At 69.8% G+C, this 56,647-nt stretch carries 49 protein-coding genes (1 of these 49 cut by a window edge); 29 read left to right on the top strand and 20 right to left on the bottom strand.

Features of this window, described 5'->3' with window-relative positions; translation table 11 throughout:
- Positions 1 to 96 carry the final stretch of a methyl-accepting chemotaxis protein gene (locus Ate02nite_RS23055; RefSeq protein ID WP_203808919.1) on the top strand. Its footprint begins 1,575 nt before the window's first position, so 96 of the gene's 1,671 nt are visible here — the last part of the coding sequence; the start codon falls outside the window, past its left edge; the stop codon is at positions 94 to 96.
- 14 nt (positions 97 to 110) lie between these two features.
- Positions 111 to 1,727 carry a methyl-accepting chemotaxis protein gene (locus tag Ate02nite_RS23050; RefSeq protein ID WP_203808917.1) on the top strand — a complete coding sequence of 539 codons (1,617 nt, stop codon included), beginning with the start codon at positions 111 to 113 and terminating at the stop codon, positions 1,725 to 1,727.
- On the opposite strand, the gene Ate02nite_RS23045 is transcribed toward Ate02nite_RS23050, so the two are convergent.
- Positions 1,724 to 2,605 carry a DMT family transporter gene (locus Ate02nite_RS23045; protein WP_203808915.1) on the bottom strand — a complete coding sequence of 294 codons (882 nt, stop codon included), beginning with the start codon at positions 2,603 to 2,605 and terminating at the stop codon, positions 1,724 to 1,726. The genes Ate02nite_RS23050 and Ate02nite_RS23045 overlap by 4 nt on opposite strands.
- Before the next feature lie 183 nt (positions 2,606 to 2,788).
- Between Ate02nite_RS23045 and Ate02nite_RS23040 the strand changes: the two genes are divergently transcribed.
- The 3 genes from Ate02nite_RS23040 to Ate02nite_RS23030 all read left to right on the top strand — a co-directional run bounded on the left by Ate02nite_RS23040 (position 2,789) and on the right by Ate02nite_RS23030 (position 5,082).
- Positions 2,789 to 3,169, top strand: coding sequence for a BlaI/MecI/CopY family transcriptional regulator (locus Ate02nite_RS23040; RefSeq protein WP_203808913.1), 381 nt, complete (start codon positions 2,789 to 2,791; stop codon positions 3,167 to 3,169).
- A complete protein-coding gene (locus Ate02nite_RS23035; RefSeq protein WP_203808911.1) occupies positions 3,166 to 4,056 on the top strand; it encodes a M48 family metalloprotease in 891 nt (296 codons plus the stop codon). The genes Ate02nite_RS23040 and Ate02nite_RS23035 overlap by 4 nt, the downstream gene beginning before the upstream one ends.
- A 114-nt stretch (positions 4,057 to 4,170) precedes the next feature.
- Positions 4,171 to 5,082, top strand: coding sequence for a hypothetical protein (locus tag Ate02nite_RS23030; protein ID WP_203808909.1), 912 nt, complete (start codon positions 4,171 to 4,173; stop codon positions 5,080 to 5,082).
- 81 nt (positions 5,083 to 5,163) lie between these two features.
- On the opposite strand, the gene Ate02nite_RS23025 is transcribed toward Ate02nite_RS23030, so the two are convergent.
- From Ate02nite_RS23025 to Ate02nite_RS23000, 6 genes are all read right to left on the bottom strand, one after another.
- Complete coding sequence (locus tag Ate02nite_RS23025; protein WP_203808907.1) at positions 5,164 to 5,667, bottom strand: GNAT family N-acetyltransferase; 504 nt, start codon at positions 5,665 to 5,667, stop codon at positions 5,164 to 5,166.
- Positions 5,668 to 5,824: 157 nt separating this feature from the next.
- On the bottom strand, positions 5,825 to 6,136 hold the full coding sequence (locus Ate02nite_RS23020) for a hypothetical protein (protein WP_203808905.1): 312 nt from the start codon (positions 6,134 to 6,136) through the stop codon (positions 5,825 to 5,827).
- A 127-nt stretch (positions 6,137 to 6,263) separates the two neighbouring features.
- On the bottom strand, positions 6,264 to 6,671 hold the full coding sequence (locus tag Ate02nite_RS49490; protein ID WP_203808903.1) for a YkvA family protein: 408 nt from the start codon (positions 6,669 to 6,671) through the stop codon (positions 6,264 to 6,266).
- Positions 6,672 to 6,684: 13 nt separating this feature from the next.
- Entirely contained in the window at positions 6,685 to 7,275 is a 591-nt protein-coding gene (locus tag Ate02nite_RS23010) for a redoxin domain-containing protein (protein WP_203808901.1), read from the bottom strand.
- A gap of 216 nt (positions 7,276 to 7,491) precedes the next feature.
- Positions 7,492 to 9,090 carry a methyl-accepting chemotaxis protein gene (locus tag Ate02nite_RS23005; protein ID WP_203808899.1) on the bottom strand — a complete coding sequence of 533 codons (1,599 nt, stop codon included), beginning with the start codon at positions 9,088 to 9,090 and terminating at the stop codon, positions 7,492 to 7,494.
- Between the two features lie 9 nt (positions 9,091 to 9,099).
- A complete protein-coding gene (locus Ate02nite_RS23000; protein ID WP_203808897.1) occupies positions 9,100 to 10,626 on the bottom strand; it encodes an MFS transporter in 1,527 nt (508 codons plus the stop codon).
- Positions 10,627 to 10,731: 105 nt separating this feature from the next.
- Here Ate02nite_RS23000 and Ate02nite_RS22995 point away from each other — a divergent pair, with 105 nt between their 5' ends.
- On the top strand, positions 10,732 to 11,205 hold the full coding sequence (locus Ate02nite_RS22995; protein WP_203808896.1) for a CGNR zinc finger domain-containing protein: 474 nt from the start codon (positions 10,732 to 10,734) through the stop codon (positions 11,203 to 11,205).
- A 1,279-nt stretch (positions 11,206 to 12,484) separates the two neighbouring features.
- Here Ate02nite_RS22995 and Ate02nite_RS22990 read toward each other — a convergent pair.
- Together Ate02nite_RS22990 and Ate02nite_RS22985 are read right to left on the bottom strand one after the other, a co-directional pair.
- Complete coding sequence (locus Ate02nite_RS22990; protein ID WP_203808894.1) at positions 12,485 to 13,849, bottom strand: family 4 glycosyl hydrolase; 1,365 nt, start codon at positions 13,847 to 13,849, stop codon at positions 12,485 to 12,487.
- Positions 13,836 to 14,843, bottom strand: a complete 1,008-nt coding sequence (locus Ate02nite_RS22985; protein ID WP_203808892.1) for a carbohydrate kinase family protein — start codon at positions 14,841 to 14,843, stop codon at positions 13,836 to 13,838. The genes Ate02nite_RS22990 and Ate02nite_RS22985 overlap by 14 nt, the downstream gene beginning before the upstream one ends.
- A gap of 127 nt (positions 14,844 to 14,970) precedes the next feature.
- On the opposite strand from Ate02nite_RS22985, the gene Ate02nite_RS22980 reads away from it, so the two are divergent.
- Positions 14,971 to 15,207: a hypothetical protein gene (locus Ate02nite_RS22980; RefSeq protein ID WP_203808890.1), complete on the top strand. Its 237-nt coding sequence runs from the start codon at positions 14,971 to 14,973 to the stop codon at positions 15,205 to 15,207.
- A gap of 42 nt (positions 15,208 to 15,249) precedes the next feature.
- On the opposite strand, the gene yicI is transcribed toward Ate02nite_RS22980, so the two are convergent.
- The 7 genes from yicI to Ate02nite_RS22945 form a co-directional block, all read right to left on the bottom strand.
- The gene (yicI, locus tag Ate02nite_RS22975; protein WP_203808888.1) at positions 15,250 to 17,484 is read right to left on the bottom strand and encodes an alpha-xylosidase; all 2,235 of its coding nucleotides are present in this window, start codon (positions 17,482 to 17,484) and stop codon (positions 15,250 to 15,252) included.
- 10 nt (positions 17,485 to 17,494) lie between these two features.
- Entirely contained in the window at positions 17,495 to 18,376 is an 882-nt protein-coding gene (locus tag Ate02nite_RS22970) for a carbohydrate ABC transporter permease (RefSeq protein ID WP_203808886.1), read from the bottom strand.
- 1 nt (position 18,377) lies between these two features.
- On the bottom strand, positions 18,378 to 19,283 hold the full coding sequence (locus Ate02nite_RS22965) for a carbohydrate ABC transporter permease (RefSeq protein WP_203808884.1): 906 nt from the start codon (positions 19,281 to 19,283) through the stop codon (positions 18,378 to 18,380).
- Positions 19,284 to 19,341: 58 nt separating this feature from the next.
- Positions 19,342 to 20,652 carry an ABC transporter substrate-binding protein gene (locus Ate02nite_RS22960; protein WP_203808882.1) on the bottom strand — a complete coding sequence of 437 codons (1,311 nt, stop codon included), beginning with the start codon at positions 20,650 to 20,652 and terminating at the stop codon, positions 19,342 to 19,344.
- A 160-nt stretch (positions 20,653 to 20,812) separates the two neighbouring features.
- Positions 20,813 to 21,820, bottom strand: a complete 1,008-nt coding sequence (locus Ate02nite_RS22955) for a LacI family DNA-binding transcriptional regulator (RefSeq protein WP_203808880.1) — start codon at positions 21,818 to 21,820, stop codon at positions 20,813 to 20,815.
- Between the two features lie 57 nt (positions 21,821 to 21,877).
- A complete protein-coding gene (locus tag Ate02nite_RS22950; RefSeq protein WP_203808878.1) occupies positions 21,878 to 24,679 on the bottom strand; it encodes a beta-galactosidase in 2,802 nt (933 codons plus the stop codon).
- Positions 24,680 to 24,745: 66 nt separating this feature from the next.
- Positions 24,746 to 27,655 (bottom strand): glycoside hydrolase family 3 protein, encoded by a 2,910-nt coding sequence (locus Ate02nite_RS22945; RefSeq protein WP_203808876.1) that lies wholly within the window; start codon positions 27,653 to 27,655, stop codon positions 24,746 to 24,748.
- A 237-nt stretch (positions 27,656 to 27,892) separates the two neighbouring features.
- On the opposite strand from Ate02nite_RS22945, the gene Ate02nite_RS22940 reads away from it, so the two are divergent.
- On the top strand, positions 27,893 to 28,399 hold the full coding sequence (locus Ate02nite_RS22940) for a hypothetical protein (protein WP_203808874.1): 507 nt from the start codon (positions 27,893 to 27,895) through the stop codon (positions 28,397 to 28,399).
- Here the strand turns inward: Ate02nite_RS22940 and Ate02nite_RS22935 are convergent.
- On the bottom strand, positions 28,382 to 29,365 hold the full coding sequence (locus Ate02nite_RS22935) for an FAD-dependent oxidoreductase (RefSeq protein WP_203808872.1): 984 nt from the start codon (positions 29,363 to 29,365) through the stop codon (positions 28,382 to 28,384). The genes Ate02nite_RS22940 and Ate02nite_RS22935 overlap by 18 nt on opposite strands.
- Before the next feature lie 101 nt (positions 29,366 to 29,466).
- Between Ate02nite_RS22935 and Ate02nite_RS22930 the strand changes: the two genes are divergently transcribed.
- From Ate02nite_RS22930 to Ate02nite_RS22920, 3 genes are all read left to right on the top strand, one after another.
- Entirely contained in the window at positions 29,467 to 30,315 is an 849-nt protein-coding gene (locus Ate02nite_RS22930; protein ID WP_203808870.1) for a helix-turn-helix domain-containing protein, read from the top strand.
- 171 nt (positions 30,316 to 30,486) lie between these two features.
- Positions 30,487 to 31,422 carry an aminoglycoside phosphotransferase family protein gene (locus Ate02nite_RS22925; RefSeq protein WP_203808869.1) on the top strand — a complete coding sequence of 312 codons (936 nt, stop codon included), beginning with the start codon at positions 30,487 to 30,489 and terminating at the stop codon, positions 31,420 to 31,422.
- Between the two features lie 169 nt (positions 31,423 to 31,591).
- The gene (locus Ate02nite_RS22920) at positions 31,592 to 31,888 is read left to right on the top strand and encodes a protealysin inhibitor emfourin (protein ID WP_203808867.1); all 297 of its coding nucleotides are present in this window, start codon (positions 31,592 to 31,594) and stop codon (positions 31,886 to 31,888) included.
- A 49-nt stretch (positions 31,889 to 31,937) separates the two neighbouring features.
- On the opposite strand, the gene Ate02nite_RS22915 is transcribed toward Ate02nite_RS22920, so the two are convergent.
- Positions 31,938 to 33,812 (bottom strand): beta-galactosidase, encoded by a 1,875-nt coding sequence (locus Ate02nite_RS22915; protein ID WP_203808865.1) that lies wholly within the window; start codon positions 33,810 to 33,812, stop codon positions 31,938 to 31,940.
- 84 nt (positions 33,813 to 33,896) lie between these two features.
- Between Ate02nite_RS22915 and Ate02nite_RS22910 the strand changes: the two genes are divergently transcribed.
- On the top strand, positions 33,897 to 34,784 hold the full coding sequence (locus tag Ate02nite_RS22910; protein WP_203808863.1) for a homocysteine S-methyltransferase family protein: 888 nt from the start codon (positions 33,897 to 33,899) through the stop codon (positions 34,782 to 34,784).
- Here Ate02nite_RS22910 and Ate02nite_RS22905 read toward each other — a convergent pair.
- Positions 34,781 to 36,592, bottom strand: coding sequence for a polysaccharide deacetylase family protein (locus Ate02nite_RS22905; RefSeq protein ID WP_203808861.1), 1,812 nt, complete (start codon positions 36,590 to 36,592; stop codon positions 34,781 to 34,783). The genes Ate02nite_RS22910 and Ate02nite_RS22905 overlap by 4 nt on opposite strands.
- A gap of 438 nt (positions 36,593 to 37,030) precedes the next feature.
- On the opposite strand from Ate02nite_RS22905, the gene Ate02nite_RS22900 reads away from it, so the two are divergent.
- Genes Ate02nite_RS22900 through Ate02nite_RS22875 form a run of 7 tightly spaced genes read left to right on the top strand, consistent with a single transcriptional unit; the run spans position 37,031 to position 46,164 of the window.
- Positions 37,031 to 38,092 carry a Gfo/Idh/MocA family protein gene (locus Ate02nite_RS22900; RefSeq protein WP_275422958.1) on the top strand — a complete coding sequence of 354 codons (1,062 nt, stop codon included), beginning with the start codon at positions 37,031 to 37,033 and terminating at the stop codon, positions 38,090 to 38,092.
- Between the two features lie 35 nt (positions 38,093 to 38,127).
- Entirely contained in the window at positions 38,128 to 39,249 is a 1,122-nt protein-coding gene (locus Ate02nite_RS22895) for a DegT/DnrJ/EryC1/StrS family aminotransferase (RefSeq protein ID WP_203808857.1), read from the top strand.
- Complete coding sequence (locus Ate02nite_RS49485) at positions 39,246 to 39,833, top strand: acyltransferase (protein ID WP_203808855.1); 588 nt, start codon at positions 39,246 to 39,248, stop codon at positions 39,831 to 39,833. Before Ate02nite_RS22895 ends, Ate02nite_RS49485 begins: the two co-directional genes overlap by 4 nt.
- Complete coding sequence (locus Ate02nite_RS22885; protein WP_203808853.1) at positions 39,830 to 40,438, top strand: sugar transferase; 609 nt, start codon at positions 39,830 to 39,832, stop codon at positions 40,436 to 40,438. Before Ate02nite_RS49485 ends, Ate02nite_RS22885 begins: the two co-directional genes overlap by 4 nt.
- Positions 40,435 to 43,542, top strand: coding sequence for a murein biosynthesis integral membrane protein MurJ (gene murJ / locus Ate02nite_RS48885; protein ID WP_239147613.1), 3,108 nt, complete (start codon positions 40,435 to 40,437; stop codon positions 43,540 to 43,542). Before Ate02nite_RS22885 ends, murJ begins: the two co-directional genes overlap by 4 nt.
- Complete coding sequence (locus tag Ate02nite_RS22880) at positions 43,514 to 44,611, top strand: glycosyltransferase family 4 protein (protein ID WP_239147661.1); 1,098 nt, start codon at positions 43,514 to 43,516, stop codon at positions 44,609 to 44,611. Before murJ ends, Ate02nite_RS22880 begins: the two co-directional genes overlap by 29 nt.
- Positions 44,608 to 46,164, top strand: a complete 1,557-nt coding sequence (locus tag Ate02nite_RS22875) for a tyrosine-protein kinase domain-containing protein (RefSeq protein ID WP_203808849.1) — start codon at positions 44,608 to 44,610, stop codon at positions 46,162 to 46,164. Before Ate02nite_RS22880 ends, Ate02nite_RS22875 begins: the two co-directional genes overlap by 4 nt.
- Here the strand turns inward: Ate02nite_RS22875 and Ate02nite_RS22870 are convergent.
- Complete coding sequence (locus tag Ate02nite_RS22870) at positions 46,161 to 47,276, bottom strand: glycoside hydrolase family 5 protein (protein WP_203808847.1); 1,116 nt, start codon at positions 47,274 to 47,276, stop codon at positions 46,161 to 46,163. The genes Ate02nite_RS22875 and Ate02nite_RS22870 overlap by 4 nt on opposite strands.
- 119 nt (positions 47,277 to 47,395) lie before the next feature.
- On the opposite strand from Ate02nite_RS22870, the gene Ate02nite_RS22865 reads away from it, so the two are divergent.
- From Ate02nite_RS22865 to Ate02nite_RS22820, 10 genes are all read left to right on the top strand, one after another.
- Positions 47,396 to 48,310: a siderophore-interacting protein gene (locus Ate02nite_RS22865; protein WP_203808845.1), complete on the top strand. Its 915-nt coding sequence runs from the start codon at positions 47,396 to 47,398 to the stop codon at positions 48,308 to 48,310.
- A 67-nt stretch (positions 48,311 to 48,377) separates the two neighbouring features.
- Positions 48,378 to 48,791: a response regulator gene (locus Ate02nite_RS22860; protein WP_203808843.1), complete on the top strand. Its 414-nt coding sequence runs from the start codon at positions 48,378 to 48,380 to the stop codon at positions 48,789 to 48,791.
- Between the two features lie 128 nt (positions 48,792 to 48,919).
- Positions 48,920 to 49,099, top strand: a complete 180-nt coding sequence (locus Ate02nite_RS22855; RefSeq protein WP_203808841.1) for a Flp family type IVb pilin — start codon at positions 48,920 to 48,922, stop codon at positions 49,097 to 49,099.
- 92 nt (positions 49,100 to 49,191) lie between these two features.
- Positions 49,192 to 49,560, top strand: a complete 369-nt coding sequence (locus Ate02nite_RS22850; protein ID WP_203808839.1) for a TadE/TadG family type IV pilus assembly protein — start codon at positions 49,192 to 49,194, stop codon at positions 49,558 to 49,560.
- A gap of 102 nt (positions 49,561 to 49,662) precedes the next feature.
- A complete protein-coding gene (locus tag Ate02nite_RS22845) occupies positions 49,663 to 50,466 on the top strand; it encodes an RcpC/CpaB family pilus assembly protein (protein WP_203808837.1) in 804 nt (267 codons plus the stop codon).
- On the top strand, positions 50,463 to 51,644 hold the full coding sequence (locus Ate02nite_RS22840) for a CpaE/TadZ family protein (RefSeq protein ID WP_203808835.1): 1,182 nt from the start codon (positions 50,463 to 50,465) through the stop codon (positions 51,642 to 51,644). The genes Ate02nite_RS22845 and Ate02nite_RS22840 overlap by 4 nt, the downstream gene beginning before the upstream one ends.
- Positions 51,641 to 53,026: a TadA family conjugal transfer-associated ATPase gene (locus Ate02nite_RS22835; RefSeq protein WP_203808833.1), complete on the top strand. Its 1,386-nt coding sequence runs from the start codon at positions 51,641 to 51,643 to the stop codon at positions 53,024 to 53,026. The genes Ate02nite_RS22840 and Ate02nite_RS22835 overlap by 4 nt, the downstream gene beginning before the upstream one ends.
- Positions 53,020 to 53,988: a type II secretion system F family protein gene (locus tag Ate02nite_RS22830; protein WP_203808831.1), complete on the top strand. Its 969-nt coding sequence runs from the start codon at positions 53,020 to 53,022 to the stop codon at positions 53,986 to 53,988. The genes Ate02nite_RS22835 and Ate02nite_RS22830 overlap by 7 nt, the downstream gene beginning before the upstream one ends.
- A gap of 4 nt (positions 53,989 to 53,992) precedes the next feature.
- Entirely contained in the window at positions 53,993 to 54,895 is a 903-nt protein-coding gene (locus Ate02nite_RS22825; protein WP_203808829.1) for a type II secretion system F family protein, read from the top strand.
- A 16-nt stretch (positions 54,896 to 54,911) separates the two neighbouring features.
- Positions 54,912 to 56,582 (top strand): ATP-binding protein, encoded by a 1,671-nt coding sequence (locus tag Ate02nite_RS22820; RefSeq protein ID WP_203808827.1) that lies wholly within the window; start codon positions 54,912 to 54,914, stop codon positions 56,580 to 56,582.
- Positions 56,583 to 56,647 lie beyond the last annotated feature (65 nt).

The raw sequence follows: 56,647 nt of genomic DNA, 5'->3' as shown, positions 1-56,647 counted from the left end.
CAGACCGGCGCCCTGCAGGAGGCCGACCAGTCGGTGACCGAGCTGAGCCAGGTCGCCGACGAACTCCGGGGTGTCGTCGCCCGGTTCCGCGTCTAGTTGTTGGAGTTCCGATGCGCCTGTTCGGCAACATCAAGATCGGGGCGCGGCTGGCCGGCGCGTTCACCGGCGTCTGCGTCTGCATGGTGATCGCGCTCGGGGTCGGCGTCTGGGGGCAGAACGAGGCCAAGGCCGCCACCGACAAGCTCGCCGCCGCGGCCGAGCTGCGAGCCAACGCGCTCACCGCGAAGTTCCGCACCGCCGACTTCAACGGCTGGCAGAACGGGTACGCCTTCGACATCCAGCGCGGCGTCAGCGACGCCGCCGCCGACACCGCCGACTCCCGGAAGGCCTTTCTGGCCTCCACCGCGGCGTTCAAGGCCGACCTCGCCACCCTGCAGGACGCGGACCTGACCACTGACGAGCAGACCGCCCTCACCGCCGCGTCCGACGCGTTCGACAAGTACATGGCAGTCGACGACCAGGTCATCGCCGCCTTCCGGCTCGGCACGAAAGCCGGCCTGGCCACCGCCGGCGGCCTGGTCAGCGGCAGCTCCAACGACTACATGAGCGAGATCTCCGGCGACATCGACAAGCTCGCCGACATCACTGCCGCCGCGGCCGCCACCGCCCAGGCCGACGCCGCCTCGACCGCCTCGACCTCGCGCACCCTGATGATGATCGCCGGCGCCGTCAGCCTCGCCCTCGCCGCCGCGCTCGCCGCGCTGGTCACCCGCAGCATCACCGGGCCGCTCGGGCTGACCGTGGCCACCCTGCGCGCGGTCGCCGCCAAGAACCTCACCGTGCAGGCGCCGTCCGAGGGCCGGGACGAGCTCGGCACCATGGGCCGGGCGGTCAACAGCACCCTCGAGGTGCTGGTCACCGCGTTCGGCCGGATCGGCGACCACAGCCGTACGCTGGCCGGCGCCTCGCACGAGCTCACGGTGGCCTCCGGCCGGATCGCGGACGCCGCCGGCAATGCCTCCGGCCAGTCCGAACGGGTCTCCACCGCGGCCGAGGAGGTCTCCGCCAGCGTGCAGACCGTGGCGGCCGGCACCGAGCAGATGAACGCCGCGATCCGCGAGATCGCGGACAGCGCGAGCCTGGCCGCCAGCGTCGCCGCCACCGGGGTGGACAGTGCCCGCGAGGCCGGCGAGACGATCGGCCAGCTCGGCCGGTCCAGCGCCGAGATCGGCGAGGTCATCAAGCTGATCACCTCGATCGCCGAGCAGACCAACCTGCTCGCCCTGAACGCCACCATCGAGGCCGCCCGGGCCGGCGAGCAGGGCAAGGGCTTCGCCGTGGTCGCCTCCGAGGTCAAGGATCTGGCCCAGGAGACGGCCAAGGCCACCGAGGACATCGCCGCCCGGGTGCAGGCGATCCAGCACGACACCACCGCCGCGATCGGCGCGATCGACCGGATCACCGAGATCATCGGCCAGGTCAACGAGCACTCCACGACGATCGCCGCGGCCGTGGAAGAGCAGACCGCGACGACCGCCGAGATGGGCCGCAACATCGTGGAGGCGGCCACCGGCTCCAACGAGATCGCCGAGGGCATCCACGGGGTGGCGAGCTCCGCGCAGATCACCAGGGCCGGCGTGGGCGAGGCCCAGGAGACCGCCGAGAACCTCGAGGTGATGTCCCGCGAACTGCAGGAGATCGTCGACCAGTTCCAGATGGCTCGCTAGCTACGCCGCCCTTCCAGAACCAGGGCAGTGAGCAGCAGAGCGGCGCCGGCGATGCCCGCCGGGCCGAGCCGATCGCCCAGGATCAGCACCGACAGGGCGGTGCCCACCAGCGGTTCCAGCAGGGCCATCAGCGCGGCGGTGCCGGCCCGCGCGGTGCGCAGGCCACGGAAGTACGCGGCGTACGCGATCGCGGTCGGCCCGACCCCCAGCAGCAGCAACAGGCCCAGGGCGACCTGGTCCGGGGTGAACCCCAGGCCGCCGTTGGCGGCGGCGAACGGCACCAGCACCACGGCGCCGAGGGTGAAGGCGAAACCGGTCGACGCCATCTCGTCGAGACCCGGCACCGGCCGGCTGCCGATCACCGTCATGGCGGCGAAGCCGCCCGCCGCCAGCAGGGCAAACCCGGCGCCGGACAGCAGGGTGGTCAGGTCCTGCCCATTTGACGGTACGCCGATCAGAAGCGTCAACCCGACGACGGCAAGACCGGCCGTACCGAGCGCACTCCGGTCGATTTTCCGGCGGCCGGTCAGGCTCTCCGCCGCCAGCACCAGCACCGGCGAGGCCCCGATGGTGATCAGCGTGGCGAGGCTTACCGACACCTTCGACACCGCCGCGAAATAGCAGGCCTGGAACTCGGCCGCGAGCAGGCCGAGCACCACGATCCGGGTCCAGGCCGCCCGCCCCCGCGGCCGATTCCTGACGAAGAGGACGAGGACGAGGCCGCCGACCGCGAGCCGGTACGCGGCGATGGCCGGCGAGTCGAGCCCGGTGTGCCGGGCGAGGAGGCTGCCGGTGAGCCCGCCGGTGCCCCACAGGCAACCGGCCAGGACGAGGAGCCAGGTTTTCCGGCCCTCGAGAGTTCGCGTTTGTGTGATCACGTGCTGGTGCTCCTGCTTCTGCGATGGAGTGGTCAGATCGCGGAAGCGGGCCGGGGTGATTTTGTTACGCGTCAGCGCGCGCCGAGGTCTCAGCCGGTCGGCGCGGTGGTCCCCGTCCCGCTCAGGAGAGCGGCGGGGAGATGCTGTAACGGCGCATGCGGCGATCGTACTAGCCTCACCGTTATGAGTGACGAGGAGGCCGGGCGGCGGCGCGCCCGGGGCGAGCTCGAGTCCGAGGTGATGGCGGCCCTCTGGGCGGCCGACGAGCCGCTCACCCCCACCGCGGTGCAGACCGCGCTGGGCGGGAGCCTGGCCTACAACACCGTGCAGACCATCCTGATCCGGCTGCTGGAGAAAGACCTGGTCCGCCGGGGCCCGGCCGACCGCGGCCGGGGCCACGCGTATTGGCCGGCCCAGGACGCGGCCACCCTGACCGCCACCCGGATGCGGGCCGCGCTCGACGAGCGCCCCGACCGCCAGGCCGTCCTGCAGCAGTTCGCGGCCGGCCTCGAAGCCGGCGACGTGGAAACCCTGCGGGCCCTGCTGGCCGAGCGCGACTCATGACCGTCACCGTCTACCTGCCGCTGCTCCTGCCGGTCCTGGTCGCCCTGGCGGCCCGGCACCTGGCCGACCGCGCCCGCCCCCGGGCCGCCGTCCTGGGCCTGGTCACCGCCTCGGTGCTGACCGCCGCCGCGTCGCTGTGGTCGCTGCTGCTGCTGGTCCTGACGCTCTTCGACGACCTCCCCGCGATGGAGGCCCTGAACAGCCGCTCCGGCATGCACCTGCCCGAGCCGGTCCCCGACTGGGTGGCGGTGACCGCCACCGTGGTGCTGGCCGCCTGCCTGATCAACCTGGCCCGCGACGTACACCTGCGGCACGGCACGGCCCGCCGGCTGCGCACGGCCGGCCCCACCGCCGACGGCGTGATGGTGGCCGACTGGTCCGAGCCGCTCGCCGTCGCGGTGCCCGGCCGCCCCGGCCAGGTGCTGCTGACCACCGGCATGCTGCGGGTGCTGGACGCCGACGAGCGCCGCGCGGTCCTCGCCCACGAGCGGGCCCACCTGGCCCACCACCACCACCTGGCGGTCCTGCTGGCGGCCGCGGCCGCCTCGGTCAACCCACTGCTGCGCCCAGCCCGGGACGCGGTGATATACCAGGTGGAACGCTGGGCCGACGAGGAGGCCGCGGCCGGCCTCGGCAACCGTGACCTGGTCGCCCGCGCGGTCGCCCGGGCCGCCCTGGCCACCGCCGACTACCGCACCCCGACGCCCGCGCTGGGCGTGCACGGCGGCGTCATCGTCCGCCGGGTGAAGGCCCTGCACCGCCCGGCCCCGGCCGGTGCCGGCTGGCTGCTGGCCCTGCCGGCCGCCGCGGTGATCGCCTGCATCGCCCTGGAGGCGATCGCCACCCTCGACTTCTTCCAGCTCTTGGACGCCTGGCTGATCGGCTGATCCACACCCCACCGTCATCCGCCGGGAGTGATGACCGGCCCGGCGGTGGTCGCCCAAACTTCGGCGAGAGGGCGAGCCGCGCCCTCGCACGGCGTGCAGCCGGAGGAGTGGGACATGGGACTGTTCGCGCACGGTCGGCCGATCGCGGTGGGGTTTGCGCTGGCCGGCCTTCTTTTCGGCACCGTCGCCTGCGACGACGGCGGCGGCCTCGCCCTCCCGTCGACCCTGCCGTCGATCGAGCGAACCGCCGACCGCACCACAGCGGATGCTCCGACCAGCTCGACCCCGCGCGCTTCGCGCAGCACCGAGGCGGCGACGACCACCGCGGCCGCCGACAAGCCCACCACCCCCGCGGCCAAGGACGAGCCCACCACCAAGACGGCCACGACCGAACCCGCCGTGAAGGCGACCACCGGCGAACCCGTCAAGACGACCGAGGCGACCGTCGCGCCGGCCGAGCCCATCGCCCCCACGACCACCGCCCCCGCACCGACGTCGGCGAATCCCTCGGAGGTGGCGGCCACCAGCTCCAACAGTGGGCTGGGTGGGCTCGGCTGGCTGCTGCTGCTCCTGGTGGTCGGGCTGGCGGCGCTGGTCGGGGTGGTGCTGGTCAACCGCTCTCGCCGTACCGCGGAATGGGAATCGGAGGCCGTAACGCTCGCGGCCGGAACCCGCACGGTGACCGCGACCCGGCTCCCGCCGGTCCTGGCCGCCCGTGGCGCCGAGCAGTGGGCGGTCCTGTGGGTGCCGGTGCGCGCCGACCTGACCGAGCTCGCCGCCCGATGGGCACTGCTGGCCGGCGGGACCGGCGACGAATACCGCCGGATGTCCGCCGGGCAGATCAGCACCATGCTTCAGGACCTGGTGGCGGCGGTCGACGCCGAGAACCAGGCCCTCGGCACCGGCCAGGACCCGCGCCCATGGCGCTACCGGATCGAACAGATCGACGGCGCCCTCGACGCGGCCCTGGCCGCCTTCGTGGCCCAGCCCAACCCAGACCCCGGACCCGACCCCTACCCGGCCTGACTCGCCCGGTTCCCCGCCGGACCGGAACCGACCCCACCCCGGCCCGGCTCGCGGGTCTTCCCGCCAGGCCGGAGCCAGCCCCTACCCGACCTGACTCGCGCGGCCTCCCACCGGACCGGAGTCCGCCTGGCGCTCCAGCCACACGATTTCCGGCCATCCGGCCTGCTCGCCCGGCTCCCGGCGCAGCTCGGTGAATCCCCGGCCCGCGTAAAACCGGGCCGCCCGGGCATTCCCGTCCACGTACTCGAGCCGCACCGCCCGGCCCGGCGCGCGCGACAACAGGCACGCCATCAGCGCCGACCCGGCGCCGGTGCCCTGCGTCTCGGGAAGCACGTAGAGCTTCCAAATGATCGGCACGTCCCCGCGCAGGTCGATGTTCCCCACCCCGGCGAGCACTCCGTCGTCCTCGGCGACCAGCACCGTAGTGTCCCGCAGGCTGCGCGCGACAGCGGCCGCGGACCACCAGGTGTCGAGCCCGTTGCGCACATAGTCATGGCCGGCGAACGCATAGGTCGCCGGCCATGTCCGATGCCCGATATCCACGATCGCCTCGACGTCGCCGTCCCCGGCGTCCCTGATCCGCATCCGCCGATTCTGCCCGCCCGCCCCGGCCCTATGGCCCCCCGCCCGGCCCGCCGCGGCGCGGACCAGCCCGGCCCAGCGCGGCTGAGCGCGGGGCGGGGCGGCGGGGCCCAGCGCGGGGCGGCGGGGCCCAGCGCGGGCGGCAGGAAGCAGCGCGAGGTCAGGGGGTGAAGGCGGCGTCCTGCGGCGCCGGGGCCGGCGATTCCTCGGCGGCGCTCTCCTCGAATCGGTGCCCGAAGTAGCGCTCCGCGGCGAGAGCGGCCAAGGCCCCGCCGAGCGTGGCCACCAGCGCGGTCACCGCGATCGCGCGCCGGCTCCGCCGCCGCGCCCGCTGCCCGAGCATCACCTGGTAGGCCAGCCCCATCCGGTCCCCGTAGACCGGCGCCAGCCGCGCGAACCGCCCACCCGTCACCCGGGCCGCCGCCCAGGCGTCGCTCATCGCGTCCCGCAGTTCGTACTCACGTCGTCCCATGGTTCATCCCTTCATCGCGGCCGGGGATCTTCGACGGCCGTAAGTGGGCAGCACAGTCCCGGGTCACGTATTCACGGTCGCGCCGACCCGCCTGCCTCGCCTCACCCCCGCCGGATGAACGAGATGCTCAGCGGTCGAGTCCGGTGAGGCGGGTGAGGACGGCGAAGCCGTCGTCGGTTCCGGGCCAGTGCCGCCGGACGGCGTCGAGGCCGGCCCGGCGCACGGTGAAGCGCAGCACGACGGTCACGATGATCGCGTCGTCGGCGTAGCCGAGGACGGGGATGAAGTCGGGGATCAGGTCGAACGGAACCGCCAGGTAGGCCAGGAGCAGACCGAGGCGGATTCGGACGCCACGAGGCAGCGTCGGATCGGCGGCGAGGCGGCGCAGCAGCCGCAGCAGGTCGGGCAGCAACCGCAGCGCCGCGGCGAGTTGCACCTTGCCCGGTTTCGCGGCCAGCAGCGCGATCAGCAGAACGATCCAGATCAGCAGCACCGCCGCCCCGACGCTGATCAGGGCTTGCCACCACCAGGTCATGATTGCCCGCCGGTCAGCTCAGGGCCTGGACCGCCTGCAGGATGGTGGCCGGGTCGGGGTGCGGGGCGCCGTCGGCGCGGACGTCGGCGAAGCGGACCGTCCCGGCCCGGTCGGCGATCACCACGGCCGGGAACGGCAGCACCGAGCGGCGGGCACCGAGCACGACCTCGGCGCCGGGCTCGTGGAAGCCGAGGTTGAAGGCGTCGATCAGGCTGTGCCGGACGTCGGCCGCGACGAAGTAGGTGAGTTCGTGCCGGCGCTTGATCTCGGCCAGCCGCGCCGGGATCTGCGGGCTCACCGCGACCAGGTGGGCGTCGGTGCCGGCCAGCGCGGGAACCAACTCGTGCTGGTAGGCGGCGAGCGCGGTGTTGCCCGGCTCGGACGACGCGTGCTGGAAGAAGACCAGCACGATCGGGCCGGTGAGGCGCAGCCGGTCGAGGTGGATGGGGCCGAGGTCGGCCTCCAGCAGCACCTGCGACGGCAGCCGGTGACCGGGTTTGACCATGCGGTGCCAGATGGCGTCGCGGTCGAACTGGCGGCGCAGTGCCTCGTCGTCGGCGGGCCGACGGGCCGACGGCACATGCCGGTGCACGGCCGTACTCATCAATGCCCTCCCCGTTTCTTCAAATGCCCATCTTACCTATAGGAAAGCTGAGCATAGCGCAGCTATGCAAAGCACCTTTTCCACAGTGCTCGTTCGAGTTGCCCGGCGCCAAATCAAGCCGGAGAGACGCGCGTCACGAATGAAAACGCGCCATTTCTCAATGGCCGAGACGGGCCTGGCAGCACCCTCGCCGACGTCCCACACAATGGGATCGAGCTACAGGCGGAAGCGACCGACCACGGTCTGCAGGTCCGCCGACGCCTGGCCCAGCCGCTCCACCGTGGTGGTTGCCTTGCTCAGGGCCGACGTCGTCGCCTGGGCCGCGTCGGCCACCCCGGTGATGTTGGCGGCGATGTCCGAGGTGCTGCTGGACGCATCGCTCACGCTGCGGCTCATCTCGCTGGTGGTGGCGGTCTGCTCCTCGACCGCGCTGGCGATGGTCAACTGGTAGTCGTTGATCCGGGCGATGATCCGGCTGATCTCGGCGATCGCTCCGACCGCGTTGACCGCGTCGGACTGGATCGCCTCGACCCGCCGGGAGATGTCGTCGGTGGCCTTGGCGGTCTCCTGGGCCAGGTCCTTGACCTCGCCCGCCACCACCGCGAAGCCCTTGCCCAGCTCGCCGGCCCGGGCCGCCTCGATTGTCGCGTTCAGCGCCAGCAGGTTGGTCTGCTCGGCGATCGAGGTGATGGTCTTGACCACGTTGCCGATCTCGGCGCTCGACTCCCCCAGCTGGGACACGATCTGGTTGGTTTTCTCGGCGACGCCGACGGCCTCGGACGCGACCGACGCGGCGTCGTTGGCGTTCTGGCTGATCTCCCGGATCGACGCGCCCATCTGCTCGGAGCCGGCTGCGACGGTGGAGACGTTGGACGAGACGGTCTCGGCCGCGTCCGCGACGATGCTGGCCTGACTGGCCGCCTTCTGCGCACTCTCCGAGATCTCCCGGGTCAGGGCGGCGAGATCGACGCCGGTGCCGGCCAGGGTGCGGGCCGTGCCGTTGATCTGGTCGACGGTGTCGCGCAGACCGTCGCGGGCCTCGTTGACCGCCACCGCCATCGCGCCGATCTCGTCGCCGCCGTAGACGACGGCGGACTGGGCCAGGTCGTTGCGGGCGAGCGCGTGCAGCGCGGTGCCGACGGTGACCACCTGGCGCTTGATCGAGGTGGTGACCAGATACCAGAGCCCGAGCCCGACGGCGAGGCCGCACACCAGCGTGATGATCATGATGTTGCGGGACGAGGAGTAGGTGGCGGTCGCCTCGTCGGCCATCGCCTGGGCCTCGCTCCGCTCCAGTTCCTGCAGCTTGGCGGTGGCGTCGCTGAGCGCCGTCTCGGCCGCCCCGAAGGCACCGGCGACGTCGGTCGGCATGGTGAAGCCGGACGGCGGCGCCTCGCGGAACACGATCACGTTACGCAGCGTGCGGAACGTGGCCAGCGCCTCCTGGGCGGACGCGATGGCAGCCAGCCGGACGGACGATCCGGTCGCGGCCTTCGCGTACGAGGCAAGTGCGGCGTCGACGTCCCCGTCCGCGGTCTTGGTGTCGGCCACGGCGTCGGTCTTCGCGGTCGAGGTCGAGACCTGCACGATGAACATGCTGCGCCACATCAGCGCGAGGTTGCCGCGCGCCTCGGAGAGATAGGCCATGCTCTCGACGTGCTTGGTCTTCATGGTCGCGAGTTCGTCGTTGAGCGCACTCATCCGGGCGATTCCGACCAGCCCGACGACGAGCGCGGCCACGGTCAGCGCGAAGACCAGGACGCCGATCTTGCTGTTGATCTTCAGGTTGGCGAACCCGCCGCTGACCTTGCTCATGGTTGCCCTTCAGGTGCGATGGAGTGGCGATACCTCCCTAGGCGATTCGGCGGAATTGAGATTCGGCTGAGCTTTAGCGGGACGCAGGACAACCGCCGCTAAAGCGGCGACCACGGTGGTGAGCACGGCGGCGGTCAGGGCCATAACCGAAAAGGCACTTGCGTACGCCGGGACGGCCGTCCCCAGAAGCAATTCGCCCGCGCGACCCGGAAGCGTGGCCGCGACGGCGACCGCCTCGCCGAAGGTGGCGTCCGGCCGCAGTCCGAAATCGCCCAGCGCCGGCCCGGCCGAGCCCCGGTACACCGCAACCATCAGCGAGCCCAGCAACGCGATGCCGAGCGCCCCGCCCAGCTCGCACCCGGTCTCGGCCAGCGCCGCCGCCATCCCGGCCCGGGCCGGTGGCGCGGTCGACACGACCAGGTCGGTGGTCAGGATGTACGCCGGGGCCAGCCCGACCGAGAACACCACCGCCCCGGTGACCACCGCGGCCAGCCCGCCCACCGCCATGATCCCGAGCCCCACCGCGATCGCCCCGAGCCCCGCCGCGATCACATAACCGGCCGGCACCCACCGGGCCAGAGCCGGCCCGAGGAACGACGCCGCCAGATAGGCGAGCACCGAAGGCAACGTCCACAGCCCTGCCTGCAACGCCGACAACCCCAGGGCGAGCTGCAGATATTGGGCGATCGCGATCTGACTGCCGTAGTGCACGAAGAATGACAGGGCGTTGCAGGCCAGCGCCACCGACGTCCGCGCGTCGCGAAAGATCGCCAGGTCGAGCAGCGGGTGCGCGATCCGCCGCTGCCGGCGCAGGAACCGCGCGAACAGGAAGACGGACGCACCGATCGTCACCAGTGGAAGAACCTGCCACCCGGAGGCCGCGAGCCGCTTCACGCCGTACACAAAAAGGAGAACGGCCGCGAGACTCTGCAGCGCCCCGGCCACATCGAAGGTTTTGGCCGTGCCGTCGCGCGACTCCGGCAACAGCACCGGCCCGAGCGCGAGAAGCAGCAACACCGCCGGAACGGCGATGACAAACACCGACCCCCACCAGAAGTACGCGAGGAGCGTCCCGCCGACGAGCGGCGCCGCGATCCCGCCGAGCGAGAAGCTGGCACTCCACACCCCGAGCGCCACCGTGCGGGCCCGCGGATCGGGAAACATCGTGCGAATAAGCGCGAGCGTCGACGGCATCAACGACGCCCCGGCCAGCCCCATCAGCACCCGCGCGGCGATCAGCTGCCCCGGCGAAGCGGCAAACGCGGCCAGCAGCGAAGCACCCCCGAACCCGCCGGCCCCGATCAGCAGCAGCCGACGCCGCCCGATCCGATCACCCAGCACCCCCATAGCGATAAGCGCCCCGGCCACCACGAACACGTAGCTGTCCATGATCCACAACAGCTGCCCACTGCTGGGCCGAAGATCCGCCGTGAGCTGCGGCGTAGCCAGGTAAAGCACCTCCGCATCAAGCGAAACAAGCAGGCAGGGCAGCGCAAGAACCGCAAGCCCCGCCCAGCTGCGAGCAGTCGCACTCATGCCCACTCCCCAATCAACGTAACGCAATGAAGGCGCTCATGACGTTACGCAGATCCCGTCAGCCACGCAACGCGAAGAACCACCCCAATGCGTTATGCTCGCCAGGTGGCGACAACGATCGCGATGATGGCGATGCCCGACCTGGTGGCACTAATCAACGAGTGGGGCACCATGCCCCGCACCCTCGACCCCACCAAGACCGGCGAAGATCCGTCCCGCACGGCCCTGGCCGACGATTTCCACCCGATCTTCGCGACCAACAGCACCGCAGACCGAGCCCACCGGATCACAAACCTGCTGACCACCACCGGAGTCCGCCCGATCCTGACCGCCGACGAAACCGGCACCTTGACCGAGCAGTGGACGGTCGCCGACTCAACCCAGGCCCCCCGAGCAGCCGCCGCGCTGGCCCTGCGACACCACCTGTCCGAACATCCCGGCCGCATAGGCGTGTGCGCCGACGACCAGTGCGCCGACGTCTACGTAGACAACTCCCCCGCCGGCCGCCGCCGCTTCTGCTGCCTAACATGCCAAAACCGAGCCCGAGCAGCAGCCTTCCGCCGCCGCGCCAGGCCATAGCCCCCCACCGCCACCCGCACCGCCCAGCCCACCGCCCCCACCCACGACCTTGCGGACTTAGCGCGCGCAGCAAGCAGCAGATCGCCAACCTCCCGCAAACCACGCCCACCTAGCGCGAACGCCAAGCACCACCCGCGATCTTGCGGAGTTAACGCGCGAAGCAAACACCAGATCGCCAACCTCGCGCCAACCGCCACCCGCTGAGGCCCGACAGCTGGGCGCCAGCCGCGATCTTGCGGAATTAGCGCGCGAAGCAAACAGCAGATCGCCAACCTCCCGCCACCGCGGCCCTCAGAAAGCGCGCCACCCCGACCCCAGCCCCGATCTTGCGGAACTGCCGCGCGAAGCAAGTGGAACTGCCGCGCGAAGCAAGCAGCAGATCGCCACCTCGCGCCAACCGCCACCCGCGGAGCCCGGCAGCTGGGCGCCAGCCGCGATCTTGTGAAATTAGCGCACGGAGCAAACAGGAAGTCGCCAACCTCGCGCCAACGAGGATGAACACTCAGCGCAACGCGGCGGCCATCACCCCGGAAAGTCCGACACCGAGCGACGGCCACAATCTTGTGGAACTAGCGCGCGAAACGAACGGCAAACCGCCAACCTCGACCCGCGGAAGGCCCGGCAGCTCAGCAACGGCCGCGATCTTGCGGAACTAGCGCGCGAAACGGTCGGCAAACCGCCAACCTCGACCCGCAGAAAGCCCGGCAGCTCGGCGCCGACGCCGGCGCCGGCGCCGATCTTGCGGGATTGGCGCGTGGAGCGCGAGCAGAAACCCAACACCCTTGGCCGCCCGACCGGAGAACTACGGACATAACTGCTTTATCGGGCGAGCCACGACCGGCCGACCCCAGCACTTTGCCACAGCAGTAACCCGCAAGATCTTTAAAGCTTTTGCCCCCACCGCAACCACAACGGGGTTTGGTTTTGACTTGAGCGCAGGCGGCACGGTCTCGCTCGCGGACCCCACCACAAAGGCCGGCCCGCCGGAGCAGCACGCCTGGAGTGCCCAAAGCGCGGCAGCCAGACCGCCCGCGAGAGGGGACCGCCCAGCCCGCTAGAAACCTGCCCGCGGGTAACCAAAGTCCCGGCTGCAACAGATCACCACGCAAGGTTTTTGGCCGGGGATGACCATGCAGGGCATAGATGCTTTACCGCCCAGCATGGTCATCCCCGGCCAAAAACCGTCCCAGAGCAAGCAAAAGGGCGGAGCCCAAAAAGGCCCCACCCCAGGCACACATCAGGTCGACAATCTTGCGCTGGCCGCGACGGCCGGGGGCGTTCAGCGCAAGTAGGACAGTGTCGGCAGGCGGGCTATGTAGGCGTCGACCAAGCGACGGGCGATCGGGACCGAATCCACCAGCGGATGGGACGCCATCGCGCGCACCGCTACGGCCCGGGATTCCTCGGCGGCCGCGGTGAGCACCGCGCGTTCGGTGGTCTTGATCCGCCGGACCAGTTCGATGCCGTGTGCCGGGACTACGGCGCCCGGGTATGGATGCGCCCCTGTCGCATCGGCCCGGCACAGCACCTCGACCACCGAGTCGTCGTCCAGCTCCGCGATGGTTCCGCGGTTGCGGACGTTGAGGATCAGGTCGGTCGGCTCGTTCCGGGCGATGGCCATCATCAGCGCCAGCGCGATCCGCTCGTATCCGCCGCCCTCAGCGTCGTCGCGCTCCCCCAGCCCCTCGAGAGCCATGTAGGTCGCATCCCGCTGCCGCAGCGCGGCCTGCCAGGCACCGAGCGGATCGTCCGACGCCAGCTCCCGGTAACACTCCTCCTGCTGACGCAGCAGGAATTCGCCCCGGGTCTCCGGCGCCTTCAGCTCGGCCCGCACCATGTCCGCGGTGTCGTAGTAATAGTGCAGGTATTCGTTCGGCACCGCGCTGAGCTCGCGCAACCGCGAGGCGCCGAACAGCCGCCCTTCCTCGAAGGACGCAACCCGGCCGTCGTCCGCCAGCAGGCGCGGAAGCAGATTCTCCGAACCAAGGCGGACACCGGTGAGCCAGCCCAGATGATTCAGCCCGGCGTATTCGATCCGAGCCAGGTCGGCCGACGGGGATGGGGACGAACCGTCGGGGACGAGTGCGGGGACACCGAGGGCGCGCACTACGCGGCGGGCCAGGGCGGATGGGGAGTCGCAGATGCCTATTACCCGGGTGCCCAGGTGGGTGGCCATCGCCTCGGTTACCAGGCCTGCCGGGTTGGTGAAGTTGATTACCCAGGCCGATGGCGCCACCAGGGCTATGCGGCGGGCTATGGCCGTGGCCACCGGGACCGTGCGCAGGCCGTAGGCTACGCCGCCCGCGCCGGTCGTCTCCTGGCCCAGCACGCCCTCGTCCAGGGCCACCCGCTCGTCGATCACCCGGCCGGCCAGGCCCTCCACCCGGATGGCGCTGAAGACGAAGTCGGCGCCGGTCAGCGCCTCGGTGAGGTCCGTGGTCGCCTCGACCAGCGGTGCGAAACGGGCCGACGCGGCCTGGGCGGCCAGCACACGCCGGATGGCGGCGAGGCGGCCGTGGTCGACGTCGTGCAGCACCACCGTGCCGATGGGTGAGTCCTCGCCGAGCAGGGCGCTGTAGACGAGGGGCACGCGGAAGCCGCCGCCGCCCAGGATGGTGAGCTTGAGCCGGTCAGTCGTGGGCATGGGCATCCGAGAGGGCTGCGATGGTGGCCCCGGCGCGGCGGACGGAGCGCTGTTCGCCGCTGGGGATGACGTCGTCCAGGAAGTTGTAGCGGGGGTCGGGCCGGGCCGCGCGCCACCAGTCGGCGATGTCGCCCCAGCCGGGTGCGGACAGCGAGCCGCCGAAGTGCTGCACCGACAGGGACGCGATCAGGTTGGCGAAGGCCAGTCGCTGCTCGAGGGGCCAGCCGTTGAGGGTGCCGAGGATGAAGCCGGCCATGAAGACGTCGCCGGCCCCGGTCGGGTCGAGCGCCTCGACCGGCACGGCGGGGGCGTGCACCAGTTCGCCGGTGGCCGAGTCGATGGCGATCGCACCGTCCGCGCCGCAGGTCACCACCACGACCGGGACGAGACCGGCGAGCCGGCGGGCCGCCTCCTCGGGGGTGGATGCCCGGGTGTAGCTCATCGCCTCGACCGAGTTGGGCAGGAAGGCGTAGCAGTCGGAGAGCATGCCGAGCGCCTCGGCCGGCCACTCGGCGGTGGCGTCCCAGCCGACGTCGGCGAAGACCAGGGTGCCGGCTTCTCTGGCCTTGCGTACCCAGGGAAGTTGGTCCTTGGTGAGGCTGACCGAGGCGGCCCGGGCCGCCGGCAGCTCGCCGACCAGGCCGTCGGCGTTCAGCGGCGGCGGATGGTCGTGGGTGATCATGCTGCGGTCCCGGTCGTAGGAGAGCGACACGGTGACCGGCGAGTGGCCGGCGATCCGGCGGGACGCGCTCAGGTCCACGTTTTCCTGGGTGCAGAGGATCTGGGCGCAGAAGTCCCCGTACGCGTCGGTGGCCAGCGCCGTGCCCAGCCCGGTCCCGAGGCCGAGGCGGGCCGCCGCGACCGCCAGGTTGGCCACCCCGCCGGGGCAGGAGCCCATGCCGGTAGCCCACACCTCAGTGCCCGGCCGGGGCAGTTCCCGCAGGCCGGTGAAGACGATGTCGAGGTAGACGACTCCCGGGACGAAGAGGTCCATCCGGTGATCGTAATTCCTACTCACCGCCGGGATACCGGTGATCGGCGCTCAGCGAGGGTGATCCTGCTGACTACCCAGCATGGAGCAAGTAGTACCGTGACAGCTAGTCCAAGGACTAGGAGTGATCATGGATGGCGGACACCGTCCGAAGCGGCCGGAATGGGACTGTGCGGCCTGTGGCCGGGACTGGCCGTGCGACCCGGCCCGCGAGGAGCTCGCCGCTGATACCGGCGGCGGGACCACGCTGGCCGTACTGATGTGGACCTATCTTGAGGATTTCGCCCTGGACGCCGGTCCGGGGCCATTCGCGGGGGCGTTCGACCGGTTCATCGCCTGGACCCGGGGCGGGACGCGGGGACAGTGACCAAGCTGTCCCCGCGCCGCCGCACTCCCTCTCCCCAGAGGCTCAGTCGGTCAGCCAGAAGGTGTCATCGGCGGCGAGGTCCGCCGAGGGGCCGCCCTCCACCTCGACGCGCCACGACCGGGCCGGGCCGTCGCGGTCGACGCGGATGGCCGGGCCGTCCCGGGTGACGGTGAACGTGCTGGTGCCGACGTACACCGTCGTACTCCCCTCGGCCGGATCGAACAGCCGGAGGGTGACCCCGTCGGCGTGGTCGTAGTCGGGGCGGTCGGTGCGGTTGCCGATCGCCAGGATCGCACCGGGACGCACGAGCAGCGGAGCGCTGTCGAAACCGTGCGTCTCGGTGACCCAACCCGGGCCCTCGACGATCTCGCCGTTCTCGAAGCGGGTCCACTTCCCGGCCGGCACGTAATAGGTGACCTCGCCGGACTCCGAGAGCACCGGCGCGACCAGCAGATCTCCGCCGAGGAGGTACTGCCGGTCGATATGGGTGACGGCGGGATCGTCCGGGAAACCGACGATCATCGGGCGCATGACCGGCAGGCCGGCCTCGTGGGCCTGACGCGCGGCACCCAAGAGGTACGGCATGAGCCGGTACTTCAAATGGGTGAACTTGCGCAGCACCTCGACCGACTCGTCGTCGAACAGCCACGGCACCCGGTACGAGTGGTTGCCGTGCAGCCGGCTGTGCGAGGAGAGCAGGCCGAACGCTATCCACCGCTTGAACACGGCCGGGTCGGGCCGCCCCTCGAAGCCGCCGATGTCGTGGCTCCAGAAACCGAAGCCGGACGACATCAGCGAGAGCCCGCCACGCAGCGACTCGGCCATCGACTCGTAGGTGGCCGAGTTGTCGCCGCCCCAGTGCACCGGGAACTGCTGACCGCCGACGGTGGCCGAGCGGGCGAACAGGACGGCCTCGCCCTCGCCCCGGGCCTCGCGCAGGACGTCGAAGACGACCTGGTTGTAGAGCTGCGTGTAGTAGTTGTGCATCCGCTCCGGGTCGGACCCGTCGTGCCAGACGATGCCGTCCACCGGGATGCGTTCGCCGAAGTCGGATTTGAACGCGTCGACCCCCATGTCCACCAAAGAACGCAATTTTCCGGCATACCACTCGCGCGCGGCCGGGTTGGTGAAGTCGACGAGCGCCATTCCGGCTTGCCACCGGTCCCACTGCCAAACGTCGCCATTCGAGCGAAGAACCAGGTAACCGTTGGCAGCACCCTCCGCAAACATCGAAGACCGCTGCGCGATGTACGGGTTGATCCACAGACACGTGCGCAGGCCCCGGTCGGAGAGCCGCTTCAACATGCCCGGCGGGTCCGGGAAGATCCGCGGATCCCACTCGAAGTCGCACCAGTGGAACTCGCGCATCCAGAACGTGTCGAAGTGGAACACGCTGAGCGGCAGATCCCGCTCCGCCATCCCATCGACGAACTGGGTGACCGTCTCCTCGTCGTACGGCGTGGTGAACGACGTGGTCAGCCACAGCCCGAACGACCAGGCCGGCGGCAGCGCGGCCCGCCCGGTCAGCGCGGTGTACTTACGCAGCACGTCGGCCGGGGTCGGCCCGTAGATCACCACGTAGGACAGGGTCTGCCCGGCCACACTGAACTGGGTGCGGGACACCATCTCGCTGGCGACCTCGAACGACACCTTGCCGGGGTGGTCGACCAGAACGCCGTACCCCTTGTTGGTGAAGTAGAACGGCACGTTCTTGTAGGCCTGCTCGCTGCTGGTGCCGCCGTCCTCGTTCCAGATGTCGATGCTCTGCCCGTTCTTCACGAACGGCCCGAAGCGCTCGCCCAACCCATAAACGGCTTCGCCAACCCCAAGATCCAATTGCTCATGTACGAAGTGGGAGCCGTCGGCGCCGTCGACGATGCCGATGCCCTTCCAGCCGCTGCCGGTGAGCCGCTTCCCGTCGGCCAGGAAGTCGATCCCCCACTCGTCGCCGGGCCGGAACCGCGCGGTCAGCGAACCGGACGTCAACGAGTTCTCGTCGATGGATACCGGGTGCTCTTCACGGTTTAGCGCGAAATTTGGCCCTTTGGCGACGCCGCCGAGGAAGTGACCGATGGTCACCCGGATGACGTCCGGCGCCGGCGCCTCGGCCGTGATCGTGATGATCGGGGCGTCCAGGGTGTCGCTGCGCGTCTTGACCTTCTTGGCGGCCGCGTACGCGGTGAGCGTCGCGCCGTCCGAAGAGGTGTCGTGCAGCTGTGCCGGGTGCAGCACCGTGAACCCGTCGCGCTTGCGCCAGTAGCCGTCGGTGAACTTCATGTGTGTCCCTTTACTTGATGGCGCCGGCGGTGATGCCGCGGGTGAGCGTGCGCTGGAAGATCACGAAGAACAACATCGCGGGCAGGATGCCGATCAGCGCGCTGGCGCTGGTCGTGGTGGCGTCCATCAGGCGATCTCCCTGAAGCACGCCGAGGGCTACCGGAACCGTCTGGTTGTCGTTCGAGATCAGGAAGACCAGCGGCAGGAAGAACTCGTTCCAGGTCCAGATGAAGAAGAACGTGAACAGCACGCCGAGGGTGGGCCGGCTGACCGGAACCACGACGCTCCACAGGGTTCGCCATCTCCCGGCGCCATCGACGGAGGCGGCGTCCAGCAATTCGGTCGGGAATTCCGTGTACACGCTCGTCAGCAGATAGGTGCCGAACGCACTCTGGATGACCGTGAAAATGATGATGACCGACCACAGGCTGTCGTACAGTCCGACCTGCTTGGACAGGTAATACAGCGGATAGACCAGCACCTCCTGCGGCAACAGGTTCGCCACCAGGAAGAACACCAAGAACCAGATGCGACCTTTGACCCGGCCGATACCCAGGGCGTACGCGTTGAGAATGCTCAGCAGCACGCCGAGTACGGCCACGATCAGGCTGGTGAAGAAGCTGTTCCAGAGCTTCTGACCGAAGTTGACCCGGTTCCAGAAGTTGACGATCCCGTCCCAGTAAAGGTGCCCGGGAATCGACAGCGGACCGTTGCTGGCGTAATCGGCCGGGCTCTTGACCGCATTGATCGCGACCACGAGCAGCGGCGCCAGCATGAGCAGCAGCAGGATGAGCAGCGCGATCAGAATGGCGAAGCGGACCGGGTTGCGGCGCTTTTTAGCCTTGACCGGCTCGTCATTTTTTACCGGCGAGGGCACAGCGGTAACTGTCATGTCAGGCTCCGGCCTTCTCGGCCCGGTTCTGCAGCCGCAGGAACACGAACGCCAGCACGATGATGATCACGGTGAGCACCGTCGAGATTGCCGACCCGTACCCGACCTGGGCTTTTTCAAAGAAGTTCTTATAGGCGAAGTACGACGGTACGAGGGTGGAGTTGCTCGGTCCCCCGCGGGTCAGTACGAAGATCTGCCCGAAGATCTTCAGCGCGGCGATCGTGGTGGTCACCAGGACCACGTAGAACTCCGGCCGGATCATGTAGATCGTGATCTTGCGGAACCGCTGCCACCAGGACGCGCCGTCCAGGTCGGCCGCCTCGTAGAGCGACGGGTCGACGCGCTGCAGGCCGGACATGAACATGACGATCGGGTAGCCGAGCTGGAACCAGATCATCACCGCCATGACGCTGTAGAGCGCGTAGTTCGGGTCGCCCAGCCAGTTCTGGGCCAGCCCGCTCAGCCCGATCGAGTCGAGGATCTTGTTGAGCGCGCCGTAGTCCGGGTGCAGGATCCAGCCCCAGACAATGCCGGTGACCGCGACCGGAATGACCTGCGGAATGTAGAAGCCGCTGCGGAACACCGAGGCCCAGCGGTTGTTGAACGTCTTCGCGATGTAGTCGAACAGCACCGCCGCGAGCACCAGGCCGAGCAGCGTCGGCACCACGGCCATCGCGATGATCAGCAGGAAGATGTGCCCGAACGACGACCAGAACAGCGAGTCCTCGAAGAGCCGGGTGTAGTTGTCGAACCCGATCCACTTCTGGTCGCCGACGCCGTTCCATTTCGTGAAGCTGGTGTAGACCGTCATGATCAGCGGCACGACGATGATCGCCACCGACAGGATCACGCCCGGGATCAGGTAGACCGCGTAACCGCCGGTCCGGCTCCTGCTCTTGCCGGCCATGGTCACGTCCTTTCGGGGGGAGTTCCGCGGGCGGCTTTCGCCGCCCGCGGAGGGGACGTCACTTGCCGAGGTCGGCCAGGTTCTCGTTGTACGGCTTGGCGATCTCGTCGAGGAACGCGTCGGGCTTCTTCGAGCCGTTGATCAGGCCCTGCACGCCCGAGACCAGCACGTCGTAGTAACCCGGGGCCGGCCAGTCCGGGTAGAACGCCAGCCCGTCGGCGGCCGACACCTTGTTGAAGGTCTCGATCAGTTCCTTGTTCTTGGGGTCGGTGATCGCCGTCGGGTCGGCCGCGATCGGCAGGCCGCCGCTGTTGCCCAGCAGGTTCTGCACCTCGGGCTGCATGGTGATGTCGATGAAGTCGTACGCCAGGCTCTTGGCCTTGCTCTTCTCCGGGACGACCCAGAGGTTGCCGCTCGAGCCCGGGTGCAGCTTGTTGCCCGGGAAGAGGAAGGTGCCCCACTGGAAGTTCTTGACCTCGGTGGCGAACCGGCCGTACCACCAGCTACCCGAGATCAGGATCGGCGACTTGCCCTGCTCCCAGGCCACGCCCATGTCCTCGGCCTTGATGCCGGCCGAGTTCTTGGCGATGTAACCCTTGCTCACCCAGTCGGCGAAGGTGTTGGCCGCGTAGGTCAGCTTGGCGTCGTGGAAGTCGATCTTGTTCTTGTAGAGCTGGTAGTCGTCCACCCAGGCCCGGTCGGCCTGCGACAGCGCCAACTCGTAGAAGATCTGCTGGGCCGGGTATTCCGCGCCACCGACCGCGAGCGGGGTGATGCCCTTGGACTTGAAGGTGTCCATCACCTTGGTGAACTCGTCGAGCGTGGTCGGTACCTGCAGGTTGTACTTCTTGAACAGGTCCTGGTTGTAGTAGACCTCGACGAACTCGCCGTAGTTCGGGATGCCGAAGGTCTTGCCCGAGCCCATGATGCCGTCGTCGTCGTACTTGGCGGTGGTGGCCAGGCTGGAGCTCAGCTTCTTGTCCCAGCCCCGCTTCGACGCCTCGTCGGTCAGGTCGGTGAGCAGGCCCTGCTTGGACAGCAGGCCGGCGGTGGCGTTGCCCTTGTTGTATTCGAGAATGTCGGGTGCACTGTCGGAGTTGAGGATCATCTGGGCGTTCTGCTGGATCTGCTCGAAGGACTTCTCCTCGAACTTCACCTCGACGCCCGGGTGCGACGCCTTGAACAGCTCGATCGCCTTGTTCCAGGCGATGCCCATGGCGCTGGTCGGACCCTCGTAGTGCCACAGGGTGAGCGTCTTGGCGTCGCTACCCTGATCGCTGTCGGAGTCCGAACCGCTGCATGCGGTCAGGCCAAGCGACGTAGCCAGCAACATTGCACCGGCAGCGACGCCGGCTCGTGATCGGAACATGCCGTCCTCCGGGTGGGGGTCGTCGAAGCGCTTCGACGATAGATTGTCGAAGCGCTTCGACGCGGGACTTTCCGGCGACGTTAGGCTTCGCGGCGCTCGCATGTCAACGGTATGACGAACAGATTTCGCAACGATCGTTAACCGGTTCAGGCAGGTCGGCTCAGACCGCCGGGCGCGCGCAGCTGTCCCGCTCTACCAGGGTGGGTGGGAGGAGCCGGATCGACTCCGTGTGGCGGCCGTCCAGCAGCTTCATCACGGTCTCGACGGCCAGGCCGCCGACGTCGTGCGACGGGATGTCCACCGACGTCAAGGGGATCGGCAGGCCCAGGGCCACGTCCCGGGGGCAGACCGCGACCACCGAGATGTCCTCGGGGACGCGCCGGCCCGCCGCCCGCAGCTGGTCGAGCAGCGGGCGGAGAGCTTCCTCGTTGTGCACCACCAGCGCGGTGACGCCGGGCAGCTCGGCGTCGATGTCGGCCAGGCAGGACTTCACGCCCTCCTGGCCGGGCTCGCACGGGTGGGTCATGGTTTCCAGGCCCAGCTCGGCCGACGCCTCGGTGAAGCCGGCCAGGAACCGCTCGGCGTACGACGTACCGCGGCGGTAGACCGCTGGCGACGGGCCGACCAGGGCGATCCTGCGGTGACCGTGCCAGGCCAGGTGGCGCAGGGTCTCGGCCGCGGCGGCCGCGAAGTCGAGGTCGACGCAGACGATGCCGGACGGGTCGCCGGGCAGGCCGATCAGCACCGTCGGCTGCTTGAGCTTGCGCAGCGCCGGGATACGCACGTCGTCCTTCTCCACGTCCATCACGATCAGCGCGTCGACCATCGTGCTGTGCGCGACGCGTTCCAGGCCGCTGGTGCCCTCGTCCTTGGTCAGCAGCAGCACGTCGTGATTGTGGGTGCGGGCGGCGGTGACCACGGCGGTCGCGAACTGCATGATGACCGGCACGTTGACGTCCACCCGCAGCGGCACCACCAGCGCCAGCACGTTGGTCTTGCTGCTGGCCAGCGCCCGGGCGCCGGCGTGCGGGTGGAACCCGAGCTCGGCGATGGCGGCCTGGACCCGGGCCCGGGTCTGTGCCGAGATCGGACGCCGGCCGCTCAGCACGTACGACACCGTGCTCGGCGACACCCCCGCGGCCCGGGCGACGTCGTTGATCGTCGGCACTGGCCCTCCCCACGTCACCCGATCACGTTCCATGATGTTCCCTAACTGAAAGCGATCCTAGCCAAGGGCGTGATTGCGGCGGTCCGGTGCCGGAACGTCCCGCACCGGCACCCCGCCGCGCTGGCTGCCCGCGACCACCAGGTGCGGGGTCGCGACGGTCGACGGCTGCTCCGCGATGACCGCCACGGCCAGGGTGTTCGTCCCGTTCTGGTGCAGGACGCCGGCCGGCAGCACGAAGTCGGTCTGCGGGCCGATCGCGGCGCCGTATTGGCCCACGTTCCAGCCGTTCAAGTACAGAATCGCCCGATATCCGGCGGGGATCGCCCCGTCGAAGCGCAGCGCCACCGAGGTGTCCTGCCCGGCCGGCAGGTCGACCCGGAAGTCGTCGCGCAGCCAGGTGACCCCGGCCGGCACCGACTTCGAGGCGGCCGGCCAGGACCGGTCGGCGAAGCCGGGCAGGGACCAGCCGGCCCGCTCGCCGTAGAGGCCGCCGTTGTTCAGGCCGCCCCGGGCCGGGTCGAGCCAGGCCGTGCCCTGGATCTTCCAGGCGATGGCGGCGTCGCCGACGCGCGCCCCGATCAGGCCGCGGGGCTGGCGGAAGCGGTTGTCGTCGGCGGTCCAGTCGTCGTTGTGGCCCATGTTCTGCACCAGCACCGAGAGCACGGCCGGTTGGCCCGCCTTCAGCAGGCCGGCCGGGACGGTGAACGAGCCGGCACCCGGCGACCCGGTTTCGTCCTCCACCCCACCGGCGGCGGCGCCCAGGTATCGGCCGTTGAGCCAGACCAGGTAGTTGCCGCGCTTGCCGGTGATCGCGTTGAGGTCGGCCGTGGTCTCGGCGCCGGTGGCGGTGAAGTGGCCGCGATACCAGACGCTGCCGGTGTGGAAGCCGTACTCGTCGCTGAACAGCACCGGCTGGGTCAGCGGCGGGAAGGGGCTGAGGCTCGTGGTCTTGTCGGCCACGGTCCAGCGCGAGTCGTCAAACGCCGGCCGGGCCTCCGGAGCCTCGGCCTGCTGCTTCCAGCCGGACAGGGCGGGCAGGGTGACCGCGCGGGGGCCGGGCACGCTGCCGATCAGCGAGCCACTCGGCGAGGTGCGCGCCGCGACCGGCTTGCCGTTGACCGTGATGGCGCGGGCGGGAGAGAAGACCTCGACGGGACCGGCCGCATTCGAGTCCGCGCGCAGCGCCGCGGTGCCGTGGATCAACGCGGCCGACCGCAACAGATCAGTGCCGCGCACCAGCACCGGGCCGGACGCGGTGTCGTAGCGCCAGAACGCGGCGGCGGTGTCGTCAGTACCGAGCAGGAGCAGTTGCGGCCGCTGTCCTCCCCCGGTGACCTGCACTCTGGCGAGGCCTTCGTGGGTGTAGTCGAGCCGCAGCTTCCCGCCGCTGTAGGTCGCGCTCACCTGCCCGTCGAGGACCCTCACGACCGGCTTCGACAAGTAGTTGAGCACCGTGGTCCCGGGCGTTCCGGCCGTACCGTAAAGGACCTTGATGTCTCGCCCGGCGATGGTCGCCCTGGTCAGCAGCTCCGAACTGGAGGCCGCGAGATCGTCGAGGCCGGTCACCAGGATCTTGGCGTCGTGCCCGTCGAGCCGCAGCGGCAACGCGTAGCCGCCGAGGTCGATGGTGGACGTGACCGGCGTGGTGCCGGTGTTGCGGACCAGCACGAACGACGTCCCGGTGTCCGGGTTGGATCGGGCCGCCGTCTCCAGGCCGGGCGCGGCCGGCGCGGCCACCGCGTCGGTCTTGGTGAGCTGCGGGACGGACTGCAGGAAATAGCCCTGCCGCTTGTATTCGAAGTATTTGTCGGTGAGCTGGCGGTCCTCGGAGATCGCGGCGCCGTAGTCGTAGGACGTATAGACGTCGTTCGGTTGCGCGAGCCAGCCCCAGTTGGTGCCGCCGAAGCCCATGTAGTAGTTGAACGCGGTAGCCCCGGAAAGGATCATGTTCCCTTTCTGGAAGTACTTCGTGTACTGCACGCCGGTCAGCTCCCGGCACGCGGCATAGCCGGCGTTGTTCAGGTCGATCGCGCCGGCCTGGTATTCGGCGGCGAAGACCGGCGCGTCCTCGCGGACCTTCTCGGTGACACCGGCGCCCCACGGGCCCCACACCGTCGCGGCATTGCCGCAGTCGAAGGATTGCGGGTAATCGTCGACCCCGGGGATCTGCACCGCACCGAGCCCACTCCCCCACGTCGACGACCAGGAACCGGCGTCGCAGCAGTTGTTGGTGGTGATCGGCACGTCGATGCCGTCGGCCCGCGCGGTGTCCTGCAGGTCCTGCATGTAGACGGCGTCGGTGTTCACCGCGTACTCGTTCTCGACGTTGTACAGCAGCACCGACCCACCCCGGGTGACCTGGTGCTTGGCGATGATCGGATTGATGTGCGCGAGCCAGTCGTGATAGGCGGCGGTGTATCCCGGCGCGCTGCTGCGGGCCCGTCCGGGAACGGTTTTCAGCCAGGCCGGGAAGCCTCCGCCGGTGGTCTCGGCATTGATGTACGGGCCGGGCCGGGCGATGACGTAAAGGCCGACCTCCTCGGCGATGCGCAGGAGGCGGTCGACGTCGCGGACGCCGGTGAAGTCGTACTGCCCGGGAGCCGGCGAGTGGAACGCCCAGGAGAAGTAGACACTGATGCCGTTGAATCCGGCTGCCTTCTCCTTCTCCAGGATGTCGCGCCACAGATCGGGGCTGGGTAGCCGGAAATAGTGGAATTCGGCGGCCTGCAGGAGAACGCGCTCGCCGTCGACCGTCAGCGAGTACTTGTCATAGGTGACCGTGTGCTTGCTTTGCGCAGCGGCCGATGACGGGACCAAAAGGCCCGCGACAGCCAGGACCAGGGCGAGCAGGATCTTCATGCGGACCTCTCAAGGACGGTAAAAACCCGCCCGCCGGCTGACCAGGCCGGCGGGCGGGTTCCCCTCTCACCGAATGGAGAATGTGGACACGCGCAGCGCGTCGCCGAACACCAGGTAGACGTCCTGGTGCCCGCTTGCCTTGGCCAGCTTTGCGGTGACCGCGGCGTACTTGTAGACGTCACCGGTGGCGGTGACCGGAGCGGTGCCGACCAGCCGGCCGGTGGGCGAGCCCAGCCGTACCTGAATGGTGGTGTCCTTCAACGAAGCCACCTGCGCGGTAAAGGTGCCGCGCAGTTCCGCGTCCTTGAAGACGATCCATTGGCCGGCCGCGTTCGAGCCGACCGACGTACCGGTCGCCTTGCTCTCGTCGACCAGCTTGACGCCGTCGGCGTACCCGTCGAAGGTTTCGGCCCGCGTCGTGCGGCCCAGGTCCCGGGCGGGGATCGTCTCGCCCCGCACCGACAGCGACGTGCGCTGCCGGATGTCGCTGGACGACGCGCCGATCAGGATGTCGTAGACCGATGACTCGACGACCCACTTACTGCGGGTCTGATCCCAGCGCTTCAGGTCGGCCGGGCTGAGCGCGAGGCTCACGGTCTTGGTCTGGCCGGCTTTGAGGTGTACGCGCTGGAAGGCGCGCAACTGCTTGACGGCCGTGGTGTCCCGGGACGTGCGCTGGTGGGTGTAGAGCTGGACAACCTCGTCGCCGTCCCGCTTGCCGGTGTTGGTCACCGTCAGGGTGACCTGACCACGGCCGACGCTCGGCTTGCCGTACTTGAAGGACGAGTACGAAAGTCCGTAGCCGAACGGGTAGAGCGGCGTCTGCTTGCTGTACAGGTAGGTCTGCTGGGACTTGATGATGTCGTACTCGAGCAGGTCGGCCGGCAGCTGGCTGTCGCTGGCGTACCAGGTCTGGGTCAGCCGCCCGGCCGGGTTGTAGTCGCCGTACAGGACGTCGGCGATCGCGTGGCCGGTCTCGGCACCCGCGTGCGTGGTCCAGATGATGCCCGGCACGTTCTGCTGTTCCCAGTTGATGGTGTCCGGGTAACTGGTCTGCAGCACCACGATGGTGTGCGGGTTGGCCGCCTTGACCGCCTTGACCAGGGCGGCCTGGCCGGCGCCGAGGGCCTGGGTGGTGCGGTCATGCGCCTCCCGGCCGTTGATGAACGGCTGGCTGCCCACCACGAGCACGGCGGTGTCGGCCGTCTTGGCCGCGGCGACCGCCTCGTCGATGCCGCTGCGCAGCACCTCTTTGCTGAACTTGGCGGCGCCCGCGGCGTCCGGCGAGCCCAGCGCGAGCTTCCCGTCCGCGTCGATGGTCAGGTACCGGTTCGGCCCGAACCAGCTCTCGCCGGTTTCGTAGCCGGCGTAGCGGATCGCGATCGTGCCGTCGGCCTGCGGCTCCAGCTTGAACTGCTGCTGCACGAACCAGCCGCTGGGCTGGTCGTCGCGGGTGACGAACGGCCCCCAGTTGTAGCCGAGGTACTTTCCGTTGGCGACGTTCTTCAGGGTCAGTACGTCCTGGCCCCAGTCGTCGGCGTCGAACTGCGCCGCCGCGGTGGGGCTGTCCGCGAGCACCGAGGCCGCGTCGTCGGTCGAGGCGACGTACTTGCCGGTGGCCACCGAGCGCAGCGCGATCCGGTCCGAGCCGGTCGAGCTCACCACGGAGCCGGCCTTCTCGGTGATCCCGTCGACGGCGGTCACCTGGTACGGGAGCTTTCCGCCGTACCAGTCGCTGTAAAGGGTGTCGGCCAGTGGGCCGACCACCGCGACCTTGCCGCCCGGCTTGAGCGGCAGCGCGTTGTTCTGGTTCTTCAGCAGCACGATCGCCTTGTCGGCGGTCTCCCGGGCGAGCTTCTTGTTCGCGTCGCTGTTGATCACCGAAGGCCCGATCTTGGCGTACGGGCCGCCGTCCGGGTCGAACTCGCCGAGCCGGAAGCGGATGCTCAGGGCCTGCCCAGCGGCCACGTCGATGTCGTGGACGGTGAGCAGGCCCTGATCGAGGGCGGCCTTGATCGCGGTGACCGTGGGTGTGCCGTTGGCGTCGTCCACCGTGAATGCATTGAGGCCGGCCTTGATGACCGCGGCGTTCGCCTCGGCCTGCGTGCTGAAGTACTTCTGCGAACCGGTCAGGTTGTACGGGGCGTAGGCGTCGGAGACGTTGAACAGCGGGTAGTCCGACCAGCTGCGCTCGAGCGTGGCGAGGTCCGGGTCGACCGTCGCCGGGCGCCCGTTGACCAGGTTGTAGGAGGCCATCACGCCGGTCGCGGCGTTGGCTTCGAGGGCCGGCTTGAAGGCGGCCCGGTCGTACTCGTTGAGCACCCGGGGCGGCACGTTCGACGAGGTCACGTCGCGGCCGGCCTCGTTGTTGTAGGCCAGGTAGTGCTTGAGGGTGGGCGCGGACTTGAGGTGATCCGGGTCGCCGCCCTGCAGCCCGTCGCCGTAGGCGGTGGAGATCGCCCCGGTGAGCAGCGGGTCCTCCGAGTAGCCCTCCTCGTTGCGGCCCCAGCGCGGGTCACGCAGCAGGTTGACCACCGGCGCCCACAGGTTCAGGCCGAAGACGCGGGGGTTCTTGGCGTTGAAGCCGCGGGCCTCGTCACCGACCGCCGAGCCGACCCGCTCGATCAGCGCGGTGTCCCAGGTGCTGGCCAGGCCGACCGGCTGGGCGAACGACGTGCCGTCGGCCTGCACGACCGCGCCGCCGTTGTCGATGTCGTTGGACCAGGCGACGCCGTGCAGGGCCTCGGTGCCGGCCTTGAACAGGTTGATGCCGAGCCGCGGGATGGCCGGTTGGTACTGGTGCAGGAGCGAGATGCGCTCGTCCAGGGTGAGCCGCCCGACGAGGTCGTCGATGCGCGCCTGGAGCGCCAGATGTGGATCACGGAAAGGGTAGGACGGATCCGCGTGGGCGGCGCCGGGAATGGCCGGTACGACCAGTAATGCGGCGGCCAGCAGCGGCAGAAAACGCCGTCGCATGGGCGATTCTCCTCAATTATGGGAACGACGAATCACCTGCTCAGCACGGGTGGATGGACCGAGCAGGCGATCTTTCGAAGTAGTCGTCGAAGCGCTTCGATTATCGGCGGTATCGCTCACGATAGATGCCCTCCTATCTCGTGTCCACAGTCTCTTGGAAATCGCCCGGTAACATCGACTCGGGTCTTCTTCAGCCGCAGGTCGGGGCCATGATCACGGGCGGCTAGGATCGCCGTCATGCCGTCTCGCCGTAACCCGCTGATCTTCGTGGCCGTGCTCGCGGCACTCGTGCTGCTCGTCGCGGCCGGCTCGATCGCGTACTTCGCCGGGGTATTCGACGAGAAGTCGAAATTCACCGCCGCGCCGGACGGCTGCACGCCGGTGGAGCCGGGCCTGCACTTCCTCGGCACCGGCTTCGCGACCGCCGCCGGGGACGGCGGCGGCTGCAAGGTGGTGCGGGCCGACTCCGCGACCCACACCGTCCTGCTGATCAACTACAAGGTGGCGTCCTCCCCGGCCGAGGCCGGCAAGCTGCTGCGCAACGCCGCGACCGGGATGGCCGCCGAGGTCCCCGGCGTCGGCGACGAGGCCTACCGGCAGGGCGAGCTGACCGCCTTCCGGGTCAGCAACCTGATGGTGCTGTGCGTCGTGATCACCGACTCGACCGGCTACGAGAGCACCGGCACCACGGCACCGCAGGTGAAGGTGTTCGAGGCCGACCTGGCGTCACGGCTGGCCGAGTAGCTCCCGGTACTGGTCGAGGTAGAAGCCGGCCTTGATCGCGGCGGTCTGCTCCGGGCCCAGCACCCCGGCCTCCGGGCCGTAGCTGACCCCGCCGTGCGGGCCCAGCGGCAGGACGATCGCGTCCGGCTGCGGCTGGTACGTGGTCAGGTCGGTCCGGCCCTCGATCAGCGCGCGGATGTTGGCCGCCGCCACCCTGGCGTGCATCTGGGCCAGGCGGGCCATCTTCAGCTCGGGCAGGGCGGTGATGTCACCGATCGCGAAGATGTTCTCGGTCCCGCAGACCCGCAGGTCCGGGTTGACCGCAAGGCGGCCGTCCGGGCGGCGGGCCGGCAGATCGGCGTACCCGGTTTCCGGGGTGGCGCCGAAACAGTCGAAGCGCAGGTCGGCGTCGACCGGCTCGGTGGTGATCCGGATGCCGCGCTCATCCAGCTGTCGCCGCAGCGAGACGCGGAACTCGTCCGGATAGTCACCTGGCATCAGGTCGTCGGCCCGATCCACGACGGTCACCCGCTTGCCCGGCCAGGCCGCGGTGATCTCGCCGGCGAACTCGAGGCCGACCGGTCCGGCGCCGACCAGCAGGACGTGCTCGGCTTTCTCCAGGGCGCGGTGGGTCTCCGCGAGTTGGTCGCGCTCACCGATTCCAATCTTTGCCGGGTACGGGTACGACGAGCCGGTCGCCAGCACCACGTAGTCACCGATTTCGACGTCTCCCCCACGGAGCTCGACTCGCGCGTCGGCGGTGACCTTTTCGGCCCACGCCCGGCGGATGCGGCCGTTGGCAAGCAGCCCGTCGTAAGGAATGAAGATCCGGTCCGCCCACGACGGGTCGACGACCGCACGCAGGGCGGCCACGTTGTGCACGAACGTCTCGCGCGGCTCGATCAGGACCACCTCGGCCACGTCGTCGAGCGCCTTCGCCACCGTGATGCCGCCGTACCCGCCGCCGATAATCAGCACTTTTGTCATGGGTCATTTCTCGCCCCTGCGGCCGGTCGCAGGGAGGCCGGGCCCAGGGTGGTAGCGGCAGGGACAGGATTCGGGCCGGGGCGGTTGTTACCGTCAATGCCATGGCCGACAACGAGTTGGGGATGTTTCTGCGCAGCCGGCGCGAGACGATCACGCCCGCCGCGAGCGGCCTGCCCACCGGCCCGCGCCGCCGCACGCCCGGCCTGCGCCGCTCCGAGGTGGCCGCGCTGGCCGGGGTGAGCGTCGAATACGTGACCCGCCTCGAACAGGGCCGCGACCGCCACCCGTCGGCGCCGGTGCTGGGCGCCCTGGCCTCGGCGTTGCGGCTGAGCGCGAGCGAGCGCGTCCACCTCTACCGGCTGTCCAAGGGCGCCGACCGCGGCTTCACCTGCCGGGGCGACGCCGGCCCCGGCCGCGAGGTGCGCCCCTCGGTGCGAGCCATCCTGTCCCGCCTCGAACCGGCCGCCGCGGTCCTGCTGAACCAGCAGGGCGACCTGCTCGCCTGGACGAGCGGCTTCCAGCGCCTGGCCGGCGCGACCGGCCTGCTCGACGGCGACCCACCCAACCTCAACCGCTACGTCTTCACCGACCGCCGGTCCCGCACCACCTTCCCCGACTGGGACATGGTCGCCGACGACCGGGTGGCCGACCTGAAACAGGGCCCGTTCCGCGCCGACCAGCACCTGGCCGCCCTGGCCGACGAGCTGACGGTGCTGGCCGGCGACTCCTTCGACGAACGCACCCGCACAGTCCCCGGCCTGCCGTCGGCGAACGGCATCCGGCGCTGGATGCACCCGGCCGCGGGCGAGCTGCGAGTGGCCTACGAAACCCTGGACCTACCCGCCGACGACGGCCAGCGCCTGGTAATCCACCTCCCCGCCGACGCACACACGGAAGAGGCCCTGTCGGCCTTCGAAACCCCACTTAGGCTGGTCGCCGGAATTCTCTGACAAATCCGGAAGGTACGCGCATCCCGCCCCACAACCGCACCATCGGCAACCGCCGAGCAACGCGATCAACGACGGCCACAAGGCCGCAACGCGACTCTCGCGCAGGAGATCCAGGCGCCGGCCCGAATCTCGGCTGCGCCCGGCGGCCGGGACTCCCTAAAGTCACGGTCGATGAAAGCCAACGACTGGCACGACCCCGAGTGGGTGGCGGCCGCGCACGAGTGGATCATGGCGCATCTCGACGCTCCGGCGACTGGGCCGATCGTTGAGGTTCGGGTCCGGCCCTGGTCGGTGACGCACCGAGTATCGACGGCCGCTGGGACCCGATGGTTCAAGGCCAACACGGCTGCCTGCGCCTATGAGGCGCCGCTGGCGGCGGCGCTGGCCGGCTGGGTGCCGGACGCCGTGCTGGCGCCGCTGGCGGTTGACGACCGGGGCTGGCTGCTGAGCGCCGACGCCGGGCCCACGCTGCGCGACGAGATCGGCGCCGGGCCACCGGTGGAGACCTGGGCGCGGATGCTGCAGGCGTACGCGGTGCTGCAGCGCGAGACCGCCGCCCGCGCCGACGAGATGGTCGCGCTCGGCGTGCCCGACATGCGGCTGCCGCTGCTGCCCGGCCTCCTCAAGGGTTTCCTGGCCTCGGTGGAGACGGAGGGCGACGTGGCGGCCGTGCCGTTCGCCGACTGGTGTGCGGAACTGGCCGCGGACGGGCTGCCCGCTGCCCTCCAGCACGACGACCTCACCGACGCCAACGTCTTCCCGGTCGGGCCGCGGGGCTTCCGCTTCTTCGACTGGGGCGACGCGTGCGTGTCGCACCCGTTCGGGACCATGCTGGTCGCCCTCGGCTTCGCCGCCCACCTGCTGAAACTCGAACCGGGAGCCGCCGAGCTGGCCCGGTTGCGCGACGCCTACCTGGAACCGTGGACCGACCTGGCCCCGGCCACCACGCTGCGCCGCTCAGTATCGCTGGCCTACCGGATCGACCGGGTCCCCCGCGCGCTGGCCTGGCAGCGCGCCGTCCAAGACGCGGCCCTCCCGGTCGACGAGGACTTCCGCACCGCCGCCGCCTATTGGGTCGGCGAGCTGCCCGCGCCGGCGGTGATCTGACCGCGCGATCTGGATCCAGCCCATCACCGCGCGAGAGGCGCGCTACGGCCGTTCGGCCGTCGAGGGCTCGCGGGCGGCAGCCGCCGCAGGCGGGGTTCGTGGCTGTGCGGTTGGGGACCGGGAAACGCGTACTATTCGGAGTTCGTCGATGTTGGGGGGGCTGGCGTAGATGACCGGGCGCGTGCGGGTGGAAATGCGGCGGTCCGGCGGGTTTACCGGGCGGACGGCGCATGTCGTGCTGGAGTCCGCGCGGCTGCCGCCGGCTGAGGCGGCGGAGCTGGTGCGGCTGGTTTCGGCGATCGACCCCGGGATCGTCACCAGCACTGCGACCTCGGCGGGGGCCGATCTCATGCGCTACGACCTGATCATCGAGCGGGGTGCGCAGCGCTGGCAAGGGACGGTTTCGGATCCGGCCATTCCGCCGCAGCTGCGGCCGCTGCTGCAGTTCCTGAGCCGCTACACATAGCCGGGACCCGCGGCGGCGACGTCGACACCGCGGGCCGTTGCCGGGCTGGTCAGCTGGGATTGATCAGCCGGTATTCGTACGGCGCGAATTGCTCGTCGCCGATGGTCACCGGGGTCGGGTTGTGGTTGATCACGGTGACCAGGCCGTTGCGGGCGCAGGCCTCCACGTTCGGTGGTAGGTCGGGCCGGACCGGGGCGATGCCGAAGCCGGCGGCCAATCGCTCGCGGTCGGCCGGGGCGGCCAGCGTGGCCAGGTGCCAGGCCTCGCCGCGGCCGTGGCGGTGGCGGGTCAATGCCGGGGAACCGTCGGCGAAGGATTCCAGCACCTCGGCGCCGTGCAGGCGGATCTCCTCGCGCAGGGTCTCGCCGCGGCTACCGTCGCCGTAGACCGCCTCGTCGCCCAGCACCCCGGCAATATCGGTCACGGTGAGGCCGAGCGTCTCGCCCAGGCGCTGGGTGAAACCGCCGGGCAGGAAGCCGTCGTTCTCGTCCACCACGTCGGTGTAGGCGGTGGTGAACAGGCGGCCGCCGTCCGCGACGTACCGGACCAGCGGCGTCGCGTCGCGGATCAGGTAGAGGCTGGGCGCGACCACCACGGCGTACCCGTCGAAGGGTCCGTCCGGGTGGACCAGGTCGACCTGGATGTTGAGCGCGTGGAAGGCGGCGTGCCAGCCCTGGACCTCGGCCAGGTAGTCGAGGCGGGCCGGGTGGTTGGGCTGGTCGAGGGCCCAGTGGCAGTTCCAGTCGAGGATCAGCGCGACCTGGGCGTCCCGGCCCGGTGGCGGCGGCGACACCCGAGACAGTGCCGCACCGAGGGCGGCAACCTCCCGATAGGTACGGGTGTCCGGGCCGGCGTGCGGCAGCATCGCCGAGTGGAACTTCTCCGAGCCGCGGGCCGCCTGCCGCCACTGGAAGAACAGCACGCCGTCGGCGCCCCGGCCGACCGCCTGCATGCTCAGCGCGGCCATCTGCCCGGGTGCCTTGGCCGCGTTGTTGGGCCGCCAGTTGACGTGGCCGGCGGCCTGTTCCATCAGGATCCACGGGGTGCCGGGCTTGAGCGAGCGCATCAGGTCGCGGCCGAACGCGGTCTGCCGGAAGGACAGCGGGTCGCGCGGGTCGGGATAGCTGTCGTCGGAGATGAAGTCGAGTTCGCCGGCCCAGGACCAGTAGTCGGCCTTCGGGAACGCGCCCATCATGTTGGTGGTGATCGGCTGGGTGGCGCCGGCTTTCCGGATGATCCGCTTCTCCAGGCGCAGCAGTTCGAGGAGCATGTCGGAGCTGAACCGCCGGAAGTCGAGCAGCCCGGCCGGATTGACCGAGGTCGGGGCGAGGCGTGGCGGCAGGATCTGCTCGAAGTCGGTGTAGCGCTGCGACCAGAACATGGTGCCCCAGGCGGCGTTCAGCGCGTCCAGGTCGCCGTACTTCGCGCGCAGCCAGGTCCGGAACGCAGACGCGGCCTGGTCGGAGTAGTCGTAGGTGGTGTGGCAGCCCAGCTCGTTGTTGATGTGCCACATCACCACCGCCGGGTGATTCTTGTAGCGCGCGACGAGCGCGGACACCAGGTCGGCGGCGAGCCGCCGGTATTCCGGTGAGGTCGGCGCGTAGTGCTGGCGGCCGCCCGGCCAGCGGACGGCGCCGTCGTGCCCAACCGTGAGGATGGACGGGTACTTCGTGGTGGCCCACGGCGGGGTCGAGGCGGTGCCGGTGGCCAGGTCGACCGCCACTCCCCCGGCGTGCAGCAGGTCGAGGACCCGGTCCAGCCAGCCGAAGTCGAACACCCCTTCGTCCGGCTGGATCCGGGCCCACGAGAAGACGCCGACCGTAGCCAGGTTGACCCCCGCCCTGCGCATCAGGTCGACGTCCTCGAGCCACACGTCCTCGGGCCACTGCTCCGGGTTGTAGTCCCCGCCGTAGAAGATCGCCATGGGTCCATGTTCCCAGCCCGGCGTCCCGCCTGGCCTGCTACAAACAGACCAATCAGACTGGTACGCCGTGAAAAAGGAGCCGTCATGACCCTGCCGCAACTGTCCGGCCGTCCGGTCGTCACCGATGGCGGGCTGGAGACCGACCTGATCTACCACTACGACGTCGACCTGCCGGAGTTCGCCGCGTTCCCGCTCGTCGACCGCGGGCCGGGCCGAGACCTGCTGCGGCGCTACTACGGCGACTACGTCGACATCGCGGCCAGGGCCGGCGCCGCTCTGCAGCTGGAGACGCCGACGTGGCGGGCCAGCGCCGACTGGGGCGCCAAGCTGGGCTACGACGCCGCCGACCTGCGCCGGGTCAACCAGGAGAGCGTCGCGCTGCTCCGGGGACTCCGCACCGATCTGCTGGTGAGCGGCGCCATCGGCCCGCGCGGCGACGGTTACGTGGCCGGCGACCCGACCGACCCGGACCAGGCCGCCGCCTATCACGCACCTCAGATCGACGCCTTCGCCGAGGCCGGCGCCGACCTGGTCACCGCGTTCACGCTGACCGGCCCCGGCGAGGCGATCGGCATCGTCCGGGCGGCCCGCGCGGCCGGTCTGCCGGTGGCCATCTCGTTCACCGTCGAGCAGAACGGTCACCTGCCCGACGGCACCTCATTGCGGGACGCGGTCACCACGGTGGACGCCGAGGCCGCCCCGGACTACTTCATGGTCAACTGTGCCCACCCCACCCACGTGGCGCCCGGCCTGACCGAGGGCGCCTGGCGCGACCGGATAGTCGGCCTGCGCGCCAACGCGTCCACGGCCGGCCACGCCGAACTGGACGCCGCCACCGAGCTGGACGAGGGCGACCCGGCCGAACTGGCCCGGGCGCAGACTGATCTGCGCCCGCACCTGCCCAATCTCACGTTGATCGGCGGCTGCTGCGGCACGGACTCCCGCCACGTGGCTGCCATGTGGGGCGTCTAGGGGTTGCTCACCAGGCTGTAGTTGTCGGTGGTCACCTCGCCCACGGCGTCCAGGGTCAGGCCGAAGGTGACGGCTCGGGTGCCGGCCGGGACGGCCGGGGTGGTCCAGGCCGCCGTGGTGTAGGTGGCGCTGGCCGCGAACGGTGGGCTCTGCGTCCACCACGACCAGGTGCCCGCGGCGTCCTGCTTGTAGAGGGTGAAGAACGTCGGCTGGGTGCCGTGATAGGAAACGGACAGCGAGAGGGTCTTGCCGGGCGTGACCAGCGGCGCGCAGTTGCCCGAGTCCCAGCCGGGGATCAGCTTGGCGTCGCCGTCGGTGCGGGCGGTCAGCTCCAGCTTCTGGGCGTACGTGCCGTCGGCGGCGTCGGTCACCGTGGTCCACACCGGAGTGTTGGTGCCGTAGCCGGTGCCGGTCCAGCAGGCCGGGAAGCCGTCCGCGCCCGGCGTCTCCAGGGAGGGATTGACCAGGGCGTTGACGCCGTCCGGAGCGGGCGCCAGCGGGTGGTCGGCGAAGCTGTAGTCGTCGGTGACCAGGGTGCCGACGCTGTCGATGGTGAGGCCGAAGCCGGCCGCCACGGCCGTTGCGGGAGGTGCCGGCGTGTTCCAGGTCGCCTGCCGCCAACCTGTCGACGGGGCGAAGCGCGGGCTCTGGGTCCAGTAGCTCCACTGGCCGAGCGCGTTGCGCTGATAGAACGTGAAGAACACCGAGACATCCGACTTGTACCAGGTCGACACCTGGTACGTGCGGCCCTGATCAATTTGCGACGAGCAGTCACCCAGGTCGAACCGCGGGATCAGCTTGGCGTCGCCGTCGGTCCGGGCGGTCATCTGGATCTGCGACGCGTACGTGCCGGTGTGCGCGTCGGTGACCCGGGTCTGCACGGCGGTGTTGTCGCCGTAGCCGGCCGGCTGCCAGCAGTCGGGCAGGTTCGCGTCGAACGGGCTGACGTCCTCCAGGGACGGGTTGCGCACGGTGTTGACCTCGGGGGCGCCGGGCGCGAGCGGCGCGGTCGGGCTGACCGCGGCGGCGACCGTGCCGCCGATGACGTCGTTCACCGTCTCGACCGTGGTGCCGACCGCGGTGCGCGGGGCGAGCCAGGTCAGGAAGGCATCGAGCACGGACGCCGAGATGGACTCGGCCGGGCAGCCGGTGTCGCAGATGTGGTGGAAGTTGAACGGCAGCCAGCCCCCGGTGACCTCGGCCCGTTCGACCAGGTCCTGCAGCTCGGCCAGGGTGGTGGTCACCTCGACGTCGTCGGGGGTGCGGATCGCGTACGCGTCCAGGGGTGGAACTGTTTCGGCCGGGTCACAGTCGTCGCAGTCGGTGGCGTCGTACAGGTCGCCGACCGCCCGGGCGCTGTTGTAGCCACAGTGCTGCGCGATCGTTTCGAGGCCGGCGTCCAGGTTGGCGAACGGATAGGCGAAGGACGTTATGTCGAAACCCCACGACAAAAGCGTGTTTCGATCTGTACAGATCTGCCGGTTCTGCTCCCCGGGCGCCAGTGTCAACAGATCTTGGTGAGTTGCGGTATGGCCGCCGATCTCGTGGCCGTTGGCCGCAAGATTCTCCAGATCTGTACGAGTCATGTATGACGTCTGACCTATCAGCGCCGAGTTGATGTAGAAGGTTCCCACCATTCCGTGCTGCTGCAGCAAATCTTGAGCCGCTAATTGATCAGCAACTCCATCGTCGAAGGTGAAACTCACGGCGAGCGGGTCGGCCAGCGAGGCCTGTGCCGCGGCCGGCGAGATCAGCAGGGCGGCACCCGCCAGCACCGCTGTGAACAGGGAAGATAACGCCTTATTCATGGTCACGCCTCCATGGCGGTGACTTGCGTGTGGACGTGAACAGGACTAGCACGTGGGCACCAATACGCGGAGTAGCGGATATCTGACAGAGCGTCGAATATGGACAGACCCTACGTGAACCGCAATTTCAGGCTGATTTCGTGATCATTTCGGAGGTCACGCCCACTCCAGAAACGAAAGAACTGTTATTGACGTGCCTCTTTCCATGGTCCACAAGGGTCAGACCATTCCAGGATCGGCCGAATGGGCCAACGTCACTCCGTCGGACGGTCCCTTCTCCCCCGGTGAGGCCGCCGAAATACTCAGCCCGGGTACCCACCCGCCAGTGGGTGCCGGCTTTTCCGAGGGGACGGAAAAATGGGCTCAGATCTGCAAGCGTCCAGTTCGGACAGCAGCGAGCATCGTCAGGGCGGTGGTGGGGTACCGCCCGTCCAACCGATTCGGGTCGGCGTCGTCGGCGTCGGCTACTGGGGTTCGAAGCAGCTTCGCGTCATGCGGTCCACCCCCGGGGTGTCCCGGGTCGTCGCCATCGATGCGCGTCTGCCGCTGCTCAGCGGCATGGCGCACCTCCTGGCGACCGGCGAGGGGTTCACCTCGCTGGAGGCCGCGCTGCCTCATATCGACGCCGTGGTGATCGCGACACCACCGGCCTCGCACGTGCCGCTAGGGCTGGCGGCAATTCGTGCGGGCAAACACGTACTCATCGAGAAGCCCCTGGCCACCACGGCCGCGGGCGCGCAGGAACTGATCCAGGCCGCCAAGGAGGCCGGGGTCACCCTGATGGTCGGACACACCTTCGAATACAACGGTGCGGTCTGGATGCTGCGCGAACTGGTGCAGACCCGCGAGCTCGGCGATCTGTACTACCTGGACAGTTCCCGGCTCAATCTGGGGCTCTACCAGAGCGACGTCAACGTCATCTTCGACCTCGCACCGCACGACATATCCATCGCCAACCACGTGCTCGGCGCCACGCCCACCTCCGTGCGGGCCTGGGGCCAACGGCACCTCGACCCGGTCTTCGAGGACGTCGCACACCTCGAACTGGGCTACGACGACATCGGCGTGCAGGCTCACATCCACGTCAGCTGGCTCGATCCGCGCAAGGTCCGGCTGATCACCGCGGTCGGCTCGAAGAAGATGGCCGTCTTCGACGACACCAACGTCGAGGAACGCATCCGCATCCACGACAAGTCGGTGGTCCGCTCGGCGGAGAACAAGGGCATGCAGTACCACCACGGGCCGGTCACCTCGCCGGTCGTCCGGTTCGACGAGCCGCTCGCCGTGCAGGCGAAGCATTTCGTCGAATGCATGACGACCGGGGCCGTGCCCCGCACCGACGGCGCCAACGGTCTGGCCGTCGTGCAGGTCATCGAAGCTGCCCAGATCTCCCTGGCCCAGGAACGCAAGGTGCTGCTCAGCGAGGTCTCCGGGCTGCCGGACACCGCGCGAGCCGGGTTGATCCCGGTTCCGGCCCAGCGCGCGCCGGTCAGCGCCTGATCTCAAAGCCTGCGACAAAAGAGCGAGGAAAGTTGATGCACCCTGCCATCGAAGTGCCGTTCACCGACCTGTCCGCCATGGCGCACGAGGTCTGGCCGGACATAGAGACGACTTACACCGAGGCTCTGCTCGCCGCCCGGTACGTCGGCGGACCCGCCGTCGCCCGGTTCGAGGAGAACTTCGCCCGCTACTGCGAGACCGGCCACGCGGTCGGTGTCGCCAACGGGACCGACGCCCTGCAACTGACCCTGCAGGCGCTCGGGATCGGGGCCGGCGACGAGGTGATCGTGCCGAGCAACACGTTCATCGCCACGGCCGCGGCCGTGGTCCGGGCCGGGGCGATCCCGGCGTTCGTGGACGTCGACCCCGACTCCCTGCTGATCACCCCGGCCATCCTGGCGGCGGCGATCACCCCGCGCACCAGCGCGGTCATCGTGGTCCACCTGTACGGCAACATGCCCGACATGGACGGCCTGGTGGCCGTGGCCGACAAGGCCGGCATCGCGCTGGTCGAGGACGCCGCCCAGGCGCACGGCGCGGAGTGGCGCGACCGGCGGGCCGGCTCGTTCGGCGCGGCCGGCTGCTTCAGCTTCTACCCGGGTAAGAACCTGGGCGCGTTCGGCGACGCCGGCGCCGTCGTCACCAACGACGAGAAGCTCGCCGAGAAGGTGCGCAGCCTGGCCAACCACGGCCGGGACGGCGGCGCCAACCACTACGAGCACTCGTTCGTCGGCACCAACAGCCGGCTCGACGCGTTGCAGGCCATCGTGCTCGACGCCAAACTGGCCCGCAACGAGACCTGGACCGAGGCCCGGATCAGCTTCGCCGACCGCTACCGCAAGGAGCTGGCCGGCTCGAAGACTCTGCGGCTCACCGAGGTCAACCCCCTGGCCCGGCACGTCTACCACCTGATGGTGGTGCGGGTCGCGAACCGGGAACAGGTCCAGAAAGTCCTCCAGGACAACGGAATCCAGACCGGGGTGCACTATCCCGTCCCCTGTCATCTGCAGCCTCCGCTGCGCCAATACGCGACCGGCCCGCTGCCGGTCTGCGAACAGGCCGCCGTGGAGCAGTTCTCGCTCCCGCTCTTCCCGCACATGTCCCGGGCGCAGGTCGACCGGGTCTGCGAGGTGCTGGACGAGGTGAGCGAGAAGTGAACGCCGACGAGGGAGTCATCGTCGGATATCCGGTGGCCCGCACGGGATCTGGACCACTGGAGCTCGGCCCGGAGGCGCGGCTGCGCAGCGGCACGGTCCTCTACGACGGCAGCCGCATCGGGCCGGGTCTGCAGACGGGTCACGGGGTGGTGATCCGCGAGGAGAACGAGATCGGCGCGGACGTCAGCGTCTGGAGCAACACCGTCATCGACTACGGCTGCCGGATCGGCAACCGGGTGAAGATCCACGCGAACTGCTACATCGCGCAGTTCACCGTGCTCGAGGACGACGTGTTCCTGGCTCCCGGCGTCACCATCGCCAATGACCTCTACCCGGGCGACGAGCGCTCGGCCAAGCTGATGTCCGGACCGCACATCGAGGCCGGTGCGCAGATCGGGGTCAACGTCACGATCCTGCCGTTCGTCCGGATCGGCGCGGGCGCGATCATCGGATCGGGGTCGGTGGTCACCCGGGACATTCCGGCCGGCTTTGTGGCGTACGGGAATCCGGCCGTCCCCCACCGCAAGGTGGCCGATCTGCCGGAGATCGAGGATCGGGTCGCCGCCCTGCGGGAGCGGTCATGAAACGGGCCCTCGACCTGGTCGGCGCCGGCCTGGGCCTGATCGTCCTCGCGCCGCTGCTGGCCGTGGTCTGGCTGGCCGTGCGGCTCACCTCGCCCGGCCCGGCGATCTTCAAGCAGGAGCGCCTGGGTAGGGACCGGAAGCCGTTCACCATGTACAAGTTCCGGTCGATGACGACCGGCAACTCCGACGCAGCCCACCGCGAGTACGTCTCGAAGATGCTGACCGGGGACGAGGGCATCGAGCAGGTCGGCGGCCTCTACAAGCTGGCCGGCGACCCGCGGGTCACCGGGATCGGCGCCTGGCTGCGCAAGACCAGCATCGACGAGCTGCCGCAGCTGGTCAACATCGTCCTGGGGCAGATGTCGCTGGTCGGCCCACGCCCGGTGCTGGCCTGGGAGGCCGAGCTGTTCCAGCCGGAGGCGATGGCCCGCTTCGACACCCGCCCCGGCCTGACCGGGCTGTGGCAGGTGAGCGGCCGTAACCTGCTGACCATGCCGCAGGCCCTCGCCCTGGACGTGGAATACGTCCGCCGGCAGAGCCTGTGGCTCGACATCACCATCATCGCGCGAACGCTGCCGGCCCAGCTTCGCCGCGGAGCGGCATGACCGTCACGCTCGAGAAGGAAGCCGAGGCGCGGGCGTCACCCGCGGACGCGGTGGGCGACTCGATGACCGTCGCCCTGTGGACGGCGATCAGCCGGGGCACCGGCGTGATCCGCGGCGTGGTGATCGCCGCGGTGCTGGGTGCCACCCTGTTCGCCAACACCTACCAGTTCACCAACTCGCTGCCCAACCTGGTCTTCTACGGGTTCCTCGGCGGCTCGATGCTGTCCTCGCTGCTGATCCCCGCGCTGGTCCGGCACGTCGACACGGCCGACCGGGCCGGCGCGGAACGGGTCGCCGGCGGCTTCCTCGGCATCGTCGCCCTGGGCGCCGCCGTGCTCACCCCGCTCGCCGTGCTGGTCGCGCCGTTCGCCCTGCACGGCGACCAGTCGCGGACCGGCACGCTGCTGATCCTCATGCTGCTGCCGCAGATCCCGCTCTACGGTCTGGTCGCCACGGCCGGCGCGGCGATGAACGCGCACGGCCGCTTCGCCCTGGCCGCGGCCGCGCCCGCCCTGGAGAACATCGGCACGGTCGCCGTCCTGGTCGCGGTGGCCATCCTCTACCCCGGCATCGGCGGCCTGGAACAGGCGCCGCTGAGCGCGCTGCTGCTGCTCGGGCTGGGCACCACCGGCTCGGTCGCGCTGCACGCGGCCGCCCAGTGGTACGGCGCCCGCCGGGCCGGCATGCGGCTGCGGCCCCGGGTGGGGTGGCGCGATCCCGAGGTCCGGGTCGTCCTCAAGCGGGCGGTGCCGTCGCTCGCCCAGGCCGCGCTGGCCGCCCTGCAACTGCTGATCCTGCTGGTCTTCGCGAACCGGGTGGCCGGCGGCGTGGTCGCGTTCCAGCTCGCGATGAACTTCTACTTCCTGCCGATCGCGCTCGGCGCGACCCCGGTCGCGCTGTCGCTCGCGCCCCGGCTGGCCCGGTTGCACGCGGCCGGCGACCGCGTCGCGTTCCGCGACACGTTCACGAACGGCCTGATCTTCGCGCTGTTCGTCGCCGTGCCGGCGGCCGCCGGCTACCTCGCCATCCGCGACCCCATCGCCCGGGCCATCTCCTACGGCGGGTTCGCCACCGATGCGGGTACGGCGTTGATCGCCACCGCCCTGGGTGCCCTCGCGCTCGGGGTGCTCGGCGAGACGGCGTTCCTGGTCGCCACCTACGCCTGCTATGCGCGGGAGGACACCCGCACCCCGATGAACGCCATGCTCGCCCAGCTCGGGGTGTGTGTGGCCGGTGCCTGCACGGCGCCGATGCTGGACGGCCCGGCGGTGCTGCTCGCCCTCGGCCTGTCCATGTCGGCCGGCACCCTGGTCGGCGCGGCGATCCTGGTACGGTCGCTGCTGCGCGGGCTGGGCCCGGGCCGCGAACCGCTGGCCGGCCCGGTGCTGCGGATCTGCGGCGTGGCCGTGCTGATGGCGATCCCGGCCTACCTGGCCGGCCGGCTGATCTCGGGCCTGGTCGGCGGCGGTATCGGCGGCATCCTCGCGGTGCTGGCGGCGGCGGCCCTGGGCGTGGTCACCTACGTCGGAGTGCAGGCCAGGCTCGGCGCACCCGAGGTCGACTGGATCCTGTCCTCCGTACGGAAAAAGCTCCCGGCGAGGAAGCCGCGCCGCAATGCCGGCCCACTCACCAATCTCGCGCTATTGGCCGCCGCGGCGGCCATCGGCGCACTCGCCGGTTTCAATCCGCTCTACGCGGCGGCCCTGGTGTTCGGGGCCGGGATCTGCGCCTGCGTGTACGTGTGGCCGGCCACCGCCGCCTACCTGCTGGTCTTCCTCACCCCGCTGACCGCCGGCATCGACCGCGGCACGCTGATCCCGGTGCTGCGGCCCAACGAGGGCCTGGCCGTGCTGGTCGGCGTCGCGCTCGGCATCCGCTGGCTGGTCCGGTTGCGGGTCGGCACGTTCCGGCTGCCGAAGATGAACGCGATCGACCGGTCGCTGATCGCTTTAGCGCTCTTCACCTCGATCGTGCCGCTGGCGATGATGGCGGCCCGGCGCCGCGAGATCATCGGCGACGACTACCAGTACGCGATCGTGCTGTGGAAATACCTGGCCGTCTACTTCATCATCCGGTTCAGCCTCACCACCCGGCGGCAGGCGCTCAAGGCCGCGTACCTGTCGATCGCGTCGGCCTGCGTGGTCAGCATCATCGGCATCCTGCAGTCGCTGGGCCTGTTCGGCGTACCCAAGCTGTTGGGTCTTCTGTATGCGCCGTTCGGCGCCGAACGTGTCCTGTCGATCGGCCGTGGCAGTTCCACCCTGGCCCTCGCCGCCGCCGTCGCCGACCTCTGCATCATCAACCTGTGCCTGGCGATCGGCCTGCTGCTCTACACCAAGCGGCATCGGCGGTGGCTCGCCGCGGCCGTGCCGATCTGCATGTTCGGTGCGCTCGGCGCGGGCGAGTTCTCCACCGTGATCGGCATGCTGGCCGCAGTCTTCGTGGTGGTGCTGGTGTCCCGGGCCTACCGGCTGGCCGGGTACGCGGTGCCGCTGCTGCTGCTCGGCGGGATCGTGATGTGGCCGGTGATCGAGACCCGGCTGCTCGGTTTCCAGAGCGCCTCCGGCCTGCCGGACAGCTGGATCGTGCGGCTGCGCAACCTCAACACCTACTTCCTGCCGCAGCTGAGCGCCGACCACAACTGGCTGTTCGGGGTGCGGCCGTCGGCCCGGGTGCCGGCCTCGCACGAGGAATTCGGCTGGGTGTGGATCGAGAGCGGCTACGTCTGGCTGCTCTGGGGCGGCGGCATTCCGCTGCTCGCCGCGTACCTCTGGTGGGTCGTGGTCGGTATTCGCCGCGGCATCGACGCGGCCCGGCGATCGACCGGCGTGATCGCCGCGGTCGGTCTGGCCGTCGCGGCCTATGTGGCGGCCAACGCGCTGCTGATGATCTTCGATCCGCATCTGACCTACCGCGGCGCGGCTGACTGCCTGCTCGTGCTGCTCGCCATTCTTCGCAACCTCGCCGGGAGAGAGCATGAGCAAACCGATCCGAGTCCTGCTGATCGTGGAGAACGTGGCGCTCGGCCGCGACCACCGGTTACGCAAACACGCGGCGGCCCTGGTCGCCGCGGGCATGACGGTCACCGTGATCTGCCGGCGTGACCCCGCCAACCGGGAGAACCCGGAGGTGCGGGTCTTCGACTACCCGGCCAGCGACGGCGTGAGCAAGCTGGGCTTCATCAAGGAGTACGCCTGGTCGCTGACCGCCGCCACGGTGCTGACCCTGCGCGCGCTCGTCTCCGGCGGGGTGGACGTGGTGCAGATGTCCAGCACCCCCGACATCTACTTCCTGCTCGCCGCGCCGCTGAAACTGTTCCGCCGGCGGGTGATCTTCGACTTCAAGGACCTCTCCCCGGAGATCTACGAGGCTCGCTACGGCCGCGCCGACGGGTTGATGTACAAGCTGCTGCGCCGCTTCGAGCGGGCCAGCCTGCGCACCGCCGACCACGTGGTGGCGGTCAACGCGTCGGTCCGGTCGGTGGCCCTGCACCGGGGCGGGCTCGGCGCCAACCGGGTCACCGTGGTCGGCAACGGGCCGTGGCTGGCCGACCTCGGCAACCGGCCGCCGCAGCCGGAGTTGCGGCGCGGGCACCGGCACCTGTGCGTGCTGGTCGGCATGATGGGCCCGCAGGACGGCATCGACCTGGCCCTGCAGGCCATCGACCACCTGGTGCACACCATCGGGCGCACCGACACGGCGTTCACGTTCGCCGGCATCGGCGACTATGTGCCGGAAGGGGAACGCTTCGTCGCTGCCAGAAAGCTGAGCAGCTGGGTCTCCTTCCCGGGCTGGCTCACCCGCGATGAGGTGTACACCCTGCTCAGCTCGGCCGACGTCGGACTCGAACCCAACCTCGAGGAGTTCGTCACCCCGGTGAAGGCGATGGAGTACATGGCGTTCGGGCTGCCGTTCGTCGCGTTCGACGTGGCCGAGACCCGGATCATCGGCGAGGGCGCGTCCGAACTGGTCCCGCGCGGCGACGTGGTCGCGTTCGCGGAGCGGATCGACGCGCTGCTCGACGACCCGGCCCGGCGCTCGGCGCTCGGCGACACCGGGAAACAGATCGTGCACGACCGGCTCGCCTGGGACCGCCAGCAGGTCCCCTATCTGGGCGTGGTCGCGCATCTGGCACATCAGAAGTTCACAGCGGCAGGAGGCACGGCGGTATGAACACGTTCGGGGGCCCGGCGCGACTGATTCGCGCGTACGGGTTGTGGATCGCCCTGGTCACCCTGGTGGTGATGGCCGCCGGGTACGGCGTCAGCACCCTCGCGCCCACGGTGTACCGGTCCGCGGCGATCGTCGTGGTCGAGGCCCGGGTGCGGGCCAACACCACCCCGGTCCCGCCGGAGATGGGCACCGAGAAGGAACTGGCCAAGTCGGGCCTGGTGGTCCGGCCGGCCGCCGCCGAGCTCGGCCTCTCCGAAGGGCAGATGGCCGACGGTTTCACGGTCACCGTGGCGCCGGACGCGAACGTGCTGACCTTCATCTACGAGTCGGGTAACCCGGTCACCGCCCAGCGCCGGGCGCAGGCCCTGGCCGAGGCGTACGTGAACTACCGCAACGCCGGCGAGAAGGCCAAGACCGCCACGGCCGGCGCCACCGCGAACGCGCACGCCACCCTGGTCTCCTCGGCCTACCTGCCGGGGCAGCCGGAAGCCCGGCCGGTCGCCATCGACCTGGGCATCGGTCTGGTGCTGGGTCTGCTTCTGGGTGTCGGCACCGCGCTGGTGCGGGACCGGATGAGCGACCGGATCCGCGGCCTGCGCGACTTCGAGGCGATCAGCGGCCTGACCGTGCTGGCCACCGTGCCCCGCACCTCCCGGCCACGCGGGCCGGGCGCGGCGCTCCCGGTGCTGCTGCGCTCGCCCGAGGCGCCGGCCGCCGAGTCGTACCGCTACCTGCGGTCCCGGCTGGCGCCGCTGCTGTCCCGCGACGGCGCCGCTTCGGTGCTGGTGGCCAGCGCGTACGAGGGTGAGGGACGCAGCACCACGGCCGCCAACCTGGCCGTCGCCCTGGCCCTGGCCGGTAAGACGGTGATCCTGGTCGACGCCGACCTGCGCAAGCCGCAGCAGCACACCATCTTCGGGCTGACCGACGAGCGCGGCCTGACCGACGTGCTGGCCGGCGAGGTCAAGCTGGTGGACGCCCTGCAGAACTGCCCGGCCCCGAGGTTGCGGCTGCTCGCCGCCGGTCCCCGGGCCGGCCAGGTGGAGGGGGCCGCGTTCGGCCCGGTGATCCGGGCGCTGGGCCGGTTGTGCGACGTGATCGTGATCGACTCCCCGGCGATCCTCAGTGTCTCGGACGCGATCGGGCTGGCCGGGGTGGCCGGGCACGTGCTGCTGATCGGCGACTTCCGGCGGGCCACCCGGGCCGGCGTGGTCCGCGCCCTGGCCGAGCTGGCCGAGGTGGTCGACGGCAACGTCAGCGGCCTGCTGGTCAACGCGCCCAAGAGCGCGGGCGGTCTGGTCCCGAAGGCCCGGGCCACCGCCGTCACGCCGCGTCCGGACCGCGATCCGGACGTCGTCGAGGACGCGTTGTCGCTGCTCGACCCGCCGACCGACCGGTCCGGTGTGCCGGTCGTCGGCTCGGCCTCGGTGCCCCTGTCGACGGTCTACCAGTCGAAGTCCTCACCCCCGGTGGTCAGCCCGGCCGGGCCGGTCAAGGCCCGGGCGAACGGGTCCGCGGTGCCGGTACCGCGCGACGGCGAGGAGACCTCCTAAGACGCGGCGAGTCGACGTCTCAGCTCCTTACCCCACGCGGACGTCGGCTCGCCGCCCCAGTCCTTCGTCAGTGACCAGCAGTCGCCCCACGGATTCCAGCTCCACGCCGTCCAGCTCGCGCCGTTGCGGTCGAACCAGTCGAGGGTCTCCGCCGACCAGCCACCCGAGCGGACGGCCCGCGCCGGGCAGTCCCGGTCGACGTCGTCCTTCCCGGAGCGCAGAGACGGGCCGACCTCGCCGGCCAGCAGCGGCACCGTCGCCATGATCGGCTTGAGGTCCCGGTCGTAGCACTCGGGCGACATGCAGTAGGTGTTGAACGAGTAGGCATGGAACGACGCGCCGAGCTGCCCGGCCGGGTCCTCGGGCCGGTACTTCAGCCAGCCGTCCATCTTCTCGGCCCAGAAGATGCCGCCGGCCAGCAGCGGGGTGCGCGAACCGGTGCCCCGGACCGCGGCGACCAGCTCGGTCATCCCGGCCGCCTGATACTCCTTCCCGGTGTTCACCGACTGCTGGGCACAGCCGTCCCGCCAGCACTGCCGGGCCCGCTCGGTGTCCGGCTCGGAGAACGGGAACGGTTCGTTGAACAGGTCGAACACCACCGCGCCGGTGCGGACCGTGCTGGCCACCGACTGCCAGAAGGCCGGGCTGTGGTCGCGGTCGGGCATCGGTTCCTGCTCCCGCGAGACGCCGTCGGCCGGGGCGCTGCGGTGCAGGTCGAGGATGGCCACGAAGCCGTACGCGTTGAGCCGCCGGACAAAATCACTCACCTCGGCCCGGTATTTCTCGCCGGCGAAGGCCGGCGGCGCGGCCGGCAGGCCGAGCCAGCACTGCTCATTGAGAGGTACGCGAACCGCGTTGGCCTGACCCCACCCGCGCATCGCCTCGAGGATCTTGTCGCCGGGCGCCCGGCCGTCGGCGGTGTCGAAGAAGCCGTCCCCCTCGATGCAGGCGTATTCGGCACCGGAAAGGTTGAAGCCCCGCAGTTTGAGCGTTTTGCCGTTTTTGTCGACGAACTGGTTGCCCGCGATCGTGATGGCGTCGATCGGCTCCGGCGGGGCCGGCGTCGGGGGTGCGGTAGCGGTACACCCGGCGAGGAGGAGCAGGACAGGCACGACCCGGAACCAGCGCACCCGTCCAGAATGGACGGCCCTCGGTGGCCCGCGCATCGCCGGTTCAGGCGACAAAGCAGCCTCATGTTAGGTTAGGCATGCCTAAAACAGGAGGTAAGAGGGTGACTCAGAGCGTGTCCGTCCAGCCGTGGCGCTTCTTCTCGACCGAGGTGCGGGCCGTGCAGCGGCTCAGCCCGAGCTTCGTGCGAGTCACCTTTACCGGTGATGACCTCGACCGGTTCGCCGACAACGGCTTCGACCAGCGGATCAAGCTGATCCCGCCGCTGCCCGGCACCGGCCACGAGCACCTGCCGACCGGCGAGGACTGGTACACGCAGTGGCGTGAGCTGGACGACGAGCGGCGCAACCCGATCCGCACCTACACGATCCGCGCGGTCCGCCCCGAGCTGCGCGAGATCGACGTCGACATGGTGCTGCACGGCGTGCACGGCCCGGCCTCCCGCTGGGTCGTCGAGGCCGTCCCCGGCTCGACCATGTTCATCATGGGCCCCAACGCCGATCACGACGGCGTGCACGGTGGCATCGACTTCCACCCGCCCGCGCACGCCGAGTGCATCCTGCTGGGCGGCGACGAGACCGCGGTGCCGGCCATCTCCTCGATCCTGGCCGGCCTGCCGGCCGACGCCACCGGCGAGGCCCTGCTCGAGGTGCCCGACTCCGGCGACGTGCTCGACCTGGTCGCCCCGGCCGGGGTGCGGGTCACCTGGCTGGGCCGCGACGGCGCCGCGCACGGCGCGAAGCTGATCCCGGCCATGCACGCCGCGGTGCGCCGCCTACTGGGCGACGATTTTCTTAAAACTCAAGCAACCGACCTCGAGGACGTCGACGTCGACGAGGAACTGCTCTGGGAGGTCCCGGAACAGGTCGCCGACGTCAGCAAGTTCTACGCCTGGCTGGCCGGCGAGGCCGCGGTGATCAAGACGCTGCGCCGCCACCTGGTCAGCGAGTGCGGCGTCGACCGCCGCTCGGTCGCGTTCATGGGTTACTGGCGGCTTGGGCGCGCCGAGGCCAACTGACGGACATTTGCCCGATTTGCGACGCTGCCCCTCCTCGACTCGCTAGCGTGACGAGCGAGGAGGGGCCATGTGGAACACGTCGACGACACCGACCGGACCGGTCGTCCTTCTCGTCGAGGACGATGACGACCTGCGCGAGATGACCACCCAGATGCTGGAGATGCGCGGGTTCACCGCGCTGGTCGCCAACGACGCGGTCACCGCCATCACCACCTGCCGGGTCTTCGACGGCACCATCGACGTGCTGCTGACCGACCTCGGTCTGCCCGGCGTCTCGGGCGGTGAACTGGCCCGCTCGGCCGCCTCGATCCGGCCCGGGATGGAGATCGTCTACATCTCCGGCATCCCGCAGGACATCGCGATCAAGAAGGGTTTGATCAAGGCCGGATCGCCCTTCATCGCGAAGCCTTTCACCACCGATGTGCTCGCCGGAACGCTCCGTTCCGTGCTCGCTCGGCACAGCAACGCTCCGGCACCCTGATTACCTGTCGTTAGCCACCGTATCGGCCCGAATCGGCCTCAAGCGGCGGCCGGGAATCCCGATACCTACTGGCGTACGAGACGGTCACCGAGAGGCGGTGGCCGAGGTTACGACCAGGGGAGCAACACATGCCGAACATCAACGCGATCGCCGCTTACCTCCGCGCCCGCTTCAGCAACGACGAGGGTGCCACCGCCGTCGAGTACGGCCTGCTGGTGACGTTCATCGCCATCGTGATCATCGTCGGCGTGTCGGCGTTCGGCACCCACCTCAGCGACGTCTTCAAGAACCTCACCACGAAGTTCTGATCGAAGGACGGGTAGCCGGATCCATGCCTACTTGCCGACCCCACCATCGCCCCGGTACGCGAACGCACCGGGGCGATGAGGGCGCGGCGGCGGTGGAGCTGGCTCTGGTGCTACCGGTCCTGCTGCTGCTGGTCTTCGGCCTGATCGATTTCGGCCGGGTGATGCAGCAACAGATCCAGCTGACCGAGGCGGTGCGGGAAGGCGCTCGGGTGGGCGCGCTGAACGGCACCGCCTCGGACATGCAGAACCAGGTCGTCTCGACCTTCGGCTCCGCTACCGGAGTCACCTACACCACCACCACGGCCTGCACCCCATCGTCGACGGCGACCGCCAACTCGACCCTCACGGTGCAGCGGGCCTTCACCCCGATCACCCCGCTCTACACCGTGATCAAGCTGTTCCAGAGCAATCCCATGAACATCACCCTCTCCGCGACCGGTGTGATGGCATGTCTCGGATAGGCACATCGTCGGATTCGCCCCCGTCGGCGCCATCGGCCACCAGAATCGGTATCGCGGGATCATGCCCGCTGGGCTGATCGGCTGACGAGAGGGGGACGCGGAATGCGCCGACGCATCATTCTTCTACTGGCCGCATTCGTGCTGGCCGGGTTCAGCGCCACAGCGGTCGTCGCCTACGGGCACGGCGCCGACAAACGCGCACTCGACGGCGCCGAGGGCACCTGGGTGCTGCTGGCCACCGCCGCCATCCCGGTCGACACCACCGGCGCCGACATCCGCACCAAGAGCCTCGTGCGGAAGGTGCTGATGCCCGCCCGGGCCGTCCCGTCCGGCGCGATCACCTCGCTCGACTCGTCGTACGACAAGCTGACCCTGAACGCCGCGCTGCAACCCGACCAGATGCTGTTGTCGGGGCAGTTCAAGCACCCGGCACCGGCCACCCCGAGCCCGTCGCCGACGTTCGTGCTCCCGTCCGGGAAGATCGCGGTCAGCGTCGAGCTCACCATCGCCCGCCAGGTCGCCGGCAACGTCGACAAGGGCGCCGCGGTCACCATCTGGCTCACCGAGCAGACCGGCCTCTACCGCCGCAACCAGAAGACCACCGTGATCGTCGCGAAGGCCACCGTGATCAGCGTCGGTGAGCGGCCGGTGCCGACAAGCGCGACGCCGACCCCGAGCACCAGCGCCGGCGGGACGGTCCTGCCGACCGTGGTGGCCGGGACCGCCACCGTGGCACCCCAGGACCTGGACCGGTACGTGGTCACCGTCGCGGTCACCCCGTCTGAGGGGTCCCGCCTGGTCAACGGCTACAACAGCGGCGAACTGCACCTAGGCCTGGTCAGCGTGCCGGCACCGAGCACGTCAGCCACCCCCAGTGTCACCCCGACCCCGGACGCCGAATCGTGAGCCTCTACGTCTACCTGGAACCCGACCGGGAGCGGCTGGCCCAGGTCGGCCCGCAGTTCCAGTCCATCGGCTGCGACATCGTGCACAGCATGGCCGACCTCGAGGCGCACCTGCCGCGCTACCCGGAGACGCTGCTGGTCGTGGTCGGTGCCACCGTGCCGCTGGACGAGGTGCTGATGTTCACCGCGTACCAGCGGCTGCAGCGCCCGCTGATCGGCGTGGTGCTGGTGCGCCGGGAGCTGGATCCGGTCGACGTGCTGCGCTGCCTGCGCGCCGGGGTGCGCGAGGTGGTCGAGGAATCGGACTGGGACGGGCTGCGCAACGCCTCGTCCCGCTCGGTCGACCTGTCCAAGGCGCTCGGCACCACCCTGCGCACCAACTCCGAGCAGACCCCGTACGGCCGGGTCATCACGATCTTCGCCGGCAAGGGCGGCTGCGGCCGCTCGGTGATCGCGGTCAACCTGGCCACCGCGCTCGCCGCCGGTGGTGGCCGCCGGGTGCTGCTTGTCGACCTGGACCTGCAGTTCGGCGACGTCGCGATCATGTTGAAGCTGCCGCCCGAGCGGAACATCGCGGGCGCGATCGCGATGGCCGGCCGGCTCGACGAACCGGGCCTGCGTTCGATCATCACCCCCTACAAGAACGGCATCGACGTACTGCTGGCCCCGTCCGGGCCGGCCCAGGGTGAGCACGTACGCCGGGAACTGGTGGTGGAGATCCTCGACCTGGCCCGGCCCAACTACGACTTCATCGTGGTGGACACCCCGGCGCTGGTCACCGACCAGGTGCTGGCCGCCCTGGACATCTCCGACTGGCTGATCCCGATCGTCACGCCCGACCTGCCCACCCTCAAGAGCGTGCGGCTGACCGTGGAGATGTTCGACATGCTCGACTACTCCAAGGACCGCCGGCTGCTGGTCTTCAACCGCTCCAACACCGAGGTGGGCCTCACCGCCGCCGACATCGAGGAAGCGGTCGGCATCCCGTTCGCCGTGCACGTCCCGTCCAGCCGCGAGGTGACCATCTCGGTCAACCGGGCCGAACCGCTCTACCTGACCAACCCGGCGCACCCGTTCAGCGCGGCCATCGGCCGCCTGGCCGACCTGTGCACCGGCACCAAGACCGCCGACACGCAGAAACGGCGGTTCTTCTCCCGGTCCGGAAAGGCAAACCGATGAGCCTCTCCGCCCGCCTCGGCTACGACCCGCTGCAGACCACCGAAACCGCCGTCGAACCGGCCGCCGCGGCCGCCGCCCACCACCGCTACCGGGCGGCCGGCCGGCAGGTCTCCGACCCGGTCTACGACGTACGGCTGCGGATCCAGCGCCGCCTCGCCGACGAGCTCGGCCCCACCCTCTACACCACCCGGGGCGCGGCCGACGAGGACCTCACCGGCCGGGTCCGGGAGGTGCTCAACGAGCTGCTCGCCCGCGAGGAGACGCCGCTGTCCGGCGCCGACCGGGCCCGGATCACCAAGGAGGTGATCGACGAGGTACTCGGCCACGGGCCGATCGAGCCGCTGCTGCGCGACCCGTCGATCAGCGAGGTGATGGCGAACGGCGCGAAGAGCATCTACGTCGAGCGGTTCGGCCGGCTCGAGCGGGTGAACGTCGAGTTCGACGACGAGGGTCACCTGCGGCGGATCATCGACCGGATCTGCGCCCGGGTGGGCCGCCGGGTCGACGAGGCGAGCCCGATGGTGGACGCCCGCCTGCCCGACGGCAGCCGGGTCAACGCCATCGTCCCGCCGATCGCCCTGGACGGGGCGTCGCTGACCATCCGCAAGTTCGCCGCGACCCCGCTGACCGTCGGCGACCTGATCTCCTACGCCACCCTCAGCCGGCAGGCCGCCGAGTTCCTCGAGGCCTGCGTGCGCGGCCGGCGCAACGTCGTGGTCAGCGGCGGCACCGGCTCCGGCAAGACCACCATCCTCAACGTGCTGTCCAGCTTCGTCCCGCACGACGAACGCATCGTGACCATCGAGGACGCCGCCGAACTTCAACTGGTTCAGGACCATGTCGTACGCCTGGAGTCGCGCCCGTCCAACTCGGAGGGACGCGGCGCGGTGAGCACCCGGGACCTGGTCCGCAACGCGCTGCGGATGCGTCCCGACCGCATCGTCGTCGGTGAGGTCCGCGACTCGGCCGCCCTGGACATGCTGCAGGCCATGAACACCGGCCACGACGGGTCGCTGACCACCCTGCACGCCAACACGCCGCGCGACGCGCTGTCCCGCCTGGAGACGATGGTGCTGATGGCCGGCATGGACCTGCCGAGCCGGGCCATCCGCGACCAGATCGCCTCCGCCGTCGACCTGGTCATCCAGGTCAACCGGTTCAAGGACGGCAGCCGCAAGGTCACCCACATCAGTGAGGTGGTCGGCATGGAGGGCGAGATCATCACCCTGCAGGACCTGTTCGCCTTCGACCTCACCGCCACCTCCGGCCCGGTGCATGCGGCCTCGCTCAAGCCGACCGGAATCCGCCCCCGCTTCGTCGACACCCTGGCCATGTACGGGGTGACCCTCCCGCAGAACATGTTCGGCGAGCAGCGATGGTGACCGGCTGGGGCCTGTTCGCCCTGTTCACCGCGGCCGGCGCGACGTTCCTGGTCGTCTGGGTGATCCTCGACCTGATCTTCGGGCGCACCCCCGAGCAGCGCCGGATCGCCTCGCTCAAGGTCTTCACCCACATCGAGCGCAAGAAGGGCGATCCGCCGCTCCGCCAGATCCTGTCGGTCGGCGGCCAGATCGTCGAAGAGTCGCCCATCCTGACCCGGTACGCGGCCCGCAGCGAGGCCCTGCTCGAACAGCTCAGCGGCACCCCCAAGCCGACCGAGTGGCTGTGGCTGCGGTTCCTGTGCGCGATCGCCGGGTTCCTGCTGCTCGCCTTGCTGCTGCCGATGCTCCTGGCGCTCCCGGCCGGCCTCGTCCTCGGCTTCGTCCTGCCCCCGGTCATCCTGAAGACGATGGTCAAGCGCCGCCGGGCGCGCTTCTCCGACGAACTGCCCAACATGCTCGGCCTGGTGCTCAGCTCGCTGCGGGCCGGCTTCACCCTGCAGCAGTCGGTCGAGGCCGCGGTCCGCGACGACGAGGGCCCGGTCGCCGAGGAGTTCAGCCGCGCCCTGTCCGAGTCCCGGATCAGCGGCGAGTTCGAGGACGCCATGCAGCGCGTCGGCGAACGCACCGGCAGCAGCGAGATGAACTGGCTGGTGATGGCGCTGCGGCTGCAGCGTGAGGTCGGCGGCAGCCTGGCCGACGTCATGCAGACCACCGCGGACACCATGCGGGACCGTGCCTACCTGCGCCGCCAGGTGCAGACCCTGTCGGCCGAGGGGCGGATGTCGGCGTACGTCCTGATGGCCCTGCCGGTGTTCACCGCGATCACGCTGACCATCATGCGGCCCGGCTACATCGCACCGCTCTACCAGGAACCGCTGGGCTGGGCCATGATCGGCCTCGCCGTCTTCCTGATGACCGTCGGCATCGTCTGGCTCCGCATCGCCGTGAAGATCGAGGTCTGACCCGGTGGGCGCGTCCACGCTCCTCGCCCTCGCCGCCATCTGCGCGGCGCTGGCGTTGTCGGCGGCCGTCGTCGCCGTCGGCATCCCGCCCACCCAGCGCGAGCGCATGCTGCGCATCCTGTCGGAGTTCGGCGAGAACCGGATCACCGACACCCGGCCGCCCAAGCCCAGCCTCTACAACCGGGCCCGGCCCACGCTTGTCTGGTTCTTCCAGAAGACCGGCGACCTGATCACCCCGCCGGCCATGAAGCTGCGGCTGGCCCGGCAGCTCAACTACGCCGGCAACCCGCCGAACTGGCCGGTCGACCGGGTGGTCCAGGCCCGGATGTTCGCGGTGATCTTCTTCGCCCTGCTCGGCTGGCTGGCCTTCCCCGACAAGGCCCTGCTCGGCATCCTCGGCGGCATCCTGATCGGCCTCGTACTGCCTGAGGTCCTGGTCCGCAACGCCGGCGAGAAACGCCAGCAGCAACTCGCCCGGTCCCTGCCCGACGTGCTGGACGCCCTGGTCATCGGGGTCGAGGCCGGCCTCGGCCTGGACGCGGCGCTGTCCCAGGTCGGCCAGATGCTCAGCGGCCCGATGCCGGACGAGGTACGCCGCTTGCTGCAGGAGATGCAGCTCGGCGTCGCCCGCACCGAGGCCCTGCGCGCGCTCGCCGCCCGGACCACCTCCCGCGACCTGAAGCGCCTGGTCACCGCGCTGGTGCAGGCCGGCGAGTTAGGCATCTCGGTGGCCGGCATCCTCCGCGAGCACGCCGCCGACCAGCGCCTGCGCCGCCGCCAGCGAGCCGAGGAGAAGGCCCAGAAGGTCGCCATCAAGCTGCTGTTCCCGGTGCTGTTCTGCCTGTTCCCGGTGATCTTCGTGGTCGTGCTCGGCCCGGCGATCCTCAACATCATGGCCAACTTCTAGGCGTACGGGGGTCGCTATGTCACTGAGTGTTCTCGAACGCAACCGCAACGAAGGTGCCCGGCTCGCCGTCCTGCACGAGTACGAGCTGCTCGACGCCCCCGCCGACGACGAGCTCGAGGCGGTCGTCCGGGTCACCGCCATGATCGCCGAGGTGCCCAAGGCCACCCTCAACCTGATCGACGCGACCCGGCAGTGCCAGCTCACCACGGTCGGGTTCGAGCGCGCCAACATGCCCCGGCGCGAGTCGATGTGCGACGTCGAGTTCCGCAAGGGCGCCTTCGTCCACGTGCCGGACGCCACCCAGCACCCGCTCTACCGCGACAACCCGTGGGTCAGCGGCCAGCTCGGCGTGGTGCGCTTCTACGCCTCCGCACCCCTGGTCAGCCCGGACGGGTACGCCCTGGGCACGCTCTGCGTGTTCGACGAGAAGGTCCGGACGCTGAACGCCGAGCAGATCAACCGGATGCTCGACCTGGCCGACATCGTGGTGGCCCTGTTCGAACGCCGCCGGCAGGCCCGCCAGATGGCGGAGCTGGCTCGCGACCGGGAGCGCAGCAAGAAGTTCATCGCCACCGTGCTGGAGACCATCGACGTCGGCATCGCGGCCTGCGACGCACAGGGTTCGCTGACCGTCTTCAACCGCGCGGCACGCGAATGGCACGGGACCGAGGACACCCCCGGCCTGCCGTCCGAGGATCTGCCCGAGCACTTCGGGTTGTTCGACGCCACCGGAACCCACCGGCTGGCCCCCGCCGAGATCCCGCTCATCCGCGCGATCCGCGAGGGCGAGGTCCACGACGCCGAAATGATGATCAAAAAGCCGGAACAACCCAACGTCGACCTCAGCTGTACGGCCCGCCGGCTGCACGACGAGGACGGCGCGGTGGTCGGCGCCGTGGTCGCGATGAACAACGTCACCGTCGACCGGGAACACCGCCGGGTGATCGAGGCCGCCCACCGGGAACTGGCCAGCCGCGGCGAACAACTGGCCGCCGCGGTCACCGAGCTGCGCCGCTCCAACGAGGAACTGGAACAGTTCGCCGGCGCGGTCAGCCACGACCTGGTGCGGCCGATGGCCGCCGCGCACGGCTACCTCGAGATGATGACAAGCGGTTACGCCGAGGACCTCGACCCGCGCGCCACGAAGTGGCTCGACGGGGCAATCCGCGCGGTCGAACGCATGCAACTGCTGGTCCAGGCCCTTCTGGCGTACGCCCGCGCGGGTCACTCGCCGCTGGTGCCACAACCGGTGGCGCTGGGCGAGGTGATCACCAACGTGCTGGCCGACCTGACCACCATCACCGAGTCGAGCGGCGCCGAGGTCTCCATCGCCGGCGAGCTGCCGACCGTCAAGGGCGACGAGACCCTGCTGCGTCAGTTGCTGCAGAACCTGATCGACAACGCGATGAAATACCGCTCCCCGGACCGGCCCTGCCGCATCGTCCTCTCCGCCGAGAGCAACGACTTCGGCTGGACGATCCTGGTCGCCGACAATGGCATCGGAATCCCGCCGGACCAGCGTGAGAAAGTCTTCGAGATGTTCGCCATGGTCGACCCGGCCTCCCGGAAAGGCCACGGCATCGGCCTGTCCACCTGCCACCGCATCGTCGACCGGCACAACGGCTCGATCACCATCGGCGACACACCCGGCGGCGGAACCACCATTCGCCTGCTGCTGCCGGCATAGCCGATTTCGGCCATTTGTTTTTGGGCAGCAAAAAGGCCCACCCGGTTTCCCGGGTGGGCCTTTTC

The organism is Paractinoplanes tereljensis (genome assembly GCF_016862435.1).
In the GTDB taxonomy this organism is placed as follows: Bacteria; Actinomycetota; Actinomycetes; order Mycobacteriales; family Micromonosporaceae; genus Actinoplanes; species Actinoplanes tereljensis.
Note: the sequence above shows the minus strand (reverse complement) of the source record. Positions and strands in the feature narration are given on the sequence as shown.

What these genes read in the sequence shown, in the direction of transcription:
- Ate02nite_RS22925 (WP_203808869.1), top strand. Translation starts at nt 30,487, where the DNA reads ATGAAAGCCAACGACTGGCACGACCCCGAGTGGGTGGCGGCCGCGCAC.
- Ate02nite_RS22835 (WP_203808833.1), top strand. Translation starts at nt 51,641, where the DNA reads ATGAGCCTCTCCGCCCGCCTCGGCTACGACCCGCTGCAGACCACCGAA.
- Ate02nite_RS22985 (WP_203808892.1), bottom strand. Translation starts at nt 14,843, where the DNA reads ATGGACCTCTTCGTCCCGGGAGTCGTCTACCTCGACATCGTCTTCACC.
- Ate02nite_RS22855 (WP_203808841.1), top strand. Translation starts at nt 48,920, where the DNA reads ATGCCGAACATCAACGCGATCGCCGCTTACCTCCGCGCCCGCTTCAGC.
- murJ (WP_239147613.1), top strand. Translation starts at nt 40,435, where the DNA reads ATGACCGTCACGCTCGAGAAGGAAGCCGAGGCGCGGGCGTCACCCGCG.
- Ate02nite_RS22970 (WP_203808886.1), bottom strand. Translation starts at nt 18,376, where the DNA reads ATGACAGTTACCGCTGTGCCCTCGCCGGTAAAAAATGACGAGCCGGTC.
- Ate02nite_RS23025 (WP_203808907.1), bottom strand. Translation starts at nt 5,667, where the DNA reads ATGCGGATCAGGGACGCCGGGGACGGCGACGTCGAGGCGATCGTGGAT.
- Ate02nite_RS22990 (WP_203808894.1), bottom strand. Translation starts at nt 13,849, where the DNA reads ATGCCCACGACTGACCGGCTCAAGCTCACCATCCTGGGCGGCGGCGGC.
- Ate02nite_RS22875 (WP_203808849.1), top strand. Translation starts at nt 44,608, where the DNA reads ATGAACACGTTCGGGGGCCCGGCGCGACTGATTCGCGCGTACGGGTTG.
- Ate02nite_RS22920 (WP_203808867.1), top strand. Translation starts at nt 31,592, where the DNA reads ATGACCGGGCGCGTGCGGGTGGAAATGCGGCGGTCCGGCGGGTTTACC.
- Ate02nite_RS22895 (WP_203808857.1), top strand. Translation starts at nt 38,128, where the DNA reads ATGCACCCTGCCATCGAAGTGCCGTTCACCGACCTGTCCGCCATGGCG.
- Ate02nite_RS22935 (WP_203808872.1), bottom strand. Translation starts at nt 29,365, where the DNA reads ATGACAAAAGTGCTGATTATCGGCGGCGGGTACGGCGGCATCACGGTG.
- Ate02nite_RS22980 (WP_203808890.1), top strand. Translation starts at nt 14,971, where the DNA reads ATGGATGGCGGACACCGTCCGAAGCGGCCGGAATGGGACTGTGCGGCC.
- Ate02nite_RS22950 (WP_203808878.1), bottom strand. Translation starts at nt 24,679, where the DNA reads ATGAAGATCCTGCTCGCCCTGGTCCTGGCTGTCGCGGGCCTTTTGGTC.
- Ate02nite_RS22930 (WP_203808870.1), top strand. Translation starts at nt 29,467, where the DNA reads ATGGCCGACAACGAGTTGGGGATGTTTCTGCGCAGCCGGCGCGAGACG.
- Ate02nite_RS23035 (WP_203808911.1), top strand. Translation starts at nt 3,166, where the DNA reads ATGACCGTCACCGTCTACCTGCCGCTGCTCCTGCCGGTCCTGGTCGCC.
- yicI (WP_203808888.1), bottom strand. Translation starts at nt 17,484, where the DNA reads ATGAAGTTCACCGACGGCTACTGGCGCAAGCGCGACGGGTTCACGGTG.
- Ate02nite_RS23040 (WP_203808913.1), top strand. Translation starts at nt 2,789, where the DNA reads ATGAGTGACGAGGAGGCCGGGCGGCGGCGCGCCCGGGGCGAGCTCGAG.
- Ate02nite_RS23020 (WP_203808905.1), bottom strand. Translation starts at nt 6,136, where the DNA reads ATGGGACGACGTGAGTACGAACTGCGGGACGCGATGAGCGACGCCTGG.
- Ate02nite_RS22945 (WP_203808876.1), bottom strand. Translation starts at nt 27,655, where the DNA reads ATGCGACGGCGTTTTCTGCCGCTGCTGGCCGCCGCATTACTGGTCGTA.
- Ate02nite_RS22880 (WP_239147661.1), top strand. Translation starts at nt 43,514, where the DNA reads ATGACGGTCACCGTGATCTGCCGGCGTGACCCCGCCAACCGGGAGAAC.
- Ate02nite_RS22845 (WP_203808837.1), top strand. Translation starts at nt 49,663, where the DNA reads ATGCGCCGACGCATCATTCTTCTACTGGCCGCATTCGTGCTGGCCGGG.
- Ate02nite_RS22820 (WP_203808827.1), top strand. Translation starts at nt 54,912, where the DNA reads ATGTCACTGAGTGTTCTCGAACGCAACCGCAACGAAGGTGCCCGGCTC.
- Ate02nite_RS22860 (WP_203808843.1), top strand. Translation starts at nt 48,378, where the DNA reads ATGTGGAACACGTCGACGACACCGACCGGACCGGTCGTCCTTCTCGTC.
- Ate02nite_RS49490 (WP_203808903.1), bottom strand. Translation starts at nt 6,671, where the DNA reads ATGACCTGGTGGTGGCAAGCCCTGATCAGCGTCGGGGCGGCGGTGCTG.
- Ate02nite_RS23050 (WP_203808917.1), top strand. Translation starts at nt 111, where the DNA reads ATGCGCCTGTTCGGCAACATCAAGATCGGGGCGCGGCTGGCCGGCGCG.
- Ate02nite_RS22965 (WP_203808884.1), bottom strand. Translation starts at nt 19,283, where the DNA reads ATGGCCGGCAAGAGCAGGAGCCGGACCGGCGGTTACGCGGTCTACCTG.
- Ate02nite_RS22905 (WP_203808861.1), bottom strand. Translation starts at nt 36,592, where the DNA reads ATGAATAAGGCGTTATCTTCCCTGTTCACAGCGGTGCTGGCGGGTGCC.
- Ate02nite_RS22830 (WP_203808831.1), top strand. Translation starts at nt 53,020, where the DNA reads ATGGTGACCGGCTGGGGCCTGTTCGCCCTGTTCACCGCGGCCGGCGCG.
- Ate02nite_RS22915 (WP_203808865.1), bottom strand. Translation starts at nt 33,812, where the DNA reads ATGGCGATCTTCTACGGCGGGGACTACAACCCGGAGCAGTGGCCCGAG.
- Ate02nite_RS23000 (WP_203808897.1), bottom strand. Translation starts at nt 10,626, where the DNA reads ATGAGTGCGACTGCTCGCAGCTGGGCGGGGCTTGCGGTTCTTGCGCTG.
- Ate02nite_RS23030 (WP_203808909.1), top strand. Translation starts at nt 4,171, where the DNA reads ATGGGACTGTTCGCGCACGGTCGGCCGATCGCGGTGGGGTTTGCGCTG.
- Ate02nite_RS23005 (WP_203808899.1), bottom strand. Translation starts at nt 9,090, where the DNA reads ATGAGCAAGGTCAGCGGCGGGTTCGCCAACCTGAAGATCAACAGCAAG.
- Ate02nite_RS22960 (WP_203808882.1), bottom strand. Translation starts at nt 20,652, where the DNA reads ATGTTCCGATCACGAGCCGGCGTCGCTGCCGGTGCAATGTTGCTGGCT.
- Ate02nite_RS22885 (WP_203808853.1), top strand. Translation starts at nt 39,830, where the DNA reads ATGAAACGGGCCCTCGACCTGGTCGGCGCCGGCCTGGGCCTGATCGTC.
- Ate02nite_RS22940 (WP_203808874.1), top strand. Translation starts at nt 27,893, where the DNA reads ATGCCGTCTCGCCGTAACCCGCTGATCTTCGTGGCCGTGCTCGCGGCA.
- Ate02nite_RS23010 (WP_203808901.1), bottom strand. Translation starts at nt 7,275, where the DNA reads ATGAGTACGGCCGTGCACCGGCATGTGCCGTCGGCCCGTCGGCCCGCC.
- Ate02nite_RS22910 (WP_203808863.1), top strand. Translation starts at nt 33,897, where the DNA reads ATGACCCTGCCGCAACTGTCCGGCCGTCCGGTCGTCACCGATGGCGGG.